Raw genomic sequence first — 51,533 nt, 5'->3', positions numbered from 1 at the left:
GCTATAAAACCAAGCATTATTAAAACCAGTAGAACTTACCTTGACACGGATTGCCACTGGTTTTTAGGGTTTTTATCAGACTAACTTCCACTTGAATTAGCGATGGAACTTAGTTTAGGAATTTAGCATTTTTTTATTTAACGTAAACAACTCCTAGTTTCCCAAAAGCTACATCTCCACGGATAATCAAAGTTTTGCTGGTTGGTCCTAGAGGGGCATCTGCCTTGGCTGCTCCACAAAAAGTCTCTACCTTTAGATCTACTCTCCAGTGTTGAGGCACGTAGATAACTGCATTCCCAAATCCGACTTCGATATTCAGAGTAGCAAAATCACCTAACATCTCTGCATTGTCATAATATATCTTGGCATTTCCAAAACCAACTTCTACTTGGTCTTCTACCAATTCTTGCTCTTGCTTGTAAAAAGTACCTGTCCCAAAAGCGACTTCCTTGTCTATAAAAATGGTCTTTTCCCCATCATGCCACCATTTTTTCCCATTCCAAGTTCTGTTAGAGTGAGTCAAAGCACTAACTCCAAGAACAATTAGAATACTAGCCCAGAACAGTGTCTGATTTGGAATCGGTAAAATGCTATAAAAGTGGTTAGTAATCATTAAGGCCACTAGGGCTGTAAAAGAGGCTGAAGTTAAGTGGTGACGCAACAATGCTCCAACCGATTGATAAGCAAAAAATGCAATACCGAGCAAGGGCCAAATTTGCCCACCGAATGAAGGGATTCCAAAATTTCCTTGTAATAATATTAAAGCCGCCAATACTAGCAACACAATACCAAATGCTTTCTTTTTCATCTTGTTACCTCATATTTCTTAGATTTTCTTTTAGGAGAGATTGGTAATGCCGTGAGACATGAACCTCCTTGTGGGTTTGATAAAAGGAAATGGTGCCCGTTCCTGAAAAGGATTTGTCCACCGAATAGACTTGCCGAATATTAGCGATTGTTGACTTGGATACCCGACTAAAATAACGAGGAAGGATAGCCTCTAACTCATAGAGTTTAAGCCGAACCTCGTAGGCATCTTTCTGGGTATGTGCATAAATCTTGCTACCTCCCGTCTCAAAGAAAAGAATTTCCGACAAGTCCAGATAATATTCACCTGTTCCCTTGTAAAAAATCAACCTAGGAGACTTGGACTCTTGCAAGAGACGCTGCAAATCCGCAATCTCATCTGTCAAAGCCGCTGCCTTGATGACAATTTCAGTTTCCTCTAAATTGCTGTCAATTTCGATTCGTAACTTCATTCCATCTCCTTTCTGACTCTACTATACCAAAGGCCAGAAGACTTTACAAGAGCAAAAAAGCAAGTGGTCACTTTAGACCCGTAAGTGGTTACGAGTCCAGACCCACTTACTTTTTAGAAAATAAAGAAAAGAATTCCCCAGAGAAGGCCACAGGCATAGCCAACTAGAACATCCTTGGGATAATGTACACCACCCAAGACCCGCACAAGACCGAGAAGAGCTGACAAGACCAATAAAATCAAGCCCACAGACAGATTTGCATGCACACAAGCCATGGAAATGATAGTCGCTGAAAAGACGTGGCGGCTGGGCATTGAATTGCCAGAACTGTCTTTATCTAGTAGCGGGACAATTCCCCAAGTTTCATAAGGACGCGGTTGATTGATCCACTTACGAACGAGCGTCAATAGGACAAACCCCAAAGCTGGCACCAAAATATAAGCAGCAAGGTCTTTCCCGACCCCTTTACTTACAAAGCTTGTTCCCAATAAGGTCATGTAAGTTAAGGGCATCAGCACTGTCATCAGGCGATTAAAAATTCGCATCAGTTGCAATAGTTGTGGATGTCCAAGGAGACTTAATTTCCTCTTATCGTACCACTCTTGATAGTTTTTCATTTCTATTTCTCATACTTTTCTAGGACCTGCTGGGCTGTTTTCCCCTTGGCAAGCCAGTCCACTAATTTATCCAGACGACGGATTTCCTGCATCATAGGATCATCAATTTCCTCAATACGAACACCACAAATCTTTCCTGTTATTGTAATCCGTTCAGGAGCATAAGACGGTGCCTGTCGAAAAAAATCTCCATAAGTAAGGTCTTTATTCAGACAAGTGAGGATGCCACTCACTTCATAACCTGTCAACCAACTGGTCACTTGGTGAACGGATTCTGCCCTTCCACCCTTTCGCTCAACCTTTGCGATCAAAGCTTGATAGACCGCAGAAAATTTCATATTGTATAATTTTTGACTCATACTTCCATCTTTCTATTATACCAGTATAAAGAAGAAAAAGAAGGCCGTCAAGCCTTCTTAGATTTATTCTTCTGCTTCGTCTTCAGTAAATTGACTGTTGTAGAGGTCAGCATAGAAACCAGCTTGCCCCATTAGCTCATCATGATTTCCTTGCTCGATGATATTTCCATCTTTCATGACAAGAATCAGGTCAGCATTTCGGATAGTAGACAAGCGGTGGGCGATAACGAAGGAAGTTCTGCCTTCCATCAAACGATCCATGGCTTTCTGAATCAATTCCTCCGTCCGTGTATCAACCGAAGAGGTCGCCTCATCCAAAATCAAGAGTGGCGCATCTTTCAGCAAAGCACGAGCAATGGTCAAGAGTTGTTTTTGTCCGACAGACAAGGTCACTGTATCGTCCAAGACAGTATCGTAGGCATCTGGTAGGGTCATAATAAAGTGGTGAATCCCTACAGCCTTGCTGGCTTCAATCACGCGCTCATCACTAATACCCTTTTGGTTATAAATGAGATTGTCTCGGATAGTGCCTTCAAAGAGCCAAGTGTCCTGCAAGACCATTGAAAAGGCATCGTGTACTTCCGAACGCTTCATCTCCTTGGTATCGACACCATCGATACGGATGCTTCCCTTATCAATCTCATAGAACTTCATCAAAAGATTGACAATGGTTGTCTTACCAGCTCCAGTAGGTCCTACAATGGCAACCTTTTGACCTGCATGAGCCGTCGCAGAAAAGTCATGGATAATGGTTCGCTCTGGTGTGTAACCAAAGGAAACTCGATCAAAGACCACTTGACCTTTCATATCGCTCAATTGTCTTTCTTTGTGAGATTCATCTTCCATTTCCTCTTCACCTAAGAATTCGAAGACACGTCCCATGGCTGCACTAGCCTGCTGCAAACTGGTAATTCCTTGAGCGATTTGGGAAAGGGGCTGAGAAAAGATACGAACATAGGCCATAAAGGCAACGATAATCCCGATACTAATCTGCCCATTCAGAGCCAAGGCTGCACCAACGATAATCACCAAGGCATAGCTAAAGTTCCCAATAAACATCATAATCGGCATCATAATCCCTGAAATAAACTGAGATTTCCAGATACTGTTATACAGACGATGGTTTAATTTCGCAAATTCTTCTTTCGTGCTCTCGATAGCATTGTAGCTGGTCACCACATTATGGCCAGAGTACATTTCTTCCACATAGCCATTGACAGCTGCCAAATCCTGTTGCTGACTCTTAAAGAAGCCCTGCGATTTGCCCATAAAGACAGACACGAAAGCAAAACCAACAAGCGTTGAAACAACCGTCACTAAGGCTAAAATCCAGTTCATCCCAAACATGGTTACTAAGACCGCTAAAACTAGTAAACTAGATGAAAGAACTGTTCCCAGACTTTGATTGAGAGACTGAGCTGCAGTGTCAACGTCATTGGTTACACGAGACAAGGTGTCCCCCTGAGAGTGTCCATCAAAATATCTCAATGGTAGGCGATTGATTTTCTCTGCGATGGCTGTTCTCAAACGCTCTGAAAAACGTTGAATGGCTGTTGTAAACAGAAAGGCCTGCAAATAATTTGATAAAAGCCCAATCACATAAATCACGGCCAAAAAACCACCAATGGCTGCAACCGCCACGACATCCACACTTGTTCCCAGACCACTTGCAATGATATTGGTCATTTCCTTGATACGGGTTGGACCATATACAGTAATGATATTAGATAGGATTGTTGCTAAAAAGGCAATCAAAAGGGCAAACTGGAGACCTGCAAGATAGGGTTTACTCTGTTTCCAGAGAGACATTTTTTTATTTTCCATGTTCCAATTCCTCCTTCGATAGTTGTGAATAGGCAATTTCTTGGTAAACTTCGTTGGTAGCTAGAAGTTCCTTGTGGGTACCTTGTCCCACGACTTTACCTTGATCCAAGACCAAAATCAAATCAGCATCCATAATCGTTGAAATACGTTGTGCGACGATAAGCTTGGTCATAGATTTTGTTTTCTCTGCTAAATCTTGACGTAAAACTCGGTCTGTCTTGTAGTCCAAGGCTGAGAAGGAGTCATCAAAGATGAGGATTTCTGGCTTCCTAGCTAAGGCACGCGCAATGGCCAGACGCTGTCTTTGGCCACCTGAGAAGTTGGTTCCTCCTTGGGCTACTTCTGACTCTAAGCCCGCTTCCTTGTCTTCGATAAAGTTCTTAGACTGGGCCAAGTCTAAGGCTTGCCACATAGCTTGTTCACTAAGCGGTGTTTCTTGACTGTGTCCAAAGTCTAGATTGCTCTTGACATCACCTGAAAAGAGAACAGCTTTTTGTGGAATATAGCCGACCTTATTTCGCAAATCTTCCAAGTCATAGTCTTGAACATTGACACCATCCACTAGGATTTCTCCTGCTGATACGTCGTAGAAACGTGGAATTAGATTGACCAGAGTTGATTTACCAGAACCTGTTGAACCAATAAAGGCCACTGTTTGACCAGTTTCTGCTTTAAAGCTAACATGTTCAACAACCGCCTCCGAATTTGCCGCATAGCGGAAGGTTACATTGCGGTATTCCACTTGACCTTTCACAGAAGAGCTTGCCGTCTGTGGGTGACTAGGATTTTCAATAGAGGAATAAAGGTCCAGCACTTGATTGATACGCCCGGCAGAAACCAAGGTACGAGGAAGAACGATGAAGAGCGCCCCCATGAGAAGGAAGCCCATGACAACCTGCATGGCATAAGACATGAAAACAACCATATCACTAAAGAGAGGCAGGCGCGCCGTCGGAGCAGCATCGTTGATTACATAGGCCCCAATCCAGTAAATCGCAACACTCAAACCACTTGAAATCCCCATCATAATAGGATTCAAAATAGCCATAAGACGGTTGACAAACAAATTCAAGCGTGTCAATTCATCATTTGCTACAGCAAATTTTTCATTTTGGTAATCCTCAGCATTATAAGCACGAACAACCCGAATACCTGTTAAACTTTCACGAGTAATACTGTTCAGTTTATCTGTCAGCCCCTGAATCAAAGACTGTTTTGGAAAGGCTAGCGTCATCAAAACGGTCGTCATCAAAACATTGACAATCACTGCCACAAGAACGGCCCAGAGCCAGTATTCTGAATGGCCTAAAATCTTCCCGATGGCCCAGATAGCCATAATCGGACCACGTGTAACCACTTGTAGGCCCATGGTAATCAACATCTGAACTTGAGTAATATCATTGGTCGTACGAGTTAAGAGACTAGGAATAGAGAATTTCTTAATCTCTGTCTGTGAATAGTCTAAAACTCGGTTAAAAATATCACTTCTCAACTTACTAGTATAAGAAGCCGCCACTCTGGATGCAAAAAATCCAACTGCAACTGCGGACAAGAAGGCAAGAAAGGACATTCCCACCATCATGCTTGCTGGTTGCCATAACTCATCCAAGTTGGTTCCTTGAGTTCCCAGCAAATCCGTAATTTTCGAGATATAGGTCGGTACTTCCAACTCCAGATAAACCGAAAAGCAGGTAAAGAGAATGGCTAGTAGAATCATTCCCCATTCTTTTCCACTAATTCGTTTTGCTAATTTCTTCATTCTCTCCTCCTATCTTTTCAACATTTTCTTGCAACTGACCGAGGACCTTTTCAAAGATTGCCAAGTCTGACTTTGAAACACCATCTAGCAGACTCTGATCAATTCGTTCAAAAAAAGCCTTAACCTGCTGCATTTGAGAACGCGATTTGTCCGTCAAACGAACAAACTTAGCCCGCTTATCGACAGGACTCGCCTCCAATTCCACCAAACCATTTTGCACCATACGTTTGACCAAGTTGCTAGCAACAGACTTGCTAATATTGAGTTCCTGCTCGATATCTTTAATCAAGACCAAGTCTTGGCTTTCCTCACGGATATCCAAAAAACGCACCACCTGACCTTGCGGTCCACCCATAAATTCAATACCACAACGTTTGGCTTCCTTTTGCACCATCAAATGAATCTGGTGACCAAAACGCTTAAAGACCAACATCGGTTTATCCATACTAACTCCTTTCTAACCATCGCATTTAGTTCTCCTAGGAACTAAATAAGTTTTCATGAGAACTATTTTACCACTTTGAAAAGAGATGTCAAGATAAAAGTTTTCATAAGAACTATTTTCTTGATTTAAAAAATCCCAAGTGATTTTCTCACTTAGGATCATGTTTTCTAGGTTAAATTAGAACCCGTCTACGTTTGTGTAGATTTTTTGTACGTCTTCGTCATCCTCAAGGACGCTGTAAAGTTTTTCAAAGGTTTCAAGGTCATCGCCTGACAATTCCACTTCTGACTGAGGAATCATTTCTAATTCTGTTACTTGGAATTCTTCGATACCTGATTCACGTAAAGCAACGATAGCCTTGTGAAGGTCAGTTGATGCTGTATAAACCGTGACTGTTCCTTCTTCTGCTTCTACATCGTCCACATCAACATCTGCTTCTAGCAATTGCTCAAAGACTGCGTCTGCATCTTCGCCAGCAAATACGATAACACCTTTGTTGTCAAAGAGGTAAGATACTGAACCTGAAGCTCCCATGTTTCCGCCATTTTTACCAAAAGCTGCACGGACATTAGCCGCTGTACGGTTAACGTTTGAAGTCAAAGTATCAACGATCAGCATAGAACCATTTGGTCCAAAGCCTTCGTAACGTCCTTCTGTAAAGGTTTCGTCTGTGTTTCCTTTTGCCTTGTCCAAAGCCTTATCGATAACGTGTTTTGGCACTTGAGCTTGTTTGGCACGGTCGATAACGAATTTCAAAGCTGAGTTTGATTCTGGATCTGGATCACCTTTTTTAGCTGCTACATAGATTTCTACACCAAATTTTGCATATACTTTAGAGTTAGCTCCATCTTTAGCCGTTTTCTTGGCTACGATATTGGCCCATTTACGTCCCATTAGGAATCTCCTTTTTTCACATTTTAATCTTTCTTATTATATCACAAGTTTTTTCGATTTTCACTAGAGGAAATAGATTTTATTAGCAAATACAGCTAGGAGAGCACTTCGGTTGCCAAGATTTCCTTGCCTTCTTTTATCAAGGGGTGACGGAAAAGCGAAAAATATAGTTGGATGGTCATGGCAACCCAGATAAGGGGTTCGCAAAGGATAACTCCCTTATATCCTGCCCAAGGGATAATCAGGACCACAAAAGCGATTTTCCCGATTAGTTCTATAAAGCTAGAAACCAGAGGAAGGACTTTTTGCCCCAAACCCTGCAAACAATTGCGATAAATCAGCAAAAGACTCAAAATAGGATAAAAGGCTGAACTGATTTGCAGGTAGAGACTGCCATTTTCTATCAAGTAGCTATCCGACGAACTAGCCAAAAAAGAAACCAAGGCTGGACTGGCAAAAAAGAGGAAGATACAGATAAAGCCTGCCCAGGATATACTTAAACGACTACCGATTCGAAGACCTTGGACAATGCGGTCCGGGCGCTTAGCACCTAAATTCTGAGAAGCAAAGGTCGTCATCGAAGCAGAAATAGCGGTCATAGGAAGAAGGGCGAAAGCCATAATACGTCGAGCTGCCGTCTGGGCGCTAATAATCACGGCACCAAAGGTATTAACAGAAGACTGTAAAATCACACTACCAATAGACACAATTGAACTCATCAAGCCCATAGCCAGACCTTGCTCCAAGAGATCCGCATACAAGGCCTTATCCCATTTGAAATGCTTGAACTGAGGCAAAAGTTCTGGAACACTCTTACGAATATAGTAAAAGCAGAGAACCGCTGATAAGCCTTGCGAAATGATGGTAGCAATTCCCGCAGATTGAACTCCAAGATGCAATTGCGTAATAAAATAGAGATCCAGAACCACATTAACTAAGGCAGAGAAAACCAGAAAGCCAAGCGCAGCTAGACTATCACCAATGGATCTCAACAAACCTGCAAAGAGATTATAGGCAAAGCTGACACCGACACAGGTCACAATCATAGAAATATATTGATAGGATTGAGGGAGGATTTCAGCAGGGGTATCTAGGTACTGTAAGAGAGGATACAAACCAAGAAAGCCCAGCAACATAAGCACAATACTCAACAGAGCACCTAAAATCCAGGTGGCTGCTACTGCTTCCTTTATTTTAGTGAAATTCCGAGCCCCGTAATAGCGGGCAATGACAATCCCCATGCCATTACCAACACCAAGAGTAAAACCTACAATCAGGTCAAAAATCGCTGTCGTCGCTCCTACTGCAGCCAAGGATTCTTGACCAAGAAATCGTCCAACAATCAAGACATCAGCAGTGTTATAGAGCTGTTGAAAAATATTGGACAACAAGATTGGAAAGGCAAAGCTTAAGAGCGCGGGAAGAATCGGACCATGAATCAGGTCCACTGTTCGTTTTTTATTCATAAGGCTATTATATCAGCTTTCTAGAGGAGCGACAAGAAACAGCAAACTATAGTTAATACTATTCGAAAATCTCTTCAAACTACGTCAGCGTCGCCTTACCTTAGATATATGTAACTGACTTCGTCAGTCTTATCTAAAACCTCAAAGCAATGCTTTGAGCAATCTGCGGCTAGCTTCCTAGTTTGCTTTTTGATTTTCATTGAGTATTAATCTGAACACCAGAACAAGGCAACAAAAAAGTAGCGGATTCTCTCCACTACTTTAATAACTTATTCTTCAATTTCGATTTCAAGCTCATCGCCTAGGTCAAGCGTTACTTCTTCATTCACAGAATCTGCTTGAACCGCTTCATCTTTTTTGCTTTCAGCAGCTTCTACAGAAGCTTCTTCTCCATCAATCAAACCAAATTGAACACGGACTTGATGATCAATCTCATCAAAGACTTCTGGGTGATCTGCCAAGTATTTCTTAGCATTTTCAGAACCTTGCCCGATTTTCTCATCCTTGTAAGAGTACCAAGCTCCTGCTTTTTTGATGATATCCAAATCGCTTGCGATCTTCAAGAGTTCACCAGTCTTAGAAATCCCTTCTCCGTACATGATTTCAACGAAGGCTTCCTTAAATGGTGGAGCCACCTTGTTTTTCACGACTTTAATTTTAGTTTCTTTACCGACATTGGTATCTTTTTGGTCACCAGTTCCCTTGATTTGTGTGCTTCCACGAACATCCAAACGCACTGATGCGTAGAATTTCAGAGCGCGTCCACCAGGAGTTGTTTCTGGATTTCCAAACATTACCCCAACTTTTTCACGCAATTGGTTGATAAAGATGGCAATTGTTTTGGTCTTATTGATAGAAGCACCGAGTTTGCGCATGGCCTGGCTCATCATACGAGCCTGCAAACCAACGTGGCTATCTCCGATATCTCCATCAATTTCTGCACGAGGTACAAGGGCAGCAACTGAGTCGACCACGACAAGATCTACTGCACCTGAGTCAATCAACTTCCCTGCAATCTCAAGACCTTGCTCCCCTGAGTCTGGTTGTGACAAGAGCAATTCGTCAATGTTGACACCAAGGGCCGCAGCATAAGCTGGATCAAGGGCATGTTCCGCATCGATAAAGGCTGCAATACCACCTTCTTTTTGCGCTTGTGCAACTGCATGAAGAGCAACCGTTGTCTTACCAGATGACTCTGGTCCATAGATTTCGATGATACGTCCCTTAGGATAACCACCTGAACCAAGGGCAATATCGAGAGCCAAAGAACCTGAGCTCATCACTTGCACCTTTTGTTCGGCACGTTCACCCAAACGCATGATTGATCCCTTACCAAAATCTTTCTCAATCAATTTAAGAGCGTCATTCAAGGCTTTTTCACGTTCAGCCCCGAATTTTTTTGAAATTTCATCTAATTTTTTTGGTTTTTTCGCCATTCTATTCTCCTACATTCTAATAGTCTTCAGACCTATCTACTATTATATCAAAAGTTAGTCACTTAATAAAGTCTTGCGAACGAGGTTAAAGGCATGCATAACCGCAATGTGACGTACATCTGCTCGACTTCTGCCTCCAATATTAACCTTGATGACCTCAGTTCCTTGCTCTTGTGCCAAACCTATAAAGACTGTCCCAGCTGGATGTCCTTCTAGGCTATCTGGTCCTGCCACTCCAGTCAAACTAATTCCAAAATCAGACTGAGTCTTGATTCGTGCCTGCTCAGCCATCTTCTGAGCTGTAAATTCAGACACCACACCATGTTCTTCCAAATCCTTGACAGGAATATCCAACATCTTTGATTTTTCTTCCAAGCTATAAGTCACAAAACCACCCTTAAATATACTTGAAGCACCCGAAAAATCAGCCACACTAGCTTGAAAAAGACCTGCCGTCAAGCTTTCGGCAGCCGTGATGGTTTTCCCCTGTTTTTTCAGTTCCTCTACCACAATGCTGGCCAAGCTGGACTCCTCCCCATAACCATAACAAAGGTCTCGTAAAGAAAGGCCTTCAAAAGTTTGGTGACCTAAGATTTGATTTTCCAAGATATCCAGCACTTGATTCGCCTCTTCTTGGCTACTAGCTTTTGTTGACAAACGTAAGGTTACCTCTCCTGTCTTAGCATAAGGTGCCAAGGTCGGATCGGTTTGATTATCAATCAAATCAGCCAAAATCGTAACCAGCTGGCTCTCACCAATTCCAAAGAAACGAAGAACTCGGGAATACAGCTTGCTCCCTGTCATCAACTTGGGTAGAAGTTGGTTTAAGACCATAGGTTTCATTTCACTTGGCGGACCTGGAAGGACGACGTAGGTCACTCCATTGGCTTCCAAAATGCCTCCCACAGCCAACCCTGTTTCGTTTGGCAGTGGAGTCGCCCCTTCTACAATTTGAGCTTGTCTTTCGTTATTCGGTGTTCGGGCATAGTCTGGTCTCTGGGCAAAAAAGACATCCAGCTTCTCCTGCGCCCGAGGATCAAAGACTAATTCTTTTCCTAAAAATTTAGCTAGGGTTTGTTTGGTCAAATCGTCCTCCGTCGGTCCCAAACCACCTGTCAAAATCACCAGACTGCTACGTTGACTGGCAATCTCAAGCAAAGACAATAGACGAGCTTCATTGTCTCCTACAGCTGTCTGAAAATAAACATCTACCCCAATCTCAGCTAGTTTTTCCGATAAAAACTGGGCATTGGTATTGACAATCTGTCCTGTCAAAATCTCTGTTCCAACAGCAATGATTTCTGCTTTCATGTTTCCTCCTACCTATCTATTCGTATTTTTTTGAAAAAATCGCAGGAAATTTCCCACGATTCCAACTATAAATTAGATTATTCTACATCCTCTTGATTTCTTGTACTATTAATCGTACCTGTCCCCAAACCGATACCATTTTGATTTCCGAAAAGCTCTTCATATAAGACTGCATTTGTCTCTAACTCTGTCACCTTCGGTTTATCAAGTGAAGTTCTCAAGAGATTTTGGATTTCTAACAAATGGTTAGCAGTTACGATTTGATAAGATGTTCCTTGCAATTCAGCATCTTCGCCTCGTAATTGTTGGGTTTCAATCGTTTTAAATGAATCTTTATAGCCCAACAAGCTTGGAATGCTTTTCGCAGATAAATCAATATTAGTCTGCATATTAGTACTTAGGGCTTTTAAAATAGACTGATAGTGACTGATACTATCCAAACTAAGAACTTTTTCAACAACTTTTTGAATGACTTCACGCTGACGCTTCTGACGCCCGTAGTCTCCTTCTGGGTCTTGATAACGCATGCGTGAATACACAAGCGCTTCTTCTCCATTTATTGTCTGTTCTCCAACACCAATAGAAATAGTATTAAATTCTTCTTGGTCACTGATAGAGATTGGGAAACCTAGTGTATTATTAACCGTAATACCACCCACTGCATCTACTAATTGTTGCAATCCTTGCATATTGACCATAATATAGCGATCAATATGGAGGTTCATCATCTTTTGAATAGTTGAAATAGCTAATTCTGCTCCACCACCAGCATAGGCAGCGTTTAGCTTCGCTTCTTCAATACTACCATCTTTATGCTGGATTTTAGTCAGAATATCACGTTCCAAACTCAACATCGTCGTTTTCTTTGTGTGCGGATTGACGGTCAGCAAAATCATACTGTCACTATTTCCAGCCCATTGATCTGTACGCTCTACATTCCCAGTATCAACCCCCATTAACAGAATGGTCAAAGGTTCTGTTGCTTCAATAACCTTGGTTTCTTCCCCTATTTTTTTATAGGTTTTTGCCAAAGTCTCTGTACCTTGCTGATAAATAGTGTAAGCAAAAACACCTACACCCAAAACTGTCACAGCTAGAAAAGCTAGCACCATCCCAATAATTTTTTTAACCATATTTCTACTAATCTATCAGTTTACCCATTAAGTAAACATCGATAAATTTCCCTTCTTCTATATATGCTCCACGCTCTTGGCGACCTTCAATTATAAAGCCATGCTTTTGATAAAGATGAACTGCAGCTTGATTACGAGTTTGGACAGTGAGTTGAAGTCTACGAAGAATGCCACTAACCTGTGCCCACTCTACAACTTCTTCAAGTAACAAACTTCCAAGTCCATTATTCCAATATTTCTTACCAATCACAATAAAAAGATCTCCAATATGACGAACTCTCTTGCGCTGATCAGCTGTGATATTTACAAGGCCAGCAATTTTATCATTTAAAAATGCAAGTAAGGTTATCTGATTATCCGAACTAGCTTGCTTGTCGAGAAATATTTCCATCTCCTCACTGGTCAAGAGAATACCATCCCCATCTAGGCTAGTAAAATCTGTATCCAAACTCACACGATTTAAAAATGTCACTAACTCAGCAGCATCACCAGGTTCTGCTTCTCTAATGAGCAATTCATACTCCATGTTGAAGCTCCTCTAAGAGTTTTTCTGCACGCAAACCCTTTGCTTGAAAATTCAGCCTGCGACCGTCTTCTTCTTTTAGAATTTCCAATTCTAAATAAGCATCGGGTAAGGCTTCACCTAAAAGATGGCCCCACTCGATGACAGTCACGCCGCCACCAAAGAGAAATTCATCCAAATCAATAGAATCCGCATCTCCCTCAATACGGTAAACATCTAAATGATAAAGAGGAAGACGGCCCTCATATTCTCTCACGATAGTGTAGGTTGGACTCTTAATCATCTGAAAAATCTGTAATCCCTTAGCAAGGCCTTTTGTAAAGGTCGTTTTACCTGCTCCAAGTTCGCCAGTTAGAATTAAAACATCATTCTTTTCTAATAAACAGCCCAAACGCTCACCTAAGGACTGTAACTCTTCTTCGTTTTTAGTGTACATATTTCTATTATACCAAAAAGTTGTTCTTTGTCGAGATATTATCTGTGAATTCCATATTATAAATTGCAAAACTTGGACCATCTCTTCTTTTGTTCTTAAAATAGAAACAGCAAGAAGACAACTAATAAGATATCTCTCATCAAATGGCTGTAAAATGAAACTTCCCAGCGAATGACTTTGGGCACCAATAGTCCTAGAAATAGCATTCCCAAGGTAATATAAAAGGTCATGGATAATAGCATCCAAGGATTTCTGAGAAAGATTAGAATAGCTATTCCACTAATAAAACACATTTCCTTCTTACCCAAAATCTTTTTCAATCCATGTACATACTTCTGAATCGGCAGAAAAACTAACAAATCAATACCAAATAAGAAAAAGAAACTTGGTAGAAAGGCTTCCACAATCCCTTCTACGTATGTGTTTCCTACAATGATATGTTCTATGACAATTAAAGCTAAACCCAAAATGTTTACTAAGAGCAAGAGACTATACAAGAATTGTTGCTTATCTTCCTTAAAAACTGAATAAGATTGATTTCGCTGTCCACTATAGTAGTTTAGCCCTGCACCAATACTGGCAAGAAGCAACATGCCAACTAAATAATAGAAACAGTTTTGATTTAACAACAAGGACCAAGTCGATAAACTTAAACTAGAACAGCTACTAAGACCAAAAACTGTCAGCAATAACAAAACACGAATTTGCTTTTTCATTTTTTCCATCATTCTTCCTCCCTTATACTCAATGAAAATCAAAGAGCAAACTAGGAAACTAGCCGCAGGTTGCTCAAAGCACCGCTTTGAGGTTGTAGATAAGACTGACGAAGTCAGCTCAAAACACTGTTTTGAGGTTGCAGATAGAACTGACGAAGTCAGTCACCTATATAATCCAAGGCGAAGCTGACGTGGTTTTAAGAGATTTTCGAAGAGTATTACTTGCTCTTATTATAGGATAGAAATTCTCACCGTTGCTAGAATATTTCTCAACTGTCAGTTTTCTAGTCTAAAATGCAAAAAAATTTGATGCAAGTAACCCTTACATCAAACTTTTACTATTTCTCTTCAAACCAAAGTGCAATTTCTCGCTTAGCTGACTCTTCTGAATCTGAACCATGTACAACATTTTGAATAGCTTGGTTCTCTCCAGCAGCTTTTGCAAAATCACCTCGAATAGTTCCTGGTAAAGCTTCTTCTGGACGAGTCGCACCCATCATGGTCCGCCAAGTTTCGATTACTTTAGGTCCAGAAATGATACCCACCAGAACCGGTCCTGAAGTCATAAATTCACGAATCGGTGGGTAAAAACTTTGTCCAACCAAGTCCTTATAGTGCTGGTCAATCAGCTCTTCTGAAATCTGTGAACGCAACTCCAATTTTTCGATTGTAAAGCCACGTTGTTCGATGCGTTTCAACACTTCACCCACTAGTCCTCTTTTTACACCATCTGGTTTAATGATAAAAAATGTTTGTTCCATACCCGTCTCCTTTGTCAGCTTCTTTCTTTTATTTTACCACATTTCATGGAAAAACGGAGAAAGTTTTCAGAAAAGAGAAAGAGAACCCGAAGGCTCTCTCAATTCTCTTTTATTCTACTGTTTCTTCCACAGTTTCAACGACAGTATCCACAACTACTTCTGTTGTTTCTTCATTTCCTTCTTCCTCTACTGGAGGATTAAGGTATTCTTCTTCGTTGACTGCTTGTGGTTCAAGGTTACGGTAGCGAGCCATACCAGTACCAGCTGGGATGATCTTACCGATGATAACATTTTCCTTGAGACCAAGGAGATGGTCTTTCTTACCACGGATAGCCGCATCTGTAAGGACACGAGTTGTTTCCTGGAAGGAAGCAGCTGACAAGAAACTATTTGTTTCAAGTGAGGCTTTGGTAATTCCCATAAGGACTGGGCGACCAGTCGCTGGAACACCACCTGCGATAAGAACATCTTTGTTGGCATCTGTAAAGTCGTTGATATCCATGAGAGTACCCATGAGAAGGTCTGTATCCCCTGGATCCATGACACGGACTTTACGGATCATTTGACGAACCATTACCTCGATGTGTTTGTCACCGATTTCTACCCCTTGGCTACGGTAAACTTTTTGTACTTCACCGAGGAGGTAAGTTTCAACTGACAAGACATCACGTACAGCAAGGAGACGTTTTGGTTGGATAGAACCTTCTGTCAATGCTGCACCACGAGAGATTTGATCGCCAACTTCTACACGCATACGTGCTGTGAATGGTACCACATATTCGCCTTCGCCAGTTTCACCTTTAACGAAGACTTTCTTAGTACGAGTTGAAGCATCTTCTTCGATTGCTGTAACTTCCCCTTTGACTTCTGTGATGACTGCTTCCCCTTTAGGATTGCGGGCTTCAAAGATCTCTTGGACACGAGGAAGACCCTGAGTGATATCGGTATTTGAGGCAACCCCACCCGTGTGGAAGGTACGCATTGTAAGCTGTGTACCAGGTTCCCCGATAGATTGGGCAGCGATTGTACCAACTGCTTCACCAACTTCAACCGCATCACCAGTCGCCAAGTTGATACCGTAACAGTGACGGCAGACACCATGACGAGTGTTACATGTAAATACAGAGCGGATAGTCACTTCTTCAACACCAGCATTGACGATTTCACGCGCCTTGTCTTCTGTAATCAATTCATTTGGACCGATGATAACTGCACCAGTTTCTGGGTGTTTAACAGTTTTCTTAGTGTAACGACCATTGAGACGTTCTTCGAGAGACTCAATCATCTCTTTACCTTCTGTGATAGAGCGGATCAAGAGACCACGGTCAGTTCCACAGTCATCCTCACGAATGATAACGTCTTGGGCAACGTCAACCAAACGACGAGTCAAGTAACCTGAGTCGGCTGTCTTAAGGGCCGTATCAGTCATACCTTTACGGGCACCGTGAGTTGAGAAGAACATTTCGAGTACTGACAAACCTTCGCGGAAGTTTGAAAGGATTGGCAATTCCATGATACGTCCGTTCGGAGCAGCCATCAGACCACGCATACCGGCAAGCTGTGAGAAGTTTGAGATGTTACCACGGGCTCCAGAGTCCATCATCATAACGATAGGGTTCTTAGGATCTTGGTTGGCAACCAAACGTTTCTCGAGTTTTTCACGGGCAGCACGCCATTCAGCTGTAACAGCATTGTAGCGTTCGTCATCTGTGATCATACCACGACGGAATTGTTTTGTGATTTGTTCTACACGTTTGTGTGATTCTTCGATAATTTCAGCCTTGTCTTCAACGACTGGAATATCAGCAATACCTACTGTCAAACCTGCAAGAGTTGAATGGTGGTAACCGAGGTTCTTCATACGGTCAAGTAGGGCAGATGTTTCTGTCGTACGGAAACGTTTGAAGATTTCAGCGATGATATTTCCAAGGTTTTTCTTCTTGAATGGTGGATTGAGTTCAAGTCCATCGATAGCTTCCTTGATATTTCCACCTAGTGGCAAGAAGTACTTAGCCGGAACACCTTCTGTCAAGTTAGCGTTAGTTGGCTCTTGCAAGTAAGGTAGTCCTTCTGGCATGATATCGTTGAAGAGGATCTTACCTACAGTTGTAAGCAAGATTTTGTGTTTTTGCTCTTCTGTCCATGGTTTGTTCAAGCTATCTGTTGCGATACCAACACGTGAGTGGAGGTGAACATAACCATTACGGTAAGCCATGACAGCTTCGTCACGGTCCTTGAAGACCATACCTTCGCCTTCACGACCAGCTTCTTCCATAGTCAAGTAGTAGTTACCCAAAACCATGTCCTGAGATGGAGTAACAACTGGTTTACCATCTTTAGGGTTCAAGATATGCTCAGCAGCAAGCATCAAGATACGAGCTTCTGCTTGGGCTTCTTCTGAAAGTGGTACGTGGATGGCCATTTGGTCACCGTCAAAGTCGGCATTGTAGGCTTCACAGACAAGCGGGTGCAAGCGAAGGGCTTTACCGTCAATCAAGACAGGTTCAAAGGCTTGGATACCCAAACGGTGAAGGGTAGGTGCGCGGTTAAGAAGTACTGGGTGTTCTTTGATAACTTCTTCGAGGATATCCCAGATACGTTCATCTCCACGTTCTACCAAGCGTTTAGCCGCTTTAACGTTTTGAACGATATCGCGAGCAACGATTTCGCGCATAACGAATGGTTTAAAGAGCTCGATTGCCATTTCACGTGGCACACCACATTGGTACATCTTAAGAGTTGGACCAACGGCAATAACAGAACGTCCTGAGAAGTCAACACGTTTACCGAGCAAGTTTTGACGGAAGCGTCCTTGTTTCCCCTTGAGCATGTGGCTCAATGATTTCAGTGGACGGCTACCTGGCCCTGTGATCGGACGACCACGACGACCATTGTCAATCAAAGCGTCAACCGCTTCTTGAAGCATACGCTTCTCATTTTGAACGATGATACCTGGCGCGTTCAACTCAAGCAAACGAGCCAAACGGTTGTTACGGTTGATAACACGGCGGTATAGGTCGTTCAAATCAGATGAGGCAAAACGGCCACCATCCAACTGCAACATTGGACGAAGATCTGGTGGAATAACTGGAAGGATGTTGAGAATCATCCATTCAGGCTTGTTGCCAGACTTGTGAAAAGCGTCTAAAACATCCAAACGACGGATAGCTTTGACACGTTTTTGTCCAGTAGCTGTTTTTAACTCTTCTTTGAGTTCAGCAATTTCTTTTTCAAGATCTACTTGTTTCAAGAGGTCTTGGATAGCTTCGGCACCCATTTTAGCAACGAATGATCCGTAGCCATATTCACGCAAGCGCTCACGGTATTCACGCTCTGTCATGATTGATTTGTGCTCAAGTGGTGTATCCTTCGGATCGATCACCACATAAGCTGCAAAGTAGATAACTTCCTCAAGTGCACGAGGACTCATATCAAGGGTCAAGCCCATACGGCTTGGAATCCCCTTGAAATACCAGATATGAGATACAGGAGCTTTCAACTCGATGTGTCCCATACGTTCACGACGAACTTTTGTACGCGTTACTTCAACACCACAACGGTCACAAACAATCCCTCTGTAACGAATGCGTTTGTACTTACCACAAGCACATTCCCAGTCTTTTGTAGGACCAAAGATGACTTCGTCAAATAGTCCTTCACGTTCTGGTTTCAACGTACGGTAATTGATTGTTTCAGGTTTTTTGACTTCTCCATAAGACCATGAACGGACTTTACTTGGAGAAGCTAGTGTGATTTGCATACTTTTAAAACGATTTACGTCAACCACTATTTCTTCCCTTTCTATTCTAAGTGAGCTACTTATTCTTGTTCAGTAGCTTCTTCTGTTGCTTCCGCTTTTGTTTCTTTTTCAGCTTCTTCAGCTTCAAAGGCTGCTTTAGCCTCTTGGGCTGCTTTTTCGCGGGCTTTTTCAAGGTCATCTACGTGGATGACATCTTCGTCCATTCCTTCATCCAAGTCGCGAAGTTCCACTTCTTGGTCATCTTCGTCAAGGACACGCATGTCAAGACCAAGTGATTGCAATTCTTTAACAAGAACTCGGAAGGATTCTGGAACACCTGGTTTTGGAATTGGTTTTCCTTTTGTAATAGCTTCATAAGCTTTCAAACGTCCGTTGATATCGTCAGACTTGTAAGTCAAGATTTCTTGAAGGACATTTGATGCACCATAGGCTTCAAGCGCCCAAACCTCCATCTCACCGAAACGTTGTCCACCAAACTGAGCTTTACCTCCGAGTGGTTGTTGCGTAACGGTTGAGTATGGTCCGACTGAACGTGCGTGCAATTTATCATCAACCATGTGGTGAAGTTTGATCATGTACATGACACCAACTGACACACGGTTATCAAATGGTTCACCAGTACGTCCATCGTATAGGATCGTCTTAGCATCGCTATCCATACCTGCTTCCTTAACAGTTGACCAAAGATCTTCAGAACTTGCTCCGTCAAAGACTGGTGTTGCGATGTGAATACCAAGGGTACGAGCTGCCATACCAAGGTGGAGCTCCATAACCTGACCGATATTCATACGTGATGGCACCCCAAGTGGGTTCAACATGATGTCGACTGGAGTTCCGTCTGGAAGGTAAGGCATGTCTTCTACAGGAACGATACGAGATACAACCCCTTTGTTTCCGTGACGTCCGGCCATCTTATCTCCGACCTTGATCTTACGTTTTTGAGCGATGTAAACTCGAACCAGCATGTTAACACCTGATTGCAATTCATCTCCATTTGCACGTGTAAAGATCTTAACATCACGAACAACTCCATCGGCACCGTGTGGTACACGAAGGGAAGTGTCACGAACTTCACGAGATTTGTCTCCGAAGATAGCGTGCAAGAGACGCTCTTCAGCTGAAAGATCTTTTTCACCCTTAGGTGTGACTTTACCTACAAGGATATCCCCTTCTTTAACCTCAGCACCGATACGGATAATACCCATTTCGTCAAGGTCTTTAAGGGCATCTTCACCAACGTTTGGAATTTCACGAGTGATTTCTTCAGGCCCAAGCTTTGTATCGCGAGTCTCTGATTCATATTCTTCAAGGTGGACAGATGTATAAACATCGTCTTTCACCAAGCGTTCGCTCATGATAACGGCATCCTCGAAGTTGTAACCTTCCCATGTCATGTAGGCAACGATTGGGTTTTGTCCAAGCGCCATTTCTCCATTTTCCATAGAAGGTCCATCTGCGATAAAGTCGCCTTTTTCTACAAGATCACCAACTCGAACAAGGGTACGTTGGTTGTAGGCAGTACCTGAGTTTGAACGACGGAATTTTTGGATATGGTAAACATCCAATGAACCATCTTCACGACGAACTTCTACCTTGTCCGCATCCGCATAGGTAACCTTACCACCATGTTGTGCAATCACTGCAGCTCCTGAGTCATGGGCTGCTTGATATTCCATACCAGTACCAACGTAAGGTGCTTTGGGATTGATCAAAGGAACAGCCTGACGTTGCATGTTGGCACCCATGAGGGCACGGTTGGAGTCGTCGTTTTCCAAGAAAGGAATACATGCTGTCGCAACGGCAACTACCTGCTTAGGTGATACATCCATATAATCTACAACGCTAGCTGGGTACTCTTGGTTGACCCCTTGATGACGTCCCATAACTGTTTTCTCAGCAAATGTGCCATCTTCGTTAAGGCGTGAGTTAGCCTGCGCTACAGTAAATTCATCCTCTTCATCGGCAGTCAACCAAACGATTTCGTTAGTTACTTTGCCTGTTTCACGGTCAACCTTACGATATGGTGTTTGAACAAAACCATATTTGTTCAAGTGTCCGTATGAAGACAAGTTGTTGATCAAACCGATGTTCGGTCCTTCAGGTGTCTCGATTGGACACATACGACCATAGTGAGTGTAGTGCACGTCACGTACTTCATATCCTGCACGGTCACGTGTCAAACCACCAGGTCCTAAGGCTGACAAACGACGTTTGTGAGACAACTCAGAAAGAGGGTTGTGCTGGTCCATGAACTGTGACAACTGTGATGAACCAAAGAATTCTTTAACCGCAGCTGTTACAGGACGGATGTTGATAATTTGTTGTGGTGTTAAGACTTCATTGTCCTGAACAGACATACGTTCACGGACATTACGTTCCATACGAGAAAGTCCTAGACGTACTTGGTTAGCAAGTAATTCACCAACAGCACGGATACGACGGTTCCCAAGGTGGTCGATATCATCCACACGACCAATACCTTCAGCCAAGTTGAGGAAGTAGCTCATCTCAGCCAAGATATCCGCAGGAGTTACGATGCGAACCTTGTCATCTGGATTAGCATTACCGATAATAGTTACAACACGGTCTGGATCAGTTGGTGCAACAACCTTGAATTTTTGAAGAACAACTGGTTCTGTTACTACAGCAGCATCATTTGGAATGTAGACAATCTTGTTCAAGTCGCCATCCAAATGACTTTCGATACTTTCAATAACGCTACGAGTCATAACTGTCCCAGCTTCCACCAAGATTTCACCAGTTTCAGGATCTACCAATGGCTCTGCAATGGTTTGGTTGAGCAAACGTGTTTTAACATTGAGTTTTTTATTGATTTTGTAACGACCAACAGCTGCCAAATCATAGCGACGTGGATCAAAGAAACGTGCCACAAGCAAGCTACGTGAGCTTTCAGCAGTCTTAGGCTCACCCGGACGAAGGCGTTCGTAAATTTCTTTCAAAGCTTCGTCTGTACGAGAGTCCATTGGGTTCTTGTGAATATCTTTTTCAACAGTATTACGAACCAATTCGCTATCACCAAAGATATCAAAGATTTCATCATCACCTGAGAAACCAAGAGCACGAACCAAGGTTGTAAATGGAATCTTACGAGTACGGTCGATACGAGTATAGGCGATGTCTTTTGAGTCGCTTTCAAGCTCTAACCAAGCTCCACGGTTAGGGATAACAGTCGAACCGTAGCCCACTTTACCGTTTTTGTCTACTTTATCATTAAAGTAAACACCTGGAGAACGCACCAACTGTGATACGATGATACGCTCACCACCATTGATGATGAAGGTCCCCATCTCAGTCATGATTGGGAAGTCCCCAAAGAAGACTTCCTGAGTCTTGATTTCACCAGTTTCTTTGTTAATCAAGCGGAAGGTTACAAAGATAGGTGCTGAGTAGCTTGCATCGTGGATACGTGCTTCCTCTAGCGTGTATTTTGGTTCTTTGATCTCATAGCCTACAAACTCCAACTCCATTGTGTCTGTGAAGTTTGAAATTGGCAATACATCTTCAAATACTTCCTTAAGACCGTGATCTAGGAAATCTTTGAATGAATCTGTTTGAATTTCAATCAAATTTGGTAAGTCAAGAACTTCTTTGATTCTTGAAAAACTACGACGGGTACGATGTTTCCCGTATTGAACGTCATGTCCTGCCAAGATGATTCTCCTTTAAAATAAAGTTTCAAGCCTAGTCGTCTAGGCCTTTGATTATCGTCAAAAGGTTGTAAACCTTCTATCACCTTATCCCCCTTAACTAATTTTCAGAATTTTTAAATCTTTGTTACAAACACTAAAAAACCTGAAAAAAAGCACAAAAAGAGCAGCTAAATCTGACTTTTGTAAGAAGATTTAACTGCTGTGAGCCTTGTCTGGACAATATTTCAGACAAAACCTACGACAAATGATTTTTTATATTATACCCTATTCAGCTAGATTTTTCAAGGGGATTGACGATTTTTTAACAAAATCTTTTCCTATGAAAAAGACTGGCTAAATCGTAGCAAAATCTGTTGCGTTTTTTTCTTTTATTTCAATTTTAGGAAAACGCTTGCATATTGTTTTACTAAGTGCTATACTGATAAAGAATTTCATTTGATAGGATAATGATTATGAGAAAAACACCGTCTCACACTGAGAAAAAAATGATCTACAGCATCCGTTCCCTCAAGAATGGAACTGGTTCTGTCCTTATTGGAGCAAGCCTTGTCCTACTTGCTATGGCTACACCAACTATCTCAGCCAACGAAAACACAACAGCTAGTACAGAAGCGCCGAACACTATTGTTCAACCAACTACTGATACAGCAGTTAACCCTGGTAAGAAGGAAAGTGATATTTCTTCACCTAAAAATACAAACGCTTCCCTAGAGAAAACAGAAGAAAAACCTACAACAGAAACACCAACTCCTGCTGCAACTCCAGCCGATTCAGCCCCATAAACCGGGCAAGATCGTTCAAATGAGCCAACTACTTCTACGAATCCAGTAACAACTGAAACTAAGGCAGAAGAGCCAATCGAAGACAACTACTTCCGTATCCATGTTAAAAAACTTCCTGAGGAAAACAAGGATGCTCAAGGACTATGGACTTGGGACGATGTTGAAAAACCATCTGAAAATTGGCCAAACGGAGCCTTGTCCTTCAAGGATGCCAAAAAAGATGACTACGGTTATTACCTAGATGTCAAATTAAAGGGAGAACAAGCCAAAAAAATTAGCTTCCTCATCAATAATACAGCTGGGAAAAATCTAACTGGCGATAAATCGGCCGAAAAACTGGCACCAAAGATGAATGAGGCTTGGTTGGATCAAGATTACAAGGTTTTCTCTTACGAACCACAACCTGCAGGGACTGTTCGCGTCAACTACTACCGCACGGATGGCAACTATGACAAGAAATCTCTCTGGTACTGGGGAGATGTGAAAAATCCAAGTAGCGCTCAATGGCCTGACGGAACAGACTTTACGGCTACAGGTAAATACGGTCGCTATATCGACATTCCTCTTAAGGACGCCGCCAAAGAATTCGGCTTTTTATTACTTGATGAGAGCAAACAAGGAGACGACGTGAAAATCCGTAAAGAAGATTATAAATTCACAGATTTGAAAAATCATAGCCAAATTTTCCTAAAAGACGATGATGAATCGATTTACACAAACCCATACTATGTGCACGATATCCGCATGACTGGTGCTCAACACGTAGGAACTTCTAGCATTGAAAGTAGTTTTTCAACACTTGTCGGTGCTAAAAAAGAGGATATCCTCAAGCACTCTAACATCACTAATCACCTAGGAAACAAAGTAGCTATTACTGATGTCGCAATCGATGAAGCTGGTAAGAAAGTGACCTACAGCGGAGACTTCTCTGATACAAAACACCCTTATACCGTTAGCTACAATTCCGACCAATTCACTACCAAAACAAGCTGGCGCCTGAAAGATGAGACTTACAGTTATGATGGCAAACTTGGAGCTGACCTAAAAGAAGAAGGAAAACAAGTTGATTTGACCCTCTGGTCTCCAAGTGCTGATAAGGTTTCTGTCGTTGTCTACGACAAGAATGACCCTGAAAAAGTGGTTGGAACTGTCGCTCTTGAAAAAGGGGAAAGAGGAACTTGGAAACAAACTCTAGATAGCACAAACAAACTAGGCATCACAGATTTCACTGGATACTATTATCAATACCAAATCGAGCGTCAAGGTAAAACTGTTCTTGCACTCGATCCTTACGCTAAGTCCCTCGCCGCTTGGAATAGTGACGATGCCAAGATTGACGATGCCCATAAAGTGGCTAAAGCTGCCTTTGTAGATCCAGCTAAACTATGCCCACAAGACTTGACTTATGGTAAGATTCACAACTTCAAGAGTCGAGAAGACGCCGTTATATACGAAGCTCATGTGCGTGACTTCACTTCAGATCCTGCCATTGCAAAAGACTTGACCAAACCATTTGGTACCTTTGAAGCCTTTATTGAAAAACTAGACTACCTCAAAGACTTAGGGGTAACCCATATCCAGCTCCTTCCAGTCTTGTCTTACTACTTTGTCAATGAATTGAAGAACCATGAACGCTTGTCCGACTATGCTTCAAGTAACAGTAACTACAACTGGGGATATGACCCTCAAAACTACTTCTCCTTGACTGGTATGTACTCAAGTGATCCTAAGGATCCAGAAAAACGTATCGCAGAATTTAAAAAACTCATCAACGAGATCCATAAACGTGGTATGGGTGCTATCTTAGACGTAGTTTACAACCATACTGCCAATATCGATATCTTTGAAGACCTTGAGCCAAACTACTACCACTTCATGGACGCAGACGGAACACCTCGTACTAGCTTTGGTGGTGGTCGTCTAGGAACAACCCACTACATGTCCAAACGTGTCTTGGTTGACTCTATCAAGTATCTGGTTAATACCTACAAAGTAGATGGTTTCCGTTTCGATATGATGGGAGATCATGATGCAGCTTCTGTCGAAGAAGCTTACAAGGCTGCACGCGCCCTCAATCCAAATCTTATCATGCTAGGTGAAGGCTGGAGAACCTATACTGGTGATGAAAATACGCCTGTACAACCTGCTGACCAGTCTTGGATGAAGAAAACTGATACTGTCGCTGTCTTTTCAGATGACATCCGTAACAATCTCAAATCTGGTTATCCAAACGAAGGCCAACCTGCCTTTATCACAGGTGGAAAACGCGATATCAATACCATCTTTAAAAATCTCATTGCTCAACCTACTAACTTTGAAGCAGACAGTCCTGGAGATGTAATCCAGTATATCGCAGCCCATGATAACTTGACCCTCTTTGACATCATTGCCCAGTCTATCAAAAAAGACCCAAGCAAGGCGGAAAACTACGCTGAAATCCATCGTCGTTTGCGACTTGGAAATCTCATGGTCTTGACTGCCCAAGGAACTCCGTTTATCCACTCTGGTCAGGAATACGGACGCACCAAACAATTCCTAGACCCAGCCTACAAGACTCCTGTTCCAGAGGATAAGGTTCCAAACAAGTCTCACTTATTGCGTGACAAGGACGGCAAGCCATTTGTCTATCCTTACTTTATCCATGACTCTTACGACTCTAGTGATGCTGTCAACAAGTTTGATTGGATCAAGGCTACAGATGGCAAAGCATATCCTGAAAATGTCAAGAGCCGTGACTACATGAAAGGATTGATCGCCCTTCGTCAATCTACAGACGCCTTCCGACTCAAGAGTCTACAAGATATCAAAGACCGTGTCCGCCTCATTACTGTTCCTGAAAAAGATGGAATTGAAGCAGAGGACTTGGTCATTGGCTACCAAATCACTGCTCCAAATGGAGATATATATGCAGTCTTTGTCAATGCGGATGAAAAAGCTCGCGAATTTACTCTAGGAACAGCATTTGCTCACTTGAGAAAGGCTGAAGTCCTGGCAGATGAAAACCAAGCAGGACCAGTAGGGATTGCCAACCCGAAAGGACTTGAATGGACTGAAAAAGGCTTGAAATTAAACGCCCTTACAGCTACTGTCCTTCGAATTGCTCAAGGCGGCGCCATTGTTGCCCCAGCTGTAGAAGAAAAACCAGAATTTGACCTTTCCAGCTTAAAACAAGAACAAAATCAAAATAATGTCCAAGACAATATTTCAGACCGAGTAGACAAACCTGAACATCAAGATCCAGCTCCACAAGCTAAACCTAACTCTACTAAACCAAATGCAAAAGTAGCTGATGCAAAAGATACACCTAACCAAGCTACAACTGATTCACAAGCAACACAACCAGCTCAAACAGCACAACCATCATCTGTAAGTGAAGCTGTTCAAAACGAATCGGTAGACAACTCTATCAAGGAAAATATAGCTGCTCCCCTAGCTAAACAAGCTGAACTTCCAAATACAGGAACCAAAAACGATAACAAACTCCTGCTTTCAGGAATCAGTATCCTTGCCCTTCTAGGTCTTGGTTTCTTACTAAAAAACAAAAAAGAGAACTAATACTCAATGAAAATCAAAGAACAAACTAGGAAACTAGCTGCAGACTGTACTTGAGTACGACAAGGCGACGTTGACGTGGTTTAAAGAGATTTTCGAAGAGTATAAACTAGCCCTCCTATAGAAAAATCCCCCGAGCCTCAACGCACGGGGGATTGATTTTCCCCTGATAATCCTATCTATCAAATCATATATTCCACACTATAGGTCGCATCCGAAAGGATTCGTGCCAAAAATTGCTTGGTTCGTTCTTCTTTTGGACGACTAAAGAATTCATGAGCATTATTTTCTTCAACAATCTTCCCACCATCCATAAAAATGACATGATTGGCTACATCTCTGGCAAAGCCCATCTCATGAGTCACTACTACCATAGTAACCCCTTCTTTTGCTAACTGTTTTAAAACATCCAAAACATCCCCTACCAACTCTGGATCCAAGGCTGACGTTGGCTCATCTAATAAAATGACCTCTGGTTTCACAGCAATTGCACGAGCTATACCGATTCGTTGTTGCTGGCCTCCAGAAAGTTGAGATGGATAGTAATCCTTATAAGCCAGTAAACCAACTTTTTCTAAGGCTGCTTCCGCACGTTTGATTGCCTCTTCCTTAGGAATTTTCCGAGCAATAATCAAGCCCTCTAAAATATTCTCCAAGGCTGTTTTATTGGCAAATAAATTATAATGTTGAAAAACAAAAGCGGTCTTTTGGCGAATTTCCAAGATATCTTTTTTAGTCAATTTGCCAAGGTCGTAGTCTTTGTCAGCAAGTTTCAAAGAACCACTATCAGCCTTTTCTAAATGATTGAGACATCTGAGAAAAGTCGTTTTTCCTGATCCAGATGGCCCCAAGATTACAACCACATCCCCTTGGTTGACCTTGAGATTAACATCTTCTAGGACTTGTCTGTCTCCAAATTTTTTTGCAACATGTTCTACTTGTAACATTGTCTCCTCCTATGCTAAACCTGTACTGGACGCTACTTGTCCCTTTTCTCTTCGAATATAGCGTTTCTCTAAGATTGAAAATCCCCACTGAATCAATCCGCAAATAAGAATGTACTGTAAAAAGATCACAAAATAAGATTCAAAATACTGATAACCATAAGAGGCTTCAACACGGGCAATGGCTGTAATATCCTTAATGGTCATCACAAAGACCAAAGAGGTTCCTTTTACAATATTGATGACTAGATTAGCCAGATTGGGCAGCGCCGACCGCAAGGCCTGTGGAAAAACAATCCTCACATAGGCCTGCCTATTGCTCAATCCAATCGCTTGTGCAGCTTCTAATTGTCCCTTATCCACAGTCAAAATAGCCGAACGTAAGATTTCTGATAAACTACCTGTTGTCATCAAGCTATAGATAATAAAAGCATAATAGATGGGATTGAGTTTAAAGATGTCAACATCACTTCCTATGCTTTTGAGAAATTGATTGAGCAAGCTGGGAAACAAACTATAGAAGAAAAGAATCAGTAAAATCGGAGGTGTCGCTCTTATAAAAGCTAGATACACGAGGGAGAATGTTCGAACACCTTTTACTTTATATATTTGCCCCAGCGCTAAAAACAAGGCTGGTACAAAACTTAAGACCATGGCTACAATCATAATAATCAAGGTGGTCGGTACCCCTTTTAAGGTCTCTAAAAAGGTTTTTGCAATATAGTCTAAATCCATATCCTATCTCCCTTTCGTTTCCAAAGATTTTTCTAACAAGCGACTCAAGAAGGAAACAGCCAAGGCTACACTCCAATAAAGAATGGCAACCGCTGTATAGGTTTCAAGAGAGTAATTCCCCAAATTGCGACTGATTAAGAGATTGCCAGCCCCCATGACATCTACAAAACCAATCGTATAAGCTAGGGCAGCGTCTCGCATCAAATTTAGAATAGCGGTCGTCATATTTGGAAGAGCCACTTGAAATGCCTGTGGAAAAATGATTCTCCAGAATGTCTGACTAGGTGTCAGACCAATACTGACTCCAGCTTCCATCTGACCTTTTGGAATTGCCTGATAAGACGCCTTAAACACTTCTGCAATGGTAGCCGCAAACAGCAAGACCATGGTAAATAATACGAAGATCGTTTTAGACCAGTTATTGATATCTAAATTCAACCACCATTTTAAAAATTCAGGTAAACCATAAAAAACTAAAAACAGTAAGACAATGGGGGGAGTACAGCGAAGAGTGAAAATATAGCTCTTAGAAAGACCTGCAAAAGTCTTATCTTCTCCCACTTGAGTCCAAGCCAATAGACCACCGAAAATGGAACCAAGGATTGTAGTAAAAAAGAGAATGGACAAGGTCATAGGAAGAGCCTGCCATAAGGTGGGTAAAAATTGGAACACTCTTGAAAAATCATATGAAACCATGTAAACCTCTTTCTAACATGCCTGATTGCTTATCTAATCTTTATCAACGTAACTAAAGACATCTTCGTCAAAGTATTTTTGAGAAAGTTTAGCTAAAGTACCGTCTTCTTTTAATTCTTTAATAGCTTTTTCATATTCTTTAGCAAACTTCTCGCCCTTTTCATCACGGTGAATCAATGGATAGGTTGGAATTCCTTTATAAGGGAACCAGCTAAGTTTGTCCACATATTGGTGGTAAGAACCATCCTCAGCTGTCACTGCTTTTTCAAAAGAAAGCTTGATATCAAAGAAGGCATCGTAACGTCCTTCTAAAACCCAAGCATAAGCATCTGCCACTTTGAAAGATTCAGCAGCTGTCAACTCAATCGGTGTATCCTTGTGCTTCTCATTATAACTATTGATGACATTCCACTGGGCATTTTGAGGAGAGATTGGTACTAATTTTCCTTTATTTTTGGCAAAATCATCAATATTCTTATATTTGGCTTCATCTTCTTTTCTGACAGTAAAACCAATAATGCTGGCACCTACTGGTTCAGATGGAATGATGAATTTTTTAGCCCGTTCATCTGTGTACCAAGCACCTTTTGTCCCAATATCGTACTTGCCAGACTCAAGTCCGATCAAGAGATCATCATCACTAGTTCCTGTATACTCAAATTTATAATCTGCTAATTTCTCATCAACCGCCTTTAAAACAGCGACTTCATAACCATCTGATTCCCCTTTTTCGTCAATAAAATCATAAGGGACATAGTTTTGGGTATGGGCAACCTTCAAAGTTGTCACTTGTCCAGATGAAGCTGCATCTGCACCTTTAGCAGAGGCTCCTGCCAAAGTTCTACCAATAATTGTTGCTCCAAGCACTGCCACAACCGCAACCCCACCAATAATCCATGTTTTCTTACTCATATTTTTCTCCTTTATTTAGCTAATGCTTCTCTCACCCACTGGATACGCTCCACTGCAATATCGCTCGGAATGGTACAATCTGCTCCAAGTATGAGGCCATCTTTTCCTGTTTCTTCTATCAAGCGTTTGGTTTCAGCTTGAATTTCTTCCTTACTGCCTCGATATAGAAGGCCATCTTTTCCGTTTTCAAATCCTCCCAAAACAGTACGCCCCTTGAAAATCTCACGACCTTCTTTTAGACTAATCCCTTCTGGACCAACTGCCCAGTTAAAAACATGAGCTGGATAGTCAGCGAAGATATGGATATCGTTTCGAGCTCCTTCATAGCCACAGACGTGAAGGATATTGAGCCCGCCAACCGATTTAGCTGCATTTAAAACGGTCAGTTCACTAGGCGCAATAATCTCCTGATAATCTTCAACAGAAACACGCGCATCCTGAATGCTTTGCACACTGAGATAGATACCGTCTGCCCCTGCATCTCTAATAATAGCTTGACTCAAGCTCGCGATATCTTGCGCAATCACATCGAGGACTTTTTTTAATTTCTGAGGATCTTGAACTAAGAAATCTGCAATGAGATCATCTCCACCAGACACTTCTCCAAGCAACCATTTGAGGTAGGTCACAGGAGCAAATATATTGTAAATAGCAACAATATCTTCCGTAAACTCCTGCTTAATCTTCTTCACCAATTCTACTTGCTCTCTAATCCACGGATGATCTTCACCCAGAGGTTGAATCTCTGCCAACTCTTGGAGTGACTTCCCTTTACCGATAACTGGATTTGGATAAGCAAAATAGCCATCACTCATCAACTTGATAAAGTCTGGATTTAGTTCACGGATAAAACGTTTGTGACCTTGTATGTTCTTTTCAATAATCACAGGATTTGAAAACCCCTTTAACCATTCCTCTTCTGATGTAAAGTGGTGCCAAAAACCAACTGGCACACGATCAACTACTTCTCCTCTAAATGCTTTTAAAACCCATTCTCTTTTTTCTGACATCTCTATTCTCCGTTTCTTTCTTTTTCAACTAATAAAACACTGGCAATATCATTGGTTTGAATAAAAGGAAGACTTCCTTTCTGAAAATCCTGAATTCCATGACATCTCGGCCCTTCCTTACAAGTCAATCCCTTGCTAAGACTGATCACAAGTAAGATTACAAAGCCGAGGACCATCCCCGCCAATAGCCACTTTTTTCTTTTCATAAGGCCCTCCTATTATAGAACAGCAGCCTGACGAATCCAGTCCAATCTTTCTAATTCAAAGTCATCTGGAACTGTGCAATCCGCTCCAAGAAGGACTCCTCTAGTCCCAGCCTCAGCTAACAATCGTTTAGTTTCCTCTTGTAGTTCAGCCTTGCTACCTCCATAAAGCAGGCTCTGCTTCCCATTTTCAAAACCACCCAAGACCGCTTTGCCATGAAATAGCTCCTGACCTTGAGGCAAACTGACTGCTTCATGGTGGGTTGCCCAGTTGAAAACCTGGGCTGGATAATCTTTGAAAATAGTCACATCGTTACTGGCGCCTTGGAAAACGCAGATATGCAGGATATTTACCCCGCCTACCTGATTAGCAGCTTCTAAAACTTTTATGTCGCTTGGCTCAATATAGGTCTGATACAATTCTGCTGTGATGCGCTCATCCTGAATTTCTTGTGTACTGAGGTAAATCCCATCTGCTCCACCACCCTGAATGATTGCCTTGGTTAGGATAGCGATATCCTCAGCTATCACACCTAAAATCTCCCTGAATAGCTCTGGATTTTCAAGAAAAAGATCTGCAACCTCCTTATCACCTCTAGAAGTTTCTGTACGAAACCAACGTTTCAGGTAGGAAATCGGAGAAAAGATATTGTAGAATGAAGCAATCTCCTCAGTGAAGGTTGCGCGAATGGCTTGTACCACTTCTACTTGTTGCTGAATCCAAGGATGGTTTTCACCAATTGACTCAATAGAAGCCAACTCCTGAACACTTGAGACCAACGGACTATAGACATTACTTGGATAAATGAAAAAGCCGTCACTCATCATTTTGACAAAATCAGGATGAATTCTTTCAATGTATTTCCGATGTCCCTCTACACTTTTTTGAAAGATACGTGGATTATTTAGACCTTGTCCTTTTTCCTCCAGTGTTACAAAATGAAACCAAAAGCCAACAGGAACCCGTTCCACCTCTTCTCCTCGGATGGCTCTAAAAACTAGTTCTCTTTTACTTGTCATACTTTTCTCCTTCCATTTGGATTGAAACCATCTTACCACTCCTTTTCGCCTTTTCCCAATATATATTGACTATCGACTTGATTGAGATTATTTATATCAATAACGAAAAGAATCTCTGAAAAGCTTGATTTTACTAGCTTTTCAGAGATTCTTTTCTATTTATTGATTTTTAAAATAGTTGTTATATAGATTTTTTATCAGTTTGATTAGTATTTTTTATTAAGCCTCTTTCATGGCAAAGTAAGCCCGTACTTTTGGAGCCACTTGCGTGCCGAAGAGTTCAATAGCTCTCAGAACTTGATCATGAGGCATGGAGCCAAGCGGTAGGTAGAGCATGAAGCGATCCAAACCTAAATCCTCAATCATGCGAATTAATTTTTCTGCCACCTGATCTGGATTGCCCACAAACATGGCGCCATTTGGTCCTACCTGCTCCAAATATTGCTCATAACGCAATTCCTGCCAATGCGGGCGGTCTTTGGAAATAGCATCCACCACTTGCTTAGTAGGATGGAAATAATCTTTCACCGCCTGCTCGCCATCTTCAGCAATCCAACCCCAAGAATGAGCCCCAACCTTTAGCTCATGGCTGGCATGACCCGCTTCGCTCCCAATCTCACGATAAGCCTGAATCAACTTTTTAAAATAACGTGGATTACCACCAATAATGGCATATACAATCGGTAGACCTGCCTGAGCAATCTTCACTGTTGATTCGACATGACCACCTGTCGCTATCCACAAGGGTAATTTGTCCTGAACTGGACGGGGATAGACTTCTTTGCCAGAAATCGTTTGGGTCAATCGACCTTGCCAGTCTAGTTTTGTCTTTTCATTGACTAACTGGAGCAAGTCTAATTTCTCATCAAAGAGGGCTTCGTAGTCTTTCAAATCATATCCAAACAAGGGAAAAGATTCCGTGAAAGAACCCCTCCCAGCCATAATCTCCGCTCGTCCATTTGACAAAGCATCGATAGTAGCATATTGTTGGAACAAACGAATAGGGTCCATACTTGAGAGAATGCTGACTGCACTGGTCAAACGGATTTTCTTGGTATTGACTGCCCCAGCTGCCAGGATAATTTCTGGCGCAGATACCGCAAAGTCTTCCCGATGGTGCTCGCCAATCCCATACACGTCCAAACCAACCTTGTCAGCTAGTTCAATCTCTGTCATCAACTGGCGAATACGTTCAGCATGACTGTAAGCCCGCCCAGTCCCTTCTAGCTACGTTGTTTCCCCAAATGTTGAAATTCCCAATTCTACCACTATGATTCCCCCTGTCTATTTCTGCCCTTCAATTTGAAAAATTATTCTAACACGAATCTTGACTACAAGCAACCGATTTGCTCACAAGAAAAAGCCTAGATAACTAGACTTTTTTAGCTTATTCTACCGTTACTGATTTAGCGAGGTTACGTGGTTTGTCCACATCAAGTCCACGGTGGAGTGTTGCGAAGTAAGCGACCAATTGCGTTGGTACGACCATTGAAATTGGTGAGAGGTATGGATGTACAGTCGTAAGGACGATATCATCTGTCTCTTTAGCTACATTCTCTTCTGCAATAGTGAGGACTTTGGCACCACGGGCTGCCACCTCTTGAATATTGCCACGAGTGTGATTAGCAAGAACTGGATCTGACAAGAGCGCTAAGACAGGCGTTCCTTCTTCAATCAAGGCAATAGTTCCGTGTTTGAGTTCTCCTGCCGCAAAGCCTTCACACTGGATATAAGAAATCTCTTTAAGTTTGAGACTTGCTTCCATGGCTACATAGTAATCTTGACCACGTCCGATATAAAAGGCGTTGCGTGTTGTTTCAAGAAGCTCACGGACTTTAGCATCAATTAGTTCTTTCTCTGAAAGAGTTGATTCGATAGACTGAGCTACGATTGACAACTCATGAACCAAATCAAAGGCTTGTGCTTTAGCATTTCCATTTGCTTCACCGACTGCTTTTGCAAGAAAGGCAAGGACTGCGATTTGCGCTGTATAAGCCTTGGTTGATGCCACGGCAATTTCAGGGCCTGCATGAAGGAGCATGGTATGGTTGGCTTCACGAGAAAGAGTTGAACCTGGGACGTTTGTCACTGTCAAGCTTGGGATTCCCATTTCATTAGCCTTGACCAAAACCTGACGGCTATCCGCTGTTTCACCAGACTGACTGATAAAGATGAAGAGTGGTTTCTTGCTGAGAAGTGGCATACCGTAGCCCCATTCAGATGAGATTCCAAGTTCAACTGGCGTATCTGTCAATTCTTCCAACATCTTCTTAGAAGCAAATCCTGCGTGGTAAGATGTTCCAGCTGCAAGGATGTAGATGCGATCTGCATCTTGAACAGCCTTGATGATAGCTGGGTCTACGACAACTTGACCAGCCTCATCTGTGTAGGCTTGAATGAGCTTACGCATAACCGTTGGTTGCTCATCGATTTCCTTGAGCATGTAGTAAGGGTAAGTTCCCTTACCGATATCAGACAAGTCAAGCTCCGCAGTGTAGCTAGCACGCTCACAACTGTTGCCATCATAGTCTTGAACTTCCACGCTATCAGCCTTAACGATGACCAACTCTTGGTCATGGATTTCCATGTATTGGTTGGTTTCACGAATCATAGCCATAGCATCTGAGCAGACCATGTTATAGCCTTCCCCAAGACCAATCAAAAGTGGTGATTTGTTCTTGGCCACGTAGATGACATCTGGATTTTCAGAGTCGATTAAGGCAAAGGCATATGAACCACGGATGATGTGAAGAGCTTTTTTGAAAGCTTCAAGCACTGACAAGCCGTCTTCTTCTGCAAATTTTCCAATCAAGTGAACAGCGATTTCTGTATCTGTTTGTCCCTTGAAGTGGTGACCTGCAAGGTATTCTTCCTTAATTTCAAGATAGTTTTCGATCACCCCATTGTGGACTAATACAAAACGTCCTGTCTCAGAGCGATGTGGGTGAGCGTTATCTTCTGTTGGTTTCCCATGAGTGGCCCAACGAGTATGTCCGATACCAGTTGTTCCCTCAACCTCAGCTGTCTTGGCAGACAATTCTGCGATACGACCAACTGCTTTCACCAAATGGCTTTCAGCACCACCTAGAACAAAAATTCCAGCCGAATCATAACCACGGTATTCGAGCTTTTCAAGCCCTTGAATCAAAATATCAGTTGCATTTGTGTTTCCAACAACACCAACAATTCCACACATAGTATATACGACACAGACAAGCTGTGCTTTCTCCTTAAAATTGGTATAGTCTAATTCCTCTTTTATAGAATCAGCAAAAACAGTATATACTTGTTTCTTTCACTTGTCAATAGTAAAAATTGGTATAGTTAATATCAACTTTTTGTAACCAAAAAACTCTGACTAATTATAATAATCAGTCAGAGCCCTTTTTAAAATCCATTATGATCACTTAATTCCTTGAACCAGTGGCCTGATTTCTTCAGACGACGTTCTTGCGTTTCCAAGTCTAGTTCAACCAAACCGTAGCGATTTTTATAGCTGTTGAGCCATGACCAGCAATCAATAAAGGTCCAAATCAAGTAACCCTTACAATTGGCTCCGTCTTCAATAGCACGGTGCAGTTCACGAAGATGACCTTTTACAAAGTCAATACGATAATCATCTTGAATCATCCCATCTTGACGGAATTTTTCCTCTCCTTCAACACCCATGCCATTCTCAGTCAAGATCCACTCAATATTGCCATAATTTTCCTTGATATTTTGGGCAATGTCATAAATCCCTTGCTCATAAATCTCCCAGCCACGGTGAGGATTGATTTTACGTCCGGGCATCACATAAGGCTCATAAAAATGTTCTGGTAAGAGTGGACTCTCTGGATGCTTAGCAAATCGAGGCGCCATAACACGCAAAGGTTGATAGTAGTTGACACCGAGAAAGTCCACTGTATTGTCACGAATGAACTCCAACTCCTCCTCTGTAGCATCTGGCAAGAGACCATGTTCATGCAAGATTTCTACCAACTCCTGTGGATAAGTCCCCAAAACAGACGGATCTAAGAAAGATTGGGCCTGAAAAAGGTCCGCAATACGAGCAGCTTTGACATCAGCAGGATGCTGGCTACGTGGATAAGCCGGTGTCAAGTTTAAAACAATCCCAATCTTGGAATCAGGCAAAAGTTCATGACAGGCCTTGACTGCCCGACTGCTAGCCAATTGTGTATGATAGGCTACTTTAACTGCTGCCTCAGCATCCACCTTATGTGGATAATGGGCATCGTAAAAATAGCCAAATTCTACAGGAACGATGGGCTCGTTAAAGGTAATCCATTGATCCACTAAATCTCCATAAGTCTCAAAACAAAAACGAGCATAGTCTTCATAGGCTGAGACCGTCGCCTTATTTTCCCAACCATCACCATCTTCTTGAAGGGCAAAAGGCAGATCAAAGTGATAGAGATTGACTAAAAGACGAATCCCCTTAGCCTTAATAGCCTCAAAGACCTTACGATAGAAATCCACACCCTGAGGATTGACTTTCCCACAGCCTTGTGGAAAAATCCGTGACCACTGGATAGAAGTCCGAAAGGCCGTGTGACCAGTTTCCAACAAGAGTTCGATATCCTTTTCCCAGTTTTCATAAAAGGTCGATGTCTTATCTGGACCAATCCCATTATAGTAACGATTTGATTCCACTTGGTACCAATAATCCCAGAGATTATCTCCCTTACCGTCACCAGCTACACGTCCTTCTGTCTGCGGTCCAGAAGTAGAGGATCCCCAGACAAAATCCTTTGGAAATCTTAGCATATATTTACCTCTTTATCTACTCAGACTCTTCGAAAATCTCTTCAAACCACGTCAGCGTCGCCTTGCCGTAAGTATAGGTAACTGACTTCGTCAGTCTTATCTACAACCTCAAAGCAGTGCTTTGAGCTGACTTCGTCAGTTCTATCCACAACCTCAAAACACTGTTTTGAGCAGCCTGCGGCTAGCTTCCTAGTTTGCGCTTTGATTTTCATTGAGTATCATTTTTCCCATTATATAGAAAAAACAAGGCAAAAACTAGTTACATTTTTGTCTTGTTTTTCTTCTGATTATAGATTTTATTTATTTGTTAATATTTCAAGAGTTTCAAGCAAGTTATCCGCGTGAACTTCGATCGTATCACCTGTCGCTTTAATCTTGACTTCTACGATGCCATCAGCTGCTTTTTTACCTACAGTGATACGGATTGGAAGACCAATCAAGTCACTATCGCTAAATTTAACACCGACACGCTCATTACGGTCATCTGTCAAGACTTCGTAACCAGCGCCCATCAAGCTTGCTTCAAGCTTTTCTGTCAAGGCTTGCGCTTCTTCATCCTTGACATTGACAGTGATCAAGTGCACATCAAATGGTGCCAATTCTTTAGGGAAGTTGATTCCCCAAGCGTAACGGTATTCACCTTTTGGCGTTTTGTTAACAAAGAGGCGAGCATGTTGCTCCATAACAGCTGAGAGGAGACGGCTAACACCGATACCGTAACATCCCATGATGATTGGCACAGCGCGGCCATTTTCATCCAAAACATCTGCTCCCATGCTTGCTGAATAGCGAGTGCCGAGTTTGAAGATGTGACCAATTTCGATACCACGCGCAAAGTTAAGAACTCCTTGTCCGTCTGGAGAAATTTCACCCTCACGAACTTCACGGATATCCACATATTCTGCAGTAAAATCACGACCTGGATTCACACCAGTCAAGTGGTAGCCATCTTCGTTAGCACCCACAACTGCATTGCGAACATCTTGCACCTTACGGTCTGCAATGAGTTTAACATTCTCTGGCAAACCAACTGGACCAAGTGAACCAAATCCCGCTTGAACAACATTTGCTACTTCTTCTTCGCTAGCAACGTCAAAGAAATCTGCTCCCAAGTGATTTTTCAACTTAACTTCGTTGAGTTGGTCATTTCCAACTAGAAGGGCTGCAACAAGCTCACCATCTGCCATGTAGAAGAGGGTTTTAATCGTTTGTTCTTCTGGGACCTTGAGGAAGGCTGCAACTTCATCGATTGATTTAACATCTGGTGTTGCAACGCGAGTAACTTCTTCTTCAGCGACAACACGGTTGCTTGGTTTGTACTCGTTTGTTGCCATTTCCAAGTTAGCCGCGTAGCTAGACTCACTTGAGTAAGCAATGGTATCTTCACCAGAGACCATCCATTTGAGCAATTCTGCCTTGATTTCTTCTTGCACTTCTGCAGGAATTTCGTCAAATGAGGCAACTGACTTGTCCAAAACAACCCAGCGGTCAAGGTCTGTACGAGCAGGTGTAATGGCCATAAATTCTTGGCTGTCCTTACCACCCATGGCTCCACCGTCACCGATGATAGCCTTGAAGTCTAAGCCGCTACGAGTGAAAATACGCTCATAAGCAGCCTTGTACTCATCATAAACACTGTCCAAGCTATCATAGTTAGCATGAAAACTGTAAGCATCCTTCATGATAAACTCACGTGTACGAAGAAGTCCATTACGTGGGCGTTTTTCATCACGATACTTAGGCTGGATTTGATAAAGATTAAGTGGCAATTGCTTGTAAGACTTAACAGAATCACGAACAATAGCTGTAAAGGTTTCTTCGTGAGTTGGACCTAGGATAAAGTCTGACTTTTCACGATTTTTTAGTTTGTAAAGGTCTTCACCGTAAGTTTCGTAACGACCTGATTCACGCCACAACTCTGCACTGAGAAGGGCAGGAGCCAACATCTCAACCGCACCAATCTTGTCGAATTCTTGGCGCATGATGTTTTTGGCTTTTTCAATCACACGATTAGCAAGTGGCAGGTAAGAATAAACACCTGCAGATACTTGACGGACATAACCAGCACGCAACATAAGGGCGTGACTGATAACTTGAGCATCGCTTGGCATTTCGCGAAGCGTTGGGATTAGCATTTTACTTTGTTTCATATTTTTCCTCTAATTCTTAAAAGAAGGTACGCATGATGTCGTTCCAAGTTACGGCGATCATCAAGACAACCATAATCACAACTCCAACTAGAGTAACATAGGTTTCAATTTCTTGTTTCAATGGTTTGCGACGAATAGCTTCGATGATGTTGAGCACGATTTTTCCACCGTCTAGTGCGGGGATAGGAATCAAGTTAAAAATCCCGATATTGATGGAAATCATAGCCAAGAAGAACAAAACATTCTCAAGACCATTTTTAGCAGCATCACTACTTGCCTTAAAGATAGCAACAGGTCCACCTAGCTTGTTCAAATCTGGTTGGAAAATCAGATTTTTCAATGCCGAGAGAATTCGGAGAGCTGAGTCAGCAGCAGTTGTAAAACCACCAACAAACATGGATAGAAAGTCTGACTTAATCCCCGGTTGAACACCTAGAAGATAGCGACCTTGATTTTCTTCTGGGGTAACCGTAACTTGTTTATCACTACCATTTTCAGAAATAGTCACATCCAAACTTGGGGCTGTCTTATCTTTGGTCTCTGTCTCCACAGCCTGAATCAAACTTTCCCAGTTGCTGATCTCATGTGAGCCAATCTTAGTAATCTGTGCATTTTCTGGCACTCCTACCTTAGCCAAGGCCCCTTGGGGCATGACATGGAACTGGTTGGTAGCGACATCTCTGACACCACCCTGCATAAAGATTAAAATCCAAAAAACAACGACACCTAAGATAAAGTTGTTCATGGGTCCTGCAAAATTGGTAATCAGTTTCCCCCAGATAGTTGCATTTTGATATTGAACATCTAGAGGAGCAATCCGAACCTCAGTTCCGTCTGCTTCCACAACCGTTGCATCGTGATCCACTGCAAATGTTTTTTCTTCTTCCAGAACCAAGCCCCTGATAAAGAGCTTATCTTCAAAGTCAAACTGGGTCACCTGCATAGGAAGAGCTGTTTGATCCAATTTTTTACCAGAGAGGTTGATACGTTTGACCTTACCATCCTCAGCAAGAGTCAAACTGACAGGAGTTCCTGTCTTGATTTCAGTTGTATCATCACCCCAACCGGCCATACGAACGTAGCCACCCAGAGGCAAGATTCGAATGGTATAGGCCGTTCCATCCTTGCCAATGTGAGCAAAGATTTTGGGTCCCATACCGATGGCAAATTCACGCACTAGAATTCCTGATTTTTTGGCAAAGTAGAAGTGTCCGAACTCATGCACCACCACAATAATCCCGAAAACCAGAATAAAGGTTAAAATTCCGAGCATAGTATTTCCTCCGTCTTTTGATTAAAAGAGTCCAAATAAGTGCATGATTGGAAATACAAGCAACATACTATCGAAACGATCCAAAACACCACCATGTCCAGGAATAAATTTCCCAGAATCCTTGACACCAAAGTGACGCTTAATCGAACTTTCAAGCAAATCACCAAATTGTCCAGCCACACTAAAGAAAATAGCAAAGACAGACATCTTGTAAATTCCATACGGAAGAGCAACTGTACTATCAAACATCATAAAGATGATAGTTACTAAAATAGCACCTAAAATACCACCCAAGGCACCCTCAAGGGTTTTATTAGGCGATACCCTTGGTGCTAATTTCCGTTTACCGTATCTCATCCCTACAAGATAGGCACCACTGTCGGTCGCCCAGACGGTGCACAAGGCCAAGAGTGCCTTATCTAAACCGGCAACACGAGCATCTAGTAAAGCATTGAATCCAAAGCCAACGTAGAAGCTCATAGCAAGCGGGAAAACAGCATCCTCAATCGTATAAGACTTGCTAAATACAGTCGTTCCTAACATGATTGAAATCAACACACTATATGCAACCACATTCCCATCAACTGGTAAAAAAGTCAGATAATTCTCCAAGGGAATGGTCAAGGCAAAGGTTGCAAAGAGGGTCAAGAGGCCCTCCATGGTCATGGTTTCTAAACCTCTCATCTTCAAAAGTTCATGCATTGCTAGCATGGCTATGATTCCAATTGCTATCTGAAGCAAGAGGCCCCCAATCATTAAAATTGGTAGGAAAATAGCTAGGGCAATCCCTGCAAACAAGGTTCTTTTTTGTAAATCCTGTGTCATATTTCCTCCTAAACTCCTCCAAATCGGCGATGACGACGATTGTAAGCAAGAATGGCTTCCTGCAAAGCTGCCTCGTCAAAATCAGGCCACAAGGTATCCGTAAAATAGAGCTCACTATAGGCCCCCTGCCATGGAAGGAAATTACTCAAACGCAATTCTCCACTAGTACGGATAATCAAGTCTGGATCTCGTAAGTCCTTAGGCAAATGCTGGGTAAAGAGATAGTTGCTAATCAGTTCCTCTGTGATGTCGCCTGGGTTGATTTTGGCATCTAAAACGTCTTGAGAAATCAACTTAAGAGCCTGTGTAATTTCAGCACGTCCCCCATAGTTGAGGGCAAAATTAAGAATCAAACCTGTATTGTTCTTAGTCAATTCCTCAGCCTTGGTTAAAGCTTCAAAAGTTTGCTTAGGCAGGCGGTCTGTCTCCCCAATCATTTGAATCTTAACATTATTCGCATGCAATTCCGGGACATAATTGTCATAAAACTCTACCGGCAAGTTCATGATAAACTTGACTTCCTGATCTGGACGGGTCCAGTTTTCCGTAGAAAAAGCATAGACCGTAATCACCTTTACGCCCAGTTTGTTAGCCGCCTTGGTCACAGTTTGCAATGCTTCCATGCCCGCCTTGTGTCCAAAAACCCGCGGTTGCATACGTTTTTTAGCCCAACGGCCATTCCCATCCATGATGATGCCGATATGAGCAGGAACCTGTGTCGGAACCTCTACTTCCACAGCCTTATCTTTCTTAAAAAATCCAAACATGATCTTATTCCTATTCAAAAATCTATCGTTTCATTATACCATATTTCCCTATTTTCTTCTATCACTAAGCTATTTATTCTCAGGTACAAAGCCCATTTTTCAAAAAAATAAGCCGCCTGATTGGGCGACTTAATTTTTATAGGGAGATTATTATGAAAAAGTTTTAGGAGTTTAAGTTAAGGTCTTCTTAACTTATGAGATAAGTATACAACTCCTAACTTAAAGTTTCCTTAAGTTAGTTTAAATGTGAGATTTTTCCATTTTTTTTGCCAATTCTTCTTGGATAAACGCTTTTGATAGAGCTTCATTCGGTCTTCATTTTCTAAGAAATGAGGAGTTGGACGAACTTGAAAATTCAAAATATCCTCAAGACCGTATGGAGTAAAGAGTTCAAAAGCGGATTCTTCATTCAAGCATAGTCCAACAGCCGTACATCTTTCTGGGTACTTACTCATCGCATCACGGGAACTCGTGTAGGGTACAGTGTGGGGACTGTGCAGATACATATAGACTTGATTTTTCAACTCCCACTGATACTGGGGGAAATTCTCTTTCAGCTTGCGCTCTATACCCAACGTTTCTTCATAAGAAAAATCTGGATCAAAGAAAATCACATCCACATCTGTTTCACGGTCAAAAGGCGATTTGTCTGACAAGAGATTCCAGATAAAATTTCTGACAGAACCTGCTGCCAACCACGAGTCTTTCAGAGCAAGGTTTCGGATGATGGTCAGAATAGCCATCATATCAGGATTTTCTCTAAAAGCCTCTAGAATTTCTTGCTCATTTTTCATTGTATTCATAACCTAAGTGCTCATACGCCTTAGCAGTCGCCACCCGTCCAGAACGTGTCCGCATAATAAAACCTTTTTGAATCAAGTAAGGCTCATACATGTCTTCGACTGTCTCACGCTCTTCTGCTATGTTAACAGAAAGAGTTCCCAAACCAACAGGACCACCACCGTACATCTCAATCATGGTCCGAAGGATTTTTTGGTCCACATAGTCCAAACCTTCATGGTCAACATCCAGCATGGTCAAAGCCTTATCGGTAATAAGATCATCGATAGTCCCATTCCCCATAATCTGGGCAAAATCGCGCACACGCTTGAGGAGACGATTGGCAATACGAGGAGTTCCACGACTACGCAAGGCCAACTCAGATGCTGCCTCATGAGTGATTTCCATCTCAAAAATATCTGCCGTCCGCTCGACAATTTCCGTCAAATCAGCATGGGCATAATACTCCATATGACCTGTAATCCCAAAACGTGCCCGTAGAGGATTGGAAAGCATACCAGCTCGTGTCGTCGCACCAATCAAGGTAAAAGGTGGCAACTCCAAATGAACACTGCGACTGCCTTCACCAGCCCCAATCATGATATCAATGTAGAAGTCCTCCATGGCACTGTAAAGCACCTCTTCCACTGACATGGGCAAACGATGAATCTCATCAATAAAAAGGACATCCCCAGGCTCTAAGTCATTCAAAATCGCTACCAAGTCACCAGCTTTTTCAATGACAGGACCAGACGTTTGCTTAAGATTTACACCTAGTTCATTGGCTATAACAAAAGCCATGGTTGTTTTTCCCAAACCTGGAGGCCCAAATAAGAGGACATGATCCAGCGCTTCATCTCGCATTTTGGCAGCTTCGATAAAGATTTGGAGCTGGTCCTTGACCTTGTCCTGTCCAATGTATTCACGTAAATACTGAGGACGAAGCGTGCGTTCTACTAACTCCTCATCACCCATGATTTCATTATCTAAAATTCTACTCATGGCTCTATTATATCAAAAATCCAGCTCACAAACAAAAAAGCCACCTGATTAGGTGCCTCCCGAGTTTAGCACTTATGTGGTATCATATTCTACGGCACTTCTACACCGCCTACGAAAGGAGGTGAGATAGCCCATGATAGAATTAGTACTCAAAACTATCATCGGACCAATTGTGGTCGGTGTCGTTCTTCGCTTAGTCGATAAATGGCTAAACAAGGACAAATAGTGTCAAAAAAGACCCCAAGCTTATTTGGTCGTGAGCTTGGGGTCTTTTCTAGCCCATGATATAGAACTAGTACTCAATTCCCTTTCATTATCCCACAGTTCACAAATTTTGTCAAAGGTTTACATCATCATCCCCGCAACTTATCAAGCATTAGAGTCTGTTCAATAAAGTTTACAAGATTAAGCGAAAGTTTTAACTGATATCAACTTCAATGAACTTGCTGAAGCGACAACAAAACTATTTCTTAGTCATATTCGCTAAAAAAGTCCCCGCCAATTCCCCAACCAAAATCCGAAAAATACCTGAACATATCGGAAAATGATTTTTAGAATAGTCCCCAAAAGCCTGAAATAGAGGCAAAAAACTCCACCAGTTTCGGTGGAGTTAAGGGAGATTATTATGAAAAAGAAAAGTTTAGGATTTCATTAAATAAAGTTAGGAGGTCTTTATTTAATAACTATATGATACAAGACGAAACTTAAAATTAGCTTAATTTTTCTCAAATTTTACTATTTTGCAAAAAATTTCTATCACCATCACCTACCTACGAAAAAAGCCACCTGATTGGGTGGCTTCATTAGGAGATTATGATGAAAAAAGTTTTAGGATTTCATTAAATAAAGTTAGGAGGTCTTTATTTAATGACTATATAATACTAGACCATCCTTAAACTTTGCTTAAGAACAAACAAGTTTTATTATTTTTCTCTGTTTACCCAAGTCATTCCTGTACAATCATAGGTAGATAAGGTTTCAAAACCCAGTGAACGGTAGAATCCCAAGTTTTTCTCTGTTTGGTCTGTCACCAGTTGAACTTGATAAGCATCTTTGTAATCCTCTAAAGCCTCTTTCATCAAGTCGCTGCCAATTCCTCGGCGCTGATAGCTAGGTAAAACGATTAAATCCTGGACAAAAACCGATGAAAAACCATCTCCAACCAGACGCACTAAACCAACGATTTCCTCGCCATCACGAGCAACATCAATAGCCAATGAGTGAGCTAAAGATTGTTCCAACATCTGTGGTTGATTGGTATAGTTTGTCCAACCAACTGCCTGATAGAGATGAAAAACATCCTCGAGCTTTACAATTTCTTGTTTTCTAATGATTATCATGTCACCACCTCTTAGAGTTCTCTCAAACTCTTGTACTGTCGTCCATTTTGGTCAAAATTTTCAGGAGACAACCACGTTTCCAAACGCGTTTTGACTTTTGGCCAGTCCTTATCAATCATAGACAACCAATCCGTATCCCTCGTACGCCCCTTATAAATGACTGCCTGACGGAAGGTTCCTTCATAAATAAAGCCTAAACGTTCTGCTGCTCGTCTGGATAGCAGGTTAAAAGTATCGCATTTCCACTCATAGCGACGATAGTTGAGCTCCTCAAAGACATAGCAAGCCAAGAGATACTGGGCTTCTGTTCCTATCCGTGTCCCCCTGAGCTCTGGAGAAAAAGTGACAGCTCCCACTTCTATTACTCGGTTATTCTGATCAATGCGCATGAGAGAAAAAGTTCCCAAAGCCTTACCAGTCTCCTTGTCTATAATGGCATAGTAAAAACGATCCTTACGAGCCAACATCTGATTTAAAAGGGTAACCAGCTCCTCCATATCTGCCACTGGCTCCTGAAAGAGGTAGGTCCACATCTCTCGAGGCGTATCAGGGCCATAAACAGCTAGCAAATCATCCGCATGCTTTTCTACCGAGAGAGCCTCTATCTTAGCATAACGCCCTTCTAAGAAATCAATAGCAGGCAATTTACCTGGTGTATAACCTTCCATTGGCTCCCCAATCATCTGACCATATTCATTTACTGGCATTTTTCTTCTCCTTGTTTTACGCTGAAAATACTATATCACAAATTGTTCTCTTTGGAAACTGGCACTGTCTTAAAACTTCATCCTCAACACTACATTAGTAACCCGTTTTTTGTCTTTTATCCTCTAAGGCTTGATTAATTCGTTGGGTGAGTTTGTGAGTTTGCCAGATTAGATACAACCATATCAATCCATAAATTAACAAGAAAAAGAACCAAAGCAAGGGACTCCACAAGGCTGAACCCCAACCAAAAAATAGAGAGGTCAATACTAAAATAGTAGCTGTCACTAATAAATGAACTCCTACACGTATACTAAAAGCAAGAAACTCTAGCTTTTCAAGTATTAAAGTCAATACCCCCATAATTCCACCCATTAAAAACAGAGCTAGAATATTTTTTGTCATTGGTTCAGGATAGGTAATACCTGGATAAAACTGAGTCAATAACATCATACTCAAATAAAAGAAGGAAGCCGTACGCATTCCCGATACAAAATAATCAATTAATCGTTTCATGATTTTCTCCTATAAACCTAGATAATTCATTAAGGACTTAACGTATTTCCGACTCACACTAGATTTGATGCCCCGAGTCATTTTAGCCATCATGTTCCCTGAAAAACTATCTGATAACGATTCTAAGTGGTCAATGTTTATAATTGAATGGCGTGATATCTGTATAAAGTTACGCCGATTAATCCGATTCTGAAAGTTTATCAATGTTTCCCTAGTTTTATAAATCCCATCTACCGTATAAATGGTTAATAAATTCTTGTCAATATCAGCTAGAATAATATCCTCAATCTTTACCATAACCAGATGATCATCCGTTCGAATAGGAATGACCACCTGATTGGTCGTTGAAAATTGTTCTAAATACTCCATGACTTCCCTTGCTTGGTCGGTTAACTGAGCTGCCTGAATTACAATATGTGGGTCCTTTTCTGAAAACTCTGCCTTCATTTCAAAACGAATCTTCATTTTCTCTCCAATGTACTTTTATTTTCTCTTGCTAAATACTTTAACAAATAAAAGCCAAAGAAGAATAGCGACGAGACTGATAATAACCACTATAAAGTATGTCTCTTCCTTTGTCAATAGTTCTTGCCAGTTGATTTGGATTCCCATTTTTTCTTGAAATTCCTTTAACAATCTGCTATTTCCTGTAAATGCGGTCTCTAATGGTTCTTTCATTAAAATTTGTCGATAAAGAGAAGCAATATAAGTTGCAGGGGTACACTTCATGATAATCTGTGCAAAATCAGGTAAAACTCCAATAGGGACATAAGTTCCTACTAAAAATCCAGAAGCAGTTCCCACTATAGTTGCCAGTTTGCCAAGACTATCTACAGATTGAAAACGATAAATCAAGAGAATATTTATCAAACTTGAAAGCAAACTACTTAACAACATAATCAAAGCAATTTCCGGTAAATGACTGATAACTGGACTTTCTTTAAAATAAAGTCCCATAACAGCAAACATAAACACCTGCATGACAAAAGAGATGGCAATACTACTGATTAGATAGGACACCTGTAAACCCCAGCTACCTAAATCTGTCAAGAAGAGATCTTGATCCACTTGATTTTCACGATCCTGTACCATCTGTGTAAGAGCCGTAAAACTGGTTGTAATCCCAGTCACAGCCAAGGTCCCACCCATCAGCCAGTTATTTAAAATGTTCGTATTATCAGGGAGTTGGGACCAAGCATCCGTCAAGTTCTTCTGCAAAAAAATGATATAAAGGAGGAAGGAAATCAATGCCCCCAATAATGAGAAAAATACTCCTGAACGATTACGAAAATATAAGATAAAATTCCGTTTCAATAAAGCTAACATTAGCGAACCTCTCTTCCTGTAAGTGCAATAAAGGCATCATCCATGGTACCTGGACGAAACTCAAAAGAATCAATTTCTTCTCGTACTTTTGCCAAATATTCAATAGCTTCCAGCGATGTCCTTGGATAAAAAAGATATTCCAACTCATTTTCTTTCTTTACTGTCATTCCAGTCTGTAGCAACTTTTCTAAATCCTTCATTTCTTTAAAACGAATTTTTAGAATATTAGATGCATACTGACTTTTAATAGCCGTCGCAGAACCTTGCGCAATCACTTTCCCATGATCAACGATATAAATCTGATCCGCTTCATCCGCTTCATCCAGATAATGAGTCGTTAAGACAATAGTCATCCCTTCATCCTTTTGTAGTCGAGACAGTAAATCCCAAATGGCTTTGCGAGTCTGAATATCTAGACCTGTCGTTGGTTCATCTAAGAAAAGAATATCTGGCTGTGAAAGAAGAGCACGCGCAATATCAACCCTACGTTTTTGCCCACCTGACAAAGTTCCATATAGTTGCTTCTGGAAAGCAGTCAAACCCAGTTGATGTATCAAATCATCCACACGACTTGCTGCAATCTCCTTATACTGTTGAGCACGAATCGTAAGATTTTCTCTAACCGTCAACATCTCATCCAGTACACTAGCTTGAAAAACAACTCCTATTTTCGTATTTGGAGCATATCGAATCTGACCTTTTGTCGGCTTTTTCAACCCGATTAACATGGAAATGGTGGTTGATTTTCCTGCACCATTGGGACCCAAAATAGCATTAAAACTCCCTTTTTCAAACTCTAACTGAATATCGTCAACAGCCATATAATCGCCGTACCGTTTAGTCAAATGTTTAGCTTGTAAAATCATATTTAGTTCCTCCTCTTTACCTCACCAGTTTAACAAAAAGTATGAAAGAAAAATCGACTTTTGAGATAAGTGGTTAAAATGAGAGGTTAAGTGGTGAGATGATTAGGGTTAAGTTAAAGTAGAGAAGGCTACAGCTATTTTTCTCCTACCGAATTGCTAAATGAAGCTTAAAAATACTTACAACAACACATTATATTTTTAAATATGCGCTATAAAAGAGATGTTTTACCGCATCTGGCCGAAAAATTCAAGAATCGGTAGTATTATTCTCGCCAAATCAAACAATAAAAAATTAACTAGAAATCATGACACACAATCTCTTATAGCCAAATTTTTGACACCAAGTTGATTTATTAGGAAATAATAGATGAAAAGAATTTTCAATACAGGCAAAAAACAGCTCTTTTTATCCGAGAAGAGCTGTTCTATTTTATGAAAGAGAAAGTCACTAGTAACTCTTGTACTTCTCTCTACGTTTTTACTGTTTGTATTCAAATTTCTCTTGTTTTATACTCAATGAAAATCAAAGAGCAAACTAGGAAGCTAGCCGTAGGCTGTACTTGAGTACGGCAAGGCGAAGCTGACGTGGTTTTAATTTGATTTTCGAAGAGTATTAGTGTTTGCTTTTGTAGACTGGACTACCAACCAGAACTGTGTTTTTATCTTAGTTGGGACTATTATAGTACGGTTCAGCACTATCTACAAATTCTTCAGATGTGTATCAAAAAAATTTATCATAGCAAACCAAGAGTCTACACTTTCTTTCATTAATAAGCGCCAATCTTTTCGATAACGATGATTCGGTTGATAAGCAACCGTCAACATATGCCCTGTTTCATGGTATTTTTTAAACAAAATGGATTCCCCTTTATAGTGTGAAATAATATCATCTATCGCGGATGATGCATTCCATATTTCATCAACATCGCTTCCTAGTAATAATAAAGGAGAGGCAATTTTACTCACATCAATCTGAGCCCTACTATCTTCAGGAATATATTTTCCAAAAAACTTGTTTAACAAATAATTTCCTAACTGAAATTTTTGATAAGGAAGTTCCTTTTGTAAATATGTCCAAGAAGATGAATGAGAATTGAGTTTTCCCTTTATTCCCTCAAATATTATATTTGAAGGAGAATTGAGTACTAAACATTGCACATCTTCCAAAATACTTTGTCCAGCCAGAACAAGCTCTGCTCCTTTAGAGCGACCATATATTCCTATTTTTGTATTATCAACTTGAGGATGATGATATAGAAAATCTTTCGCCTCCTCCAGACATTCTATTGGAATTCGTTCTAAGTTTTGGGGCAATCCCTCTAAACCAAAATAAGCTATCGCAAGACAAATATATCCTCTAGAAGATAAAAGCTGGGCAATATTCTGAGCTTTTTCAATTCTTCCCTCACTACCGCTAACAATAATCACGGCTGGCGCCTTTCTTAACTTTTCATCATAAAACAATCGACCTTGAAAATGCTTGTCATAGATATCTTGATATCTTACTCCCAGATTCATATAACGCCTTACGAAACTTTGCTCCGCGACAACATCTTTCCCCAGCCTGATTTTAATTTTAACACCAAAACAATCTCGTAATGGAATTCTATCAAGAGAATTGGGTAATCTCCTTTTCCTATTCTTCAACGGTTTCGCATTAAAGAACAAGCCCATTTCTGAAATTCCTTTATAAGAGCCCGAAATAGATGCTGTTTGAAAGGTGTCAATCATACCGTCCTGATCAGATAAAAAAATTGCGGTTGATTTCCATATAACATCATGATCTAAAAGCAAGGGAGCATTTATACAGTAATAATCAGACAGGTACATTTCTACACAATACATTGCCCTTGGTTCTAAACCATTAATAGCAATATAAAAAGATTCATCCGCTAAATCTGTTTGTGAAATCAGTTCTATGTTTACAGTCATATCTTCTCCTTTTTGTTAATTTACTTAACAATTATGTTTAAAATTTACCGCGACTTTTACCACGGTAATTCTCCCCACACCTTTTCAATATCATCCATCAATTTCACAACTGTTTGAAGTTCCACCTCGCTATAGTTGTTCAAAACTGAAAAGATTGATTTTTCAATATATGCTTGTTGCTCCTTATGGATTTTAAAAATTTCGATGCCTTTTTCAGATAATCTCAAATATTTATTTTTCCCATTATTCGGATCAAAATCAAAAACAACTAAATTTTTTTGAATCAATCTCCTAACACTTTGAGTTATTGCACTTCTTGAAACTTCTAATAGTTCAGATAATTTTACTAGATTTAAAGGCTGATTTTCCCCAATCACAACAATCAAATGTACCTCATTCAACGTAATGGATCTGTCAACACCACTTTTATGTTGATTTTTTTTTAACTGTTCAAACGCTAAAATAAAGCTATTGAAACGATTATTAAATGTAATAAATTCTTTTTTATCCATAATCTCTCTTTTCTTTGTTAATCATATTAACAAAATAGAAACTTCCTGTCAAATAAAAAATCCCCCAGATTCTACTCTGAAGGATTCCTATCTTATTTGGCTCTATAATATTTGTAGTAGGTAAATCCCCTATGGATATTATGGAGCCTTTTTTAGTGTAGAAAAAAGTCCCATAAGATCTATAATGAAAAGCAACTAAACCATCATTAGAAGGATTCATATGGAACAATTACATTTTATCACAAAACTGCTCGATATCAAAGACCCCAATATCCAAATTATAGATATCATCAATAAGAATACCCACAAAGAAATCATCACTAGACTGGAATACGATGCCCCATCTTGCCCTGATTGCGGAAGTCAAATGAAGAAATATGACTTTCAAAAACCGTCTAAGATCCCTTACCTCGAAACAACTGGTATGCCTACCAGAATTCTCCTTAAAAAACGCCGTTTTAAGTGCTATCAGTGCTCAAAAAAGGCTGTCGCTGAGACTTCCCTCGTCAAGAAAAATCATCAAATCCCTCGTATCATCAACCAAAAGA

The 51,533-nt window shown here is 41.3% G+C and carries 44 protein-coding genes and 2 pseudogenes; 3 read left to right on the top strand and 43 right to left on the bottom strand.

All coding sequences use genetic code 11. From position 1 onward, the window contains the following. Positions 1-133: 133 nt before the first annotated feature. The 18 genes from QM959_RS07895 to rpoB form a co-directional block, all read right to left on the bottom strand. Positions 134-808 carry a LiaF transmembrane domain-containing protein gene (locus QM959_RS07895; protein ID WP_414372561.1) on the bottom strand — a complete coding sequence of 225 codons (675 nt, stop codon included), beginning with the start codon at positions 806-808 and terminating at the stop codon, positions 134-136. A gap of 4 nt (positions 809-812) precedes the next feature. Beyond that, on the bottom strand, positions 813-1,259 hold the full coding sequence (locus tag QM959_RS07890; protein ID WP_414372559.1) for a LytTR family DNA-binding domain-containing protein: 447 nt from the start codon (positions 1,257-1,259) through the stop codon (positions 813-815). Positions 1,260-1,372: 113 nt separating this feature from the next. Beyond that, on the bottom strand, positions 1,373-1,876 hold the full coding sequence (locus tag QM959_RS07885) for a phosphatase PAP2 family protein (RefSeq protein WP_414372558.1): 504 nt from the start codon (positions 1,874-1,876) through the stop codon (positions 1,373-1,375). Positions 1,877-1,878: 2 nt separating this feature from the next. Then, the gene (locus QM959_RS07880) at positions 1,879-2,235 is read right to left on the bottom strand and encodes a DUF2200 domain-containing protein (RefSeq protein ID WP_414372556.1); all 357 of its coding nucleotides are present in this window, start codon (positions 2,233-2,235) and stop codon (positions 1,879-1,881) included. Between the two features lie 63 nt (positions 2,236-2,298). Then, positions 2,299-4,059 carry an ABC transporter ATP-binding protein gene (locus QM959_RS07875; protein WP_414372554.1) on the bottom strand — a complete coding sequence of 587 codons (1,761 nt, stop codon included), beginning with the start codon at positions 4,057-4,059 and terminating at the stop codon, positions 2,299-2,301. Then, positions 4,049-5,818: an ABC transporter ATP-binding protein gene (locus tag QM959_RS07870; RefSeq protein ID WP_414372552.1), complete on the bottom strand. Its 1,770-nt coding sequence runs from the start codon at positions 5,816-5,818 to the stop codon at positions 4,049-4,051. The genes QM959_RS07875 and QM959_RS07870 overlap by 11 nt, the downstream gene beginning before the upstream one ends. After that, a complete protein-coding gene (locus QM959_RS07865; RefSeq protein ID WP_414372550.1) occupies positions 5,793-6,263 on the bottom strand; it encodes a MarR family winged helix-turn-helix transcriptional regulator in 471 nt (156 codons plus the stop codon). Before QM959_RS07865 ends, QM959_RS07870 begins: the two co-directional genes overlap by 26 nt. Before the next feature lie 177 nt (positions 6,264-6,440). Further along, positions 6,441-7,157 (bottom strand): YebC/PmpR family DNA-binding transcriptional regulator, encoded by a 717-nt coding sequence (locus tag QM959_RS07860; protein WP_247935036.1) that lies wholly within the window; start codon positions 7,155-7,157, stop codon positions 6,441-6,443. A 95-nt stretch (positions 7,158-7,252) separates the two neighbouring features. After that, positions 7,253-8,623 carry an MATE family efflux transporter gene (locus QM959_RS07855; protein ID WP_414372548.1) on the bottom strand — a complete coding sequence of 457 codons (1,371 nt, stop codon included), beginning with the start codon at positions 8,621-8,623 and terminating at the stop codon, positions 7,253-7,255. Between the two features lie 269 nt (positions 8,624-8,892). Further along, positions 8,893-10,059 carry a recombinase RecA gene (gene recA, locus QM959_RS07850; protein WP_414372546.1) on the bottom strand — a complete coding sequence of 389 codons (1,167 nt, stop codon included), beginning with the start codon at positions 10,057-10,059 and terminating at the stop codon, positions 8,893-8,895. Positions 10,060-10,113: 54 nt separating this feature from the next. Further along, positions 10,114-11,370 (bottom strand): competence/damage-inducible protein A, encoded by a 1,257-nt coding sequence (locus QM959_RS07845; RefSeq protein ID WP_414372544.1) that lies wholly within the window; start codon positions 11,368-11,370, stop codon positions 10,114-10,116. A 77-nt stretch (positions 11,371-11,447) separates the two neighbouring features. Then, positions 11,448-12,503: a biofilm formation/cell division transcriptional regulator BrpA gene (gene brpA, locus QM959_RS07840; protein WP_414372542.1), complete on the bottom strand. Its 1,056-nt coding sequence runs from the start codon at positions 12,501-12,503 to the stop codon at positions 11,448-11,450. A gap of 7 nt (positions 12,504-12,510) precedes the next feature. Continuing rightward, positions 12,511-13,029, bottom strand: coding sequence for an N-acetyltransferase family protein (locus tag QM959_RS07835; RefSeq protein ID WP_414372540.1), 519 nt, complete (start codon positions 13,027-13,029; stop codon positions 12,511-12,513). Further along, positions 13,019-13,462, bottom strand: a complete 444-nt coding sequence (tsaE, locus tag QM959_RS07830) for a tRNA (adenosine(37)-N6)-threonylcarbamoyltransferase complex ATPase subunit type 1 TsaE (protein WP_414372539.1) — start codon at positions 13,460-13,462, stop codon at positions 13,019-13,021. The genes QM959_RS07835 and tsaE overlap by 11 nt, the downstream gene beginning before the upstream one ends. 95 nt (positions 13,463-13,557) lie before the next feature. After that, the gene (locus tag QM959_RS07825) at positions 13,558-14,187 is read right to left on the bottom strand and encodes a competence protein (protein ID WP_247935042.1); all 630 of its coding nucleotides are present in this window, start codon (positions 14,185-14,187) and stop codon (positions 13,558-13,560) included. A gap of 329 nt (positions 14,188-14,516) precedes the next feature. Continuing rightward, positions 14,517-14,939: a nucleoside-diphosphate kinase gene (gene ndk, locus QM959_RS07820; RefSeq protein WP_414372538.1), complete on the bottom strand. Its 423-nt coding sequence runs from the start codon at positions 14,937-14,939 to the stop codon at positions 14,517-14,519. A gap of 109 nt (positions 14,940-15,048) precedes the next feature. After that, entirely contained in the window at positions 15,049-18,726 is a 3,678-nt protein-coding gene (gene rpoC, locus QM959_RS07815; RefSeq protein ID WP_414372536.1) for a DNA-directed RNA polymerase subunit beta', read from the bottom strand. Between the two features lie 32 nt (positions 18,727-18,758). Next, positions 18,759-22,370 (bottom strand): DNA-directed RNA polymerase subunit beta, encoded by a 3,612-nt coding sequence (gene rpoB / locus QM959_RS07810; protein ID WP_414372535.1) that lies wholly within the window; start codon positions 22,368-22,370, stop codon positions 18,759-18,761. A gap of 452 nt (positions 22,371-22,822) precedes the next feature. On the opposite strand from rpoB, the pseudogene QM959_RS07805 reads away from it, so the two are divergent. Further along, positions 22,823-26,707 (top strand): annotated as a pseudogene (locus QM959_RS07805) (pullulanase). 179 nt (positions 26,708-26,886) lie between these two features. Here QM959_RS07805 and QM959_RS07800 read toward each other — a convergent pair. The 17 genes and pseudogenes from QM959_RS07800 to ruvB form a co-directional block, all read right to left on the bottom strand. Continuing rightward, entirely contained in the window at positions 26,887-27,651 is a 765-nt protein-coding gene (locus QM959_RS07800; protein WP_414372533.1) for an amino acid ABC transporter ATP-binding protein, read from the bottom strand. Positions 27,652-27,660: 9 nt separating this feature from the next. Further along, positions 27,661-28,383: an amino acid ABC transporter permease gene (locus QM959_RS07795; RefSeq protein WP_414372532.1), complete on the bottom strand. Its 723-nt coding sequence runs from the start codon at positions 28,381-28,383 to the stop codon at positions 27,661-27,663. A gap of 3 nt (positions 28,384-28,386) precedes the next feature. Beyond that, positions 28,387-29,079 carry an amino acid ABC transporter permease gene (locus QM959_RS07790; RefSeq protein ID WP_414372530.1) on the bottom strand — a complete coding sequence of 231 codons (693 nt, stop codon included), beginning with the start codon at positions 29,077-29,079 and terminating at the stop codon, positions 28,387-28,389. A gap of 33 nt (positions 29,080-29,112) precedes the next feature. Next, positions 29,113-29,991, bottom strand: a complete 879-nt coding sequence (locus tag QM959_RS07785) for a transporter substrate-binding domain-containing protein (protein WP_414372528.1) — start codon at positions 29,989-29,991, stop codon at positions 29,113-29,115. An 11-nt stretch (positions 29,992-30,002) separates the two neighbouring features. Next, positions 30,003-31,001, bottom strand: a complete 999-nt coding sequence (locus tag QM959_RS07780) for a uroporphyrinogen decarboxylase family protein (protein WP_414372527.1) — start codon at positions 30,999-31,001, stop codon at positions 30,003-30,005. A gap of 2 nt (positions 31,002-31,003) precedes the next feature. Further along, positions 31,004-31,207: a hypothetical protein gene (locus tag QM959_RS07775; RefSeq protein ID WP_414372525.1), complete on the bottom strand. Its 204-nt coding sequence runs from the start codon at positions 31,205-31,207 to the stop codon at positions 31,004-31,006. Positions 31,208-31,219: 12 nt separating this feature from the next. After that, a complete protein-coding gene (locus QM959_RS07770; RefSeq protein ID WP_414372523.1) occupies positions 31,220-32,224 on the bottom strand; it encodes a uroporphyrinogen decarboxylase family protein in 1,005 nt (334 codons plus the stop codon). A 219-nt stretch (positions 32,225-32,443) separates the two neighbouring features. Next, positions 32,444-33,493: pseudogene (locus tag QM959_RS07765) on the bottom strand (LLM class flavin-dependent oxidoreductase). A 118-nt stretch (positions 33,494-33,611) separates the two neighbouring features. Then, positions 33,612-35,420, bottom strand: a complete 1,809-nt coding sequence (glmS, locus tag QM959_RS07760; protein WP_414372521.1) for a glutamine--fructose-6-phosphate transaminase (isomerizing) — start codon at positions 35,418-35,420, stop codon at positions 33,612-33,614. A 191-nt stretch (positions 35,421-35,611) separates the two neighbouring features. Beyond that, positions 35,612-36,991 carry a 6-phospho-beta-glucosidase gene (gene bglA / locus QM959_RS07755; RefSeq protein ID WP_414372520.1) on the bottom strand — a complete coding sequence of 460 codons (1,380 nt, stop codon included), beginning with the start codon at positions 36,989-36,991 and terminating at the stop codon, positions 35,612-35,614. Positions 36,992-37,032: 41 nt separating this feature from the next. Next, entirely contained in the window at positions 37,033-37,203 is a 171-nt protein-coding gene (locus tag QM959_RS07750) for a hypothetical protein (protein ID WP_414372518.1), read from the bottom strand. Positions 37,204-37,287: 84 nt separating this feature from the next. Beyond that, positions 37,288-39,141, bottom strand: coding sequence for a proline--tRNA ligase (locus tag QM959_RS07745; RefSeq protein ID WP_414372516.1), 1,854 nt, complete (start codon positions 39,139-39,141; stop codon positions 37,288-37,290). Between the two features lie 16 nt (positions 39,142-39,157). Further along, positions 39,158-40,414: an RIP metalloprotease RseP gene (rseP, locus tag QM959_RS07740; RefSeq protein ID WP_414372514.1), complete on the bottom strand. Its 1,257-nt coding sequence runs from the start codon at positions 40,412-40,414 to the stop codon at positions 39,158-39,160. 21 nt (positions 40,415-40,435) lie between these two features. Further along, the gene (locus QM959_RS07735; protein WP_414372512.1) at positions 40,436-41,239 is read right to left on the bottom strand and encodes a phosphatidate cytidylyltransferase; all 804 of its coding nucleotides are present in this window, start codon (positions 41,237-41,239) and stop codon (positions 40,436-40,438) included. Positions 41,240-41,247: 8 nt separating this feature from the next. Continuing rightward, positions 41,248-42,006 (bottom strand): isoprenyl transferase, encoded by a 759-nt coding sequence (locus QM959_RS07730; protein ID WP_414372511.1) that lies wholly within the window; start codon positions 42,004-42,006, stop codon positions 41,248-41,250. A 230-nt stretch (positions 42,007-42,236) separates the two neighbouring features. After that, positions 42,237-42,809: a nucleotidyltransferase family protein gene (locus tag QM959_RS07725; RefSeq protein ID WP_414372509.1), complete on the bottom strand. Its 573-nt coding sequence runs from the start codon at positions 42,807-42,809 to the stop codon at positions 42,237-42,239. After that, positions 42,790-43,788 carry a Holliday junction branch migration DNA helicase RuvB gene (gene ruvB, locus QM959_RS07720; protein WP_084888240.1) on the bottom strand — a complete coding sequence of 333 codons (999 nt, stop codon included), beginning with the start codon at positions 43,786-43,788 and terminating at the stop codon, positions 42,790-42,792. Before ruvB ends, QM959_RS07725 begins: the two co-directional genes overlap by 20 nt. A 133-nt stretch (positions 43,789-43,921) precedes the next feature. On the opposite strand from ruvB, the gene QM959_RS07715 reads away from it, so the two are divergent. Next, a complete protein-coding gene (locus QM959_RS07715) occupies positions 43,922-44,014 on the top strand; it encodes a type I toxin-antitoxin system Fst family toxin (protein WP_247935055.1) in 93 nt (30 codons plus the stop codon). A gap of 697 nt (positions 44,015-44,711) precedes the next feature. Here the strand turns inward: QM959_RS07715 and QM959_RS07710 are convergent. The 8 genes from QM959_RS07710 to QM959_RS07675 form a co-directional block, all read right to left on the bottom strand. Then, the gene (locus QM959_RS07710) at positions 44,712-45,128 is read right to left on the bottom strand and encodes a GNAT family N-acetyltransferase (protein WP_414372506.1); all 417 of its coding nucleotides are present in this window, start codon (positions 45,126-45,128) and stop codon (positions 44,712-44,714) included. Between the two features lie 11 nt (positions 45,129-45,139). Beyond that, positions 45,140-45,835: a GNAT family N-acetyltransferase gene (locus QM959_RS07705; protein ID WP_414372504.1), complete on the bottom strand. Its 696-nt coding sequence runs from the start codon at positions 45,833-45,835 to the stop codon at positions 45,140-45,142. Between the two features lie 94 nt (positions 45,836-45,929). After that, on the bottom strand, positions 45,930-46,349 hold the full coding sequence (locus tag QM959_RS07700; RefSeq protein WP_414372502.1) for a DUF3021 domain-containing protein: 420 nt from the start codon (positions 46,347-46,349) through the stop codon (positions 45,930-45,932). Positions 46,350-46,358: 9 nt separating this feature from the next. Beyond that, positions 46,359-46,814 carry a LytTR family DNA-binding domain-containing protein gene (locus QM959_RS07695; protein WP_414372501.1) on the bottom strand — a complete coding sequence of 152 codons (456 nt, stop codon included), beginning with the start codon at positions 46,812-46,814 and terminating at the stop codon, positions 46,359-46,361. 18 nt (positions 46,815-46,832) lie between these two features. Next, a complete protein-coding gene (locus QM959_RS07690) occupies positions 46,833-47,675 on the bottom strand; it encodes an ABC transporter permease (protein ID WP_414372499.1) in 843 nt (280 codons plus the stop codon). Next, entirely contained in the window at positions 47,675-48,541 is an 867-nt protein-coding gene (locus QM959_RS07685) for an ATP-binding cassette domain-containing protein (RefSeq protein WP_414270516.1), read from the bottom strand. The genes QM959_RS07690 and QM959_RS07685 overlap by 1 nt, the downstream gene beginning before the upstream one ends. A 699-nt stretch (positions 48,542-49,240) precedes the next feature. Then, positions 49,241-50,473 carry an acyl-CoA thioesterase/BAAT N-terminal domain-containing protein gene (locus QM959_RS07680; RefSeq protein ID WP_414372497.1) on the bottom strand — a complete coding sequence of 411 codons (1,233 nt, stop codon included), beginning with the start codon at positions 50,471-50,473 and terminating at the stop codon, positions 49,241-49,243. Between the two features lie 56 nt (positions 50,474-50,529). Further along, positions 50,530-50,985 (bottom strand): MarR family winged helix-turn-helix transcriptional regulator, encoded by a 456-nt coding sequence (locus tag QM959_RS07675; protein WP_414372495.1) that lies wholly within the window; start codon positions 50,983-50,985, stop codon positions 50,530-50,532. Positions 50,986-51,205: 220 nt separating this feature from the next. On the opposite strand from QM959_RS07675, the gene QM959_RS07670 reads away from it, so the two are divergent. Beyond that, a partial coding sequence (locus tag QM959_RS07670; protein ID WP_414372493.1) for a transposase family protein occupies positions 51,206-51,533 on the top strand: 328 nt, incomplete at its 3' end.

The sequence above is a fragment of the Streptococcus mitis genome, assembly GCF_047459985.1.
GTDB classification, from domain to species: Bacteria; Bacillota; Bacilli; order Lactobacillales; family Streptococcaceae; genus Streptococcus; species Streptococcus mitis_DZ.
Note: the sequence above shows the minus strand (reverse complement) of the source record. Positions and strands in the feature narration are given on the sequence as shown.

What these genes read in the sequence shown, in the direction of transcription:
- QM959_RS07895 (WP_414372561.1), bottom strand. Translation starts at nt 808, where the DNA reads ATGAAAAAGAAAGCATTTGGTATTGTGTTGCTAGTATTGGCGGCTTTA.
- QM959_RS07890 (WP_414372559.1), bottom strand. Translation starts at nt 1,259, where the DNA reads ATGAAGTTACGAATCGAAATTGACAGCAATTTAGAGGAAACTGAAATT.
- QM959_RS07885 (WP_414372558.1), bottom strand. Translation starts at nt 1,876, where the DNA reads ATGAAAAACTATCAAGAGTGGTACGATAAGAGGAAATTAAGTCTCCTT.
- QM959_RS07880 (WP_414372556.1), bottom strand. Translation starts at nt 2,235, where the DNA reads ATGAGTCAAAAATTATACAATATGAAATTTTCTGCGGTCTATCAAGCT.
- QM959_RS07875 (WP_414372554.1), bottom strand. Translation starts at nt 4,059, where the DNA reads ATGGAAAATAAAAAAATGTCTCTCTGGAAACAGAGTAAACCCTATCTT.
- QM959_RS07870 (WP_414372552.1), bottom strand. Translation starts at nt 5,818, where the DNA reads ATGAAGAAATTAGCAAAACGAATTAGTGGAAAAGAATGGGGAATGATT.
- QM959_RS07865 (WP_414372550.1), bottom strand. Translation starts at nt 6,263, where the DNA reads ATGGATAAACCGATGTTGGTCTTTAAGCGTTTTGGTCACCAGATTCAT.
- QM959_RS07860 (WP_247935036.1), bottom strand. Translation starts at nt 7,157, where the DNA reads ATGGGACGTAAATGGGCCAATATCGTAGCCAAGAAAACGGCTAAAGAT.
- QM959_RS07855 (WP_414372548.1), bottom strand. Translation starts at nt 8,623, where the DNA reads ATGAATAAAAAACGAACAGTGGACCTGATTCATGGTCCGATTCTTCCC.
- recA (WP_414372546.1), bottom strand. Translation starts at nt 10,059, where the DNA reads ATGGCGAAAAAACCAAAAAAATTAGATGAAATTTCAAAAAAATTCGGG.
- QM959_RS07845 (WP_414372544.1), bottom strand. Translation starts at nt 11,370, where the DNA reads ATGAAAGCAGAAATCATTGCTGTTGGAACAGAGATTTTGACAGGACAG.
- brpA (WP_414372542.1), bottom strand. Translation starts at nt 12,503, where the DNA reads ATGGTTAAAAAAATTATTGGGATGGTGCTAGCTTTTCTAGCTGTGACA.
- QM959_RS07835 (WP_414372540.1), bottom strand. Translation starts at nt 13,029, where the DNA reads ATGGAGTATGAATTGCTCATTAGAGAAGCAGAACCTGGTGATGCTGCT.
- tsaE (WP_414372539.1), bottom strand. Translation starts at nt 13,462, where the DNA reads ATGTACACTAAAAACGAAGAAGAGTTACAGTCCTTAGGTGAGCGTTTG.
- QM959_RS07825 (WP_247935042.1), bottom strand. Translation starts at nt 14,187, where the DNA reads ATGGAAAAAATGAAAAAGCAAATTCGTGTTTTGTTATTGCTGACAGTT.
- ndk (WP_414372538.1), bottom strand. Translation starts at nt 14,939, where the DNA reads ATGGAACAAACATTTTTTATCATTAAACCAGATGGTGTAAAAAGAGGA.
- QM959_RS07800 (WP_414372533.1), bottom strand. Translation starts at nt 27,651, where the DNA reads ATGTTACAAGTAGAACATGTTGCAAAAAAATTTGGAGACAGACAAGTC.
- QM959_RS07795 (WP_414372532.1), bottom strand. Translation starts at nt 28,383, where the DNA reads ATGGATTTAGACTATATTGCAAAAACCTTTTTAGAGACCTTAAAAGGG.
- QM959_RS07790 (WP_414372530.1), bottom strand. Translation starts at nt 29,079, where the DNA reads ATGGTTTCATATGATTTTTCAAGAGTGTTCCAATTTTTACCCACCTTA.
- QM959_RS07785 (WP_414372528.1), bottom strand. Translation starts at nt 29,991, where the DNA reads ATGAGTAAGAAAACATGGATTATTGGTGGGGTTGCGGTTGTGGCAGTG.
- QM959_RS07780 (WP_414372527.1), bottom strand. Translation starts at nt 31,001, where the DNA reads ATGTCAGAAAAAAGAGAATGGGTTTTAAAAGCATTTAGAGGAGAAGTA.
- QM959_RS07775 (WP_414372525.1), bottom strand. Translation starts at nt 31,207, where the DNA reads ATGAAAAGAAAAAAGTGGCTATTGGCGGGGATGGTCCTCGGCTTTGTA.
- QM959_RS07770 (WP_414372523.1), bottom strand. Translation starts at nt 32,224, where the DNA reads ATGACAAGTAAAAGAGAACTAGTTTTTAGAGCCATCCGAGGAGAAGAG.
- glmS (WP_414372521.1), bottom strand. Translation starts at nt 35,420, where the DNA reads ATGTGTGGAATTGTTGGTGTTGTTGGAAACACAAATGCAACTGATATT.
- bglA (WP_414372520.1), bottom strand. Translation starts at nt 36,991, where the DNA reads ATGCTAAGATTTCCAAAGGATTTTGTCTGGGGATCCTCTACTTCTGGA.
- QM959_RS07750 (WP_414372518.1), bottom strand. Translation starts at nt 37,203, where the DNA reads ATGAAAATCAAAGCGCAAACTAGGAAGCTAGCCGCAGGCTGCTCAAAA.
- QM959_RS07745 (WP_414372516.1), bottom strand. Translation starts at nt 39,141, where the DNA reads ATGAAACAAAGTAAAATGCTAATCCCAACGCTTCGCGAAATGCCAAGC.
- rseP (WP_414372514.1), bottom strand. Translation starts at nt 40,414, where the DNA reads ATGCTCGGAATTTTAACCTTTATTCTGGTTTTCGGGATTATTGTGGTG.
- QM959_RS07735 (WP_414372512.1), bottom strand. Translation starts at nt 41,239, where the DNA reads ATGACACAGGATTTACAAAAAAGAACCTTGTTTGCAGGGATTGCCCTA.
- QM959_RS07730 (WP_414372511.1), bottom strand. Translation starts at nt 42,006, where the DNA reads ATGTTTGGATTTTTTAAGAAAGATAAGGCTGTGGAAGTAGAGGTTCCG.
- QM959_RS07725 (WP_414372509.1), bottom strand. Translation starts at nt 42,809, where the DNA reads ATGAATACAATGAAAAATGAGCAAGAAATTCTAGAGGCTTTTAGAGAA.
- ruvB (WP_084888240.1), bottom strand. Translation starts at nt 43,788, where the DNA reads ATGAGTAGAATTTTAGATAATGAAATCATGGGTGATGAGGAGTTAGTA.
- QM959_RS07715 (WP_247935055.1), top strand. Translation starts at nt 43,922, where the DNA reads ATGATAGAATTAGTACTCAAAACTATCATCGGACCAATTGTGGTCGGT.
- QM959_RS07710 (WP_414372506.1), bottom strand. Translation starts at nt 45,128, where the DNA reads ATGATAATCATTAGAAAACAAGAAATTGTAAAGCTCGAGGATGTTTTT.
- QM959_RS07705 (WP_414372504.1), bottom strand. Translation starts at nt 45,835, where the DNA reads ATGCCAGTAAATGAATATGGTCAGATGATTGGGGAGCCAATGGAAGGT.
- QM959_RS07700 (WP_414372502.1), bottom strand. Translation starts at nt 46,349, where the DNA reads ATGAAACGATTAATTGATTATTTTGTATCGGGAATGCGTACGGCTTCC.
- QM959_RS07695 (WP_414372501.1), bottom strand. Translation starts at nt 46,814, where the DNA reads ATGAAGATTCGTTTTGAAATGAAGGCAGAGTTTTCAGAAAAGGACCCA.
- QM959_RS07690 (WP_414372499.1), bottom strand. Translation starts at nt 47,675, where the DNA reads ATGTTAGCTTTATTGAAACGGAATTTTATCTTATATTTTCGTAATCGT.
- QM959_RS07685 (WP_414270516.1), bottom strand. Translation starts at nt 48,541, where the DNA reads ATGATTTTACAAGCTAAACATTTGACTAAACGGTACGGCGATTATATG.
- QM959_RS07680 (WP_414372497.1), bottom strand. Translation starts at nt 50,473, where the DNA reads ATGACTGTAAACATAGAACTGATTTCACAAACAGATTTAGCGGATGAA.
- QM959_RS07675 (WP_414372495.1), bottom strand. Translation starts at nt 50,985, where the DNA reads ATGGATAAAAAAGAATTTATTACATTTAATAATCGTTTCAATAGCTTT.